Raw genomic sequence first — 57671 nt, forward strand, 5'->3', positions numbered from 1 at the left:
TTTCGCGAATAGATAACGGTTGATTACGGCAAGGTCATTATTCCGTATTTTTGATAACGGAATAGCTACGTTGCCCCATGCCTTGCCCAAATGATACGATTTTTGCGCCGAGGAAGCGATGTACGATTTGTAGGCGACTCTGATTGCCCTCAGACTCAATGAGTCCAAAGAGCGGACACCACGCTCAAACCGTTTCAATTCAGTTAGCGTTGTACAGCGTTCGTAGTGCAATCCGCCAAGTGCGTTCGAAAGTGAGAATGGGCCATTAAGTGCGAGAGCGATAGATAGGCAATACATTCTAACACCCACTGGTACTAAAGGTTACGGACTCAGAGCCGGTCTTACCGTCGCACTTTTTGGGACTGACATGATCCCATTTTGAGGTCCACCTTTTCATTGGTCGGATTCTTCCTTCTCGAATGATAACTCATGCCATTGCATGTTGTATGTGAGGGTGCCTTATGTTTTCGCCTCCGGGCAAAAAGGGCAAGATTGAGGTGGACGCATGAGCGGAAGACTGTTTACTGACAAGCCAGTTTTCGGGTGGTTGGAAGTTCTCGGCGTTTGGTCACTTGACGGTGCCACCCCAGCGACTCCTGCTCACCCCGCCCATGCTAGTGGCTCACCCTGAATTGCTACTTTTCTAAAAGTCCTCCGGCCCAGAGACTTGAACTTTTCCTGACGGAAGTATCGTCCGAGGCATGTACTCGAACCGTACCCTGGAATCCGGAGGAGTAAGCCTGTAAACAATGGTTCCATTTTTTACTGAGTAGATCGTTACTAGCCATTTCACCGGCTTTTTCGACAAACCATCAGGGTACACCTCGCTGATAAGTGCTTTCAGTTGCTGCGGGGTAAGTCGAGCAATGACAGGTTGTTGCCCTGACTTCTGCTGGAAACCTGCAGCCGTCCGAGTGGCACACCAAGTCATGCATGCCACGAGGAGGAACAGTATCCTGCTGTTCAAATTTGGAGATTTCTTCATACATTGTCCTTATCTGCAACGGTAACTTTGTCGCATCAAGTTTTGAACTCCGTTGGTGTTTTGCACGCGAGCGGATAGCCTAGTTTAGTCTGTATCCTAATTTGGTTAACCACTTAATAGAGTTCTCGGGTCCTGTTCTTTGTATGTACTTCGCAAGCCCGTTCCCTTCATTATCCGCAAGTTCAAGCCTTGCGCCTCTACTAAGCAAAAAATCCGCCATTTCCACATTTCCATGGCCGAGTGCGATGAAGATTGCCGTGTAACCTCTATCGTCCCTGCCGTTTACATCCAGACCTTTGTCCAGAAGCAATTTCATCTGTGCGATGTCATTCCTTGCCGCCGGAGAATGGAAGGGTGCTTCGGCAAGCTTTGCACCTGTTGGCAGACGAAGCAGAAAGAAGCAGCAGCCACTGCATAGTAGTAGTACAAGCATGAGTCGTTTCATAGTGAAATTAGACGCGGAGCAATACACCCGAATGTTTTCTCAATGCAGCTGGGTACCTGAAACTCCAAGGCGTGCAAGGTCTTGGGCAAGTTACGAAGTCCGAGGTTGGAGGTTATACATTCGGCTTGAACAAGGTTGGTCGTTGTAGCCTGCGGGGTCGCGGACCCGAGGCATCGGGGAAGTTTCAACCCACGTTATCGACAGTCATGAAGCCGTCTGAAATAGAGCAGTAGTTGGTCCTCACTGGTTGCTCCTCTTGGAATCTTATTATCTTACGACAGATTTGGTTGGAGTTGGGGTTCGTGAACTTTAGAGAAATTGGTGGAGGGGTTTTCAAATAGGTTAAAATCGCGGAGTCTATGGTGAACTCTGTTCTCATTCTTGCTAGCGTGCTTTGGACGCAGGCTCCTTCTCACTTGGCCGCGACTGCTCCTTCGGCTTTGCTTTCCAAGCCCGCTGTTGTCCAGACGCAGGGGTTGAAGGCGCTGGATCACTCGGTTTATGATCAGTGGAAGTCGATTCGGGGAACGACGATTTCGGATGATGGGAACTGGATTGCTTATGCGATTGCTGCCCAGGAAGGGGACATGGTTTTGGAGGTTCAGAACACTTCGACAGGTGCGAAGTTCACCACGGCTTTGGGGCAGTCATTGACGCTTCCGCAGGGGACGCCGATGAACCCTCGGATCACGATTTCGGGCGATTCGAAGTTCTTGATTGCGACCGTGAATCCGAGTTGGGAAGCTTACAAGAAGGCGCGAAAGGACAAAGTGAAGCCCGCTGACGTTCCGAAAGCGGGAATGGTGATTGTTGATTTGACTAAGTCTGCTGGTACAAACATGGAGAAAATCTCCAGTTGGCAGATGGCTCCTGAGGACAAGGGATTCCTTCTTTACAAACCAGAAGTAGCTCCGGCGGCAACAGCGAGTGGGGCTCCGGCGGCTGGGGCTCCGGCGAAAGAGGAAGCAGGAAAGGACGACGCCAAGAAGGAGACGGTCAAAAAGAAGGCCGACCACAAGGCGGGCGAGACCTACACGCTTCGAGAATTATCGACCGGAAAGGAGACAAAGTGGGAGAACGTTGCTTCGGCGGCGTTTAGCAAGAACGGCGAGAAGCTGGCCCTGGCGATTAGCTCGAAAGACGGGGCCGAGGACGGCATTGTCGTGGTTGACTTGAAATCGGGTGCGAAGACCGAGGTCGTTAAGGGGCTCGGGCGGTATCTGCGAATGGCGTTCGATGAAGAGGCTGGGCAACTCGCTTTTGTGACGGATAAGGATGACTACTTGGCGAAGCAACCGACGAACAGCCTTTACGTTTCGACGATTGGCAAGCCTGCGAAACTGGTGGCGAAGCTGGGGACCAAGGAGCTACCGAAAGATACGATGCCGGCGGCGGGGACGCTGAGCTTTAGCAAGTCGGGCAAGCGACTGCGATTTGGGGTGACGGGCAAGCCGACTCCGGAGCCGGAAGTGAATCCCGACGAAGCGGTTTCGCTGGACGTTTGGCACTACGATGACGAGCGGTTACAGACGGTTCAGTTGAACCAGCTTGCCGCGGATCGGGCGCGGAGTTTTGACTTCCTCTATCACATTAGTAGCGATAAGCTGGTGGAGCTTGAGACGGACGCATTTTCGGGGTCGTCGGTTTCTTCTGAGTTTGACAACGACTTGGGTCTGTCGATCTCGAACAAGGCTTATCGGAAGCAGTCTTCTTGGTCGGTTGGGGCTCAGGACATTTACACTATCAACTTGAAGACGGGCGAGCGGAAGGAGCTGGTTAAGGGGACGGATGCTTCGCTGGTTTTGTCGCCGAAGGGTCGGTTTGGAGTTGGGTACGAGGAGTCGAGCAAGAAGCTGGTTTCTTATGAACTGGCGACGGGTCGCAAAGTCGTTTTGAACAATGATTTGCCGCCGATTTGGGATGAGCTGAACGACGTTCCGGCTCCGGCGGGGCAGATCGGGTTTGCCGGATGGACGAAGGACGAGGCGCGGATTCTGGTTTACGATGCCTTCGACATTTGGGCGGTTGACCCTTCGGGCAAGGCTAAACCGGAGTGCGTGACGGGGGGCTATGGGCGGATGCAGTCGCTTCGGTTCCGCCGTTTAGGGCTTGATCCGGACGAAGTTTATGTTGACCTTTCGAAGCCGATGCTGCTGAGTGCGGTGGATACGGAATCGATGGATTCTGGGTACTACAAGCTTGAGGCGGGCAAGGCTCCGGAGAAGATCTTGATGGAGGCCGCCCAGTTCGGTGGGGCGGCTGGGCTTCGCGGAGTTGTTCAGAGTTCGGTTTCGAAGGCGAAGAATGCGGAGAAGGTGTTCTTTACTCGGCAGACGTTCCAGGAGTTTCCGGACTTGATGGTTGCGGATTCGGCGTGGACGTTTGCGAATCGGAAGCGGATTACGGATGCGAATCCTCAGCAGAAGCAGTACTCATGGGGAACAGCGGAGCACATCACTTATCGCTCGAACGACGGGGATGAGCTGCGGGGAATTCTTTATTCGCCAGACAAGGTCGATTATGTGAAGAAGCACCCGATGATCGTTTACTTCTATGAGCGAGACTCGGAGCTTTTGCATACTTATCGTTCCCCGGCGCCGAGCGCTTCGACGATCAATATTCCGCTGTTCGTGAGTCAGGGGTATGTGGTTTTGGTTCCGGATATTAAGTACAAAACTGGCTATCCGGGTGAGAGTGCGGTCAGCTGCATTCTTCCGGCGACGCAGGAGGCAATTCGGCGGGGGTTCGTTGATCCGAAACGAGTTGGGATTCAGGGCCAGAGCTGGGGCGGGTATCAGGTTGCTTATTTGGTGACGGAGACGGATATGTTTGCGGCGGGGTGTGCGGGGGCTCCGGTGAGCAACATGCTCTCGGCATACGGCGGGATTCGTGGGGAATCGGGCGTGGTTCGGCAGGGGCAGTATGAGATTGGTCAGAGCCGGATTGGGGAGTCGATCTGGGAATCGCCGTTGCGGTACCTGGAGAATTCGCCTCTGGTGCATGCTGACAAGGTGAAGACTCCGCTGTTGATGATGTCGAACGACAAGGACGGGGCCGTGCCTTGGCAGCAGGGGATCGAGTATTTCACGGGTTTGCGGCGGCTGGATAAACGGGTTTGGATGCTGAACTACAACGGCGAGGCCCACAACTTGGTGGAGCGTCGGAACCGAAAGGATTTCAGCGTTCGGTTGTCGCAGTTCTTTGATTACTACTTGAAGGACGGTCCTTTGCCGACTTGGATGGCGGAGGGGATTCCGGCGGTGAAGAAGGGCCGGACGATGGGGACTGAGCCGGTGGGTGAGAAGAAGTCGGGCGGCTAGGTATCCTACGACTATGCACAAAATCTCCGCCGTTGGCTTCGACGAATTCTCCTGTGAAGAGGGGACCAAGTTGGTTCTTGCTTTGGAAAATGGCGGAGTTGATGTTTCGCACCGCTGCGGCGGGAACGCTCGGTGCACGACGTGCCGCGTCAAGTTTCTGAGCGAGGAGCCGCCGATGGGGGATGCGGAGAAGGATTGCTTGGAAGAAGACGGCGTGCTGGGCGAGTTCCGGCTTTCGTGCCAGATCCGGGTGGACCGGGACATGTCGGTCGAGGTTCTTCAGCCTGTGAGCACCGCCGCTTGGGACAACCCGGGCGGCGATGTGGAGCCCTGACGAAAAGGTTCCAAAGGACGTGAATCTGATGTATGATAAAGCCATGAACCCTGAGTCCACCAGTCAACCGATCAAGCTGACGGATGCAGAAAAAGCGTTAGTGCGGGCAGGCCTTCGGAGCTTTGAGCAGGGTGAATGTCGAACCGAATCCGAAGTTCTCGCTTCAATTCACAGCAGCGTGGAGTCGTGGAAGCAGAAGAAACTGGCGTCGTAACCTACAGCCCTGAGGCTGAGAACGATTTAGTACAGAACCATGGACACACTGCGCACCATTGGGGTCTGGATCAGGCATACGTCTACACGGAACTTCTGATGGAATCAGCTAGAAAGGCTGCAAAACGGGAGCTACCTTGGCGAGAAGTCGAGGATTTCGATGGGCTGTACTCGGTGATCGTGAAATGGAAGAACGCGACTTACAACCACAACATCGTTTTCAAACCTGTTCAGGGTGGGATTTACGTTGTTCGGGTTTTGCACGGGGCGATGGATATAGCGACTCACCTAGGGTGAGGACTGAAGCTAAGCGGGTATCCTCTTAGGTTCAAAATGAGCTTTAGATCGCGCACGCATACCTGCGGAGAGCTTCGCGCTACGAACGCGGGCGAGACCGTCACTCTGAATGGCTGGATTCACCGGGTTCGGGATTTGGGGGGGCTTTGGTTTGCGGATATGCGGGATCGGAATGGGCTGGTGCAGATTGCGCTCGACCCGGAGAAGTTTGCTAATCGGGCGGAGATTCGGCCGGAGTGCTGTTTGGAAGTCACTGGAGTTGTGACTCTACGCGACGAAAAGACCAAGAACGCCGAGATGCCGACGGGGGAGATCGAGGTTGTCTTGACTTCGTACACTTTATTGAGCCCGGCGAAGCCTCTGCCCTTCCCGGTTTCGGATGAAGCTCAGATGGCTTCGGTTTCGGAAGAGCTTCGTTTGAAGCACCGGTACCTGGACCTTCGACGGTCGTATATGTATCGCTCGCTTGCGATGCGGTCTTCGGCGAATCAGCGGTTGCGAAACTTCCTTTCCGCGCGTGGGTTCTTGGAGGTCGAGACTCCGATTATCACGAAGTCGACTCCGGAGGGCGCACGGGACTACTTAGTTCCTTATCGACAGGAGGCTGGGCTCTGGTACGCGCTGCCTCAGTCGCCTCAGCAGTACAAGCAACTATTGATGGTCAGCGGGGTTGAGCGGTATTTCCAGATTGCGCGTTGCTTCCGAGACGAGTCTTCGCGGGCTGATAGACAACCCGAATTCACTCAGCTCGACATTGAGATGTCGTTCATTACCGAGGAAGATATTCTCACTTTGAACCAGGAAATGGTTCGGGAGGTCGTTAATGGCCTGATCACTGAGTTTGGTTTGGATAAGGAACCGGTTGGAGATTTCCCTCGCATGACCTACGCCGAGGCGATGTCGCTGTACGGATGCGATAAGCCGGATATCCGGTTTGGGCTGGAGCTGTTTGACGTCACTTCAATTGTTTCAGGGTCGGAGTTTGGGGTTTTCCAGAACACGATCGAGAGTGGCGGCGTCATTCGTGGCGTTCGATATCCGGGCGGATCGGGGCTCTCGCGAAAGGAAGTCGGAGTCTTGGAGGACTTCTCGCGTGAGTTTGGCGCGAAGGGCATGGCGTCGATTTCGTTCATCGCGGAAGGCGAGGGCGTGGCCCTGCCGGGCGGACTGATTGCCAAGTCGTCGATCACCAAGTTCTTCACTCCGGAGCAGTTGCAGGCGATTGCCGATGCTGGAAAGGCGGAGGCGGGCGACTTGTTCTGCTTCATCGCCGATGGCTACGAGGCCGGGAACAACGTTCTTTATCGTTTGCGATTGGAGATTGGAGATCGCTGTGGGCTTCGCGATCCCCGAAAGCTGGCGTATATGTGGGTCACCGACTTTCCTCTCTTCGAGTGGGATGCCGACGGCCAGCGATGGTCGGCGATGCACCACCCGTTCACGGCTCCGAAGACCGAGGATATTCCTTTGCTTGCCGAGACTCCGGGCAAGGCTCGCGCTCAGGCTTACGACATGGTTTGCAATGGTAGCGAGTGCGGCGGTGGTTCGATCCGAATCAACCAGAGCGACCTTCAGGCCCAAATGTTCGGCCTCCTCGGCATCGACGCGGCGACGCAAGAAGAGCGCTTCGGACACCTGCTTGAAGCATTTAGTTACGGCGCGCCGCCTCACGGCGGAATCGCATGGGGCATGGACCGCCTCATCATGCTCCTCGCTGACACCGAGAACATCCGCGAAGTCATCGCGTTCCCCAAGACGGGGCCGGGAATGGATCCGCTAATGAACGCTCCGAGCACGATTGACTCCCAGCAGTGGGCGGAACTTGGCCTTAAGAGAGGTTAGATAGGTCAAGTCCGTTGCTAATCAAGGCAACTTCCTGAATCTAATTTCTCGTTTGTCAGGACTGGTCTTTGCCATCCCGCCTCCCTTTGCTGAAGTACCTGCGTTAATAAAATAGTAGGCGGATGTGCTACCGACTTTGAGATTCCGACGCTCAACATCCATGAATCCAGCAATCTGAACGGCATTAAGCACGAAATACCTGATAACCCCTTCAGAAGCGCCATAGGATTTCCCATCAAGAGCCGAAGTCGGATCGAGAAGTTTCCAACCATATGGAGCAAGATTGGCATACAAAAACGAGTGACTCAATGTGTCGTTCCCAGACTGACTCCAAAATCCGCCGTAAACTTGGAAGCAAGGAATATGTTGCTTTCTTAGTACCGCGCCGTAGAGAGTTGCAGCCGTTTGGCAACCAAATTCCGTCAACTGACAGATCCCGCTGGCATGTTGCGAGTCACCTCGCCTGCCACCTGGGCCCGCTGGGATTTTGGAGTATTTGAAGCACTTATCCAAAACTTTGTACGTGCGCTCAATGTATTCAGACCAGCGCTCAGACTCTCCCTTTTGCATCTCCCATTTTTTGTACCACTCCTGAAACTTCGGATGCTCGTAGTCGTAGCTCACTTCTTCCCCGAGGGAGACAAACTGGGGTGTCATTGTGACCGGTTCAGTGCTAACAGCGTTGGCTTGGATATAGCTCCAAATTTCTGCCTTCATTATCACGGTCATTGTTTTCGCCTCGGGCATGACCTCAAGACACCACATCTGTTGTTGCCCACGGTTGAGGGGACCTGAAATTTTGCGCAACACACGACCGCCTTCGACAGTTACAGAGTCGGAAATGATTTCCTGAGTGGGCAAATTTGGCGGGCGGCAGACCATGATCTCAACCGTCTTACCGGGCTCGCACGACTGAACCCATTCTCGCGCCGTGAGCTCGCCTCGCAACTTTCCATAACGTTGGAAACCAGCCTCCATTGCCAAAGCTGGTTTTGAACCGGTGTTCTGCATAGGTTCCTTGTTTGCCAACAGCACTAGAGCGGATAAACCAAGCATCCGTAAAATATACACCAATTGTTGGCTGTCAGAATTTTTACGTGTGAGGGTCACGATCAGTCCACGGACGAGGGACCTTCTTCTATGCGCCGACGTTCGACACAATTCAATCCTAGTGTCCTCCAGCTATAGAGGACATTAGAATTCTTGGTAAGCTTTTGAGGAATCTAGGGCTTAGTCAACTACTTCGAGATCAACCGCCGGAACCATGCCGATTCTGGCGCCTTCGGCCAGTAGCAATCGGATCGCCTTGACGCCTTCTTCGCCCATATCGCGAGTTCGCTCGTTGACGTACATGCCGACGAACTTGTCGGAAGTTCCCTCGTCCATTCCACGAGCGTATTGCAGGGCGTGGCCAAGGGCGTTTTGGCGGTTATGGAGACCGGCTTCAATTGACTCTCGCATGCAGCGAGAGACTTCGATGACGGCGTCGTGGCCGAGGTCTTTGCGAACGACATTCACACCCAATGGTAATGGGAGGCCGGTCTTCTTGCGCCACCACATGCCCATGTTTGCGATCTCATAGAGGCCTTCTTCGGAGTAAGTCAGTTGGCTCTCGTGAATGATCAGACCAGCGACGTAGTCGCCGCGTTGAACTGCGGGGACGATTTCGTCGAAGGGGACGACCTCGTACTTCAGGTTCGCGTTGGTGCCAAAAGTGTCTTCGAAGAACAGGTTGAGTTCAAGAAATGCGGATGTGAGCTTGCCAGGAACCGCAATCGTGATCTCTTCTAGCGAAGAAACCGAAATTGGCGAAGCGGCAACCACCATCGGGCCGTATCCGTCGCCAAACGAGCCACCGTGCCGAAGCAAGGCGTACTTGTCTGCCACGTAGGCAAAAGCGTGAACCGAAATCGCGGTGGATTCGAGCTTGCCTTCCATCGCCCAGTCGTTGAGGGTCTGGATGTCGCGCAGGATGTGCTCGAACTGAAATTCGGACTTGACGGTGCCGGATGCGAGGCCCCAGAACATGAAGGCGTCGTCGGAATCGGGCGAGTGGCCGAGGCGAATCGTTTGCGCGGCGGTAGTCACATGTATAGTCTACGTCCCCAACCGCGCTAAAATAGCGTGTGGCGCGAAAACCAACCCTGAGTCCAAGCCGGATCACAACGTTTCTCGCGTGCCCAAGCAAGTACCTCTGGACCTATATTGACCCGCGCGGGAAGTGGTATTTGCGAGCGAAAAGCTACTACTCATTCGGCACGACTCTGCACAAGGTAATGGAGCGGTTTCACGACGAGGGGGACCAGGGCGTCACCACGGTCGGCGATGCGCTACGGATCTACGAAGAGAGTTGGATTGACGCGGGATTTGCTTCGGCTGAGGAGATGCAGGAGGCTTACGGCGAAGGCAAGGAAATTGTTGCGGCGGTGATTGCCGAGGAAGAAGTCGCTCGTCGCGAGTCAGGAGTTAGGACTTTGGCGGTTGAGAAGCTTTTGAAACGCGACTTAGGGCCGTTTGAGCTGATAGGGCGCGTGGATCGGCTGGATGAGTATCCGGATGGTCGGATCGATATTGTTGACTACAAATCTGGGCGCGCATCGGTTACAGAGGCTCAAGTTAAGGACGATTTGGCGATGGCTTGCTACCAGTTGCTTGCTCGGTCTATTTTCCCCGATCGTCCGGTGACGGCGACGATTCATGCTCTGCGGGTGCAGGCAAGGGCCACTACTTCTCTTTCGGCACTTGAACTCGAGGAGTTTGAGCGGGACATTGTTCAGATTGGCGAGACGATTCTCTCGGCTTCCATTGATGACTATTCTCCGCGGCCGAAGCCGCTTTGCGATGGTTGCGACTTCCTTGCGCTTTGCAAGAAGGATCCGAGGTACGAATGACTCCGTTACCGCGCGAATTTGGAGCCAAGCTCGGTGCTTGGGACCCGGTGAACGGGTGGGCACCAGTTGCCTGGCAAGATACGTATTCTAAGGAAGCGATTTCGGGCGTTTCTCGTTTACTCGTGGCCCCTCGTCGCCCTTTAGAGTTTGTCTCGGAAGTGTTGGGAGTTTATGGGGAGAGATTTCGGCTCGTTTATTTGTTGGTCACTCCGCCGGACGGATACGAGTTTGCTCGTTACGAACTTGCATCGCTTTCGCTTGCTGAAGTTCAAGCCTTTCTGTCTGAGTTTGGTGTGTTCTTGGGACGAGATGCGCGGCATCACGTTTGGATTCACGCTATGGATAGCGGTGGAACGATTATCTGGGACGAGCATGATTGGGTGTATTGCTACGGCCATCTGTCATCGGTTTCTGAATTGTTGGTCGAGAAAGGCTTCATTGAAGGCAAGCCCGAAATCCCATTTCCACACCTTCATAACGAAGACCCTGACCTAACTCCTGAGATGGAGCGAATGCTGACTAGCCTTCCCTGGGTCCAAACGCCAGTTTCCAACCCTCACTAATCTGCGATTGCAACCTAACGCTAGGTTAAGCGTAAGTGTATAATTAGCGTCAAACCGCGCGGAATTACACCCAATGAAACGATTTCTCAACTGGCTAAAAGGGCTCTTCAACAAGACGATGGACAAGTTGGAGGATCCCGAAGTGATGCTGGATCAGGCCAAGAAGGACATGCAAGCGGCTCTTTTGAGTAACCGCGAGAAGGCAGTTCAGGCGATCACCCAGAAGAATATGCTGGAGAACGAGCTGAAGCAGCAGCAGAATAAGGCCGCTTCGCTTGAGTCCAAAGCGACCATGGCTCTTAAGCAGGGTGACCGTGCGCTGGCGACTCAGTTCATGCGCGAGAAGATGAACATTGACTCGGTCGTTGCTTCTTTGCAGGCTTCATACGATTCTGCGGTCGCCACCGTTGAGCAGGTTAAAGTTGGCATCAAGCGTCAGGAAGAAGAGGTTCGCAAGAAGACCGCCGAAGCTCTGGCGCTCAAGGCTCAGTGGAAGTCGGCTCAGATTCAATCGTCGATCAGCAAGGCCCTCGACGGACTCTCGTTCGAGAACGAATTCGAAGGTTTTGGCGCGGTTGAGAACCGAATCAAAGAGAAGCAATCCGAAGCGGCTGCTCGGGCCGAAATGGGTAACGAGTCGCTCTTCGGAAAGATTCAGCAGATGGAGTCCACTTCGCGCGACCTCGAAGCTGAGTCCGAGCTCGATAAGCTGGAAGAGAAGCTTGGTCTGAAGCCGGTCACGGCTACTGAGTCGGTGACTCCTTCGGTGAGTGTTGTTCAGGGCGGAGCAGCAGCTCCTGGGGCTTCGGCAAGTGAAGCCGAGAAAGCTCTCGAAGATCTCGAGAAGCGATTGAATAGCTAGTTCCGTTGGAGTAGTGGAGATATAACTTCAACTCCAATTTGTGCGTATGCACTGATATGCTCAAACCAATTCTGGGACTTCTGATCGGTGCAGTGCTGGGATTCGGCTACCACAAGCTGATGGTCCGTTGCAACTCGGGCTGCCCTAACATGAAGTACCCGATGCTTCCGGTCGCAGTTCTTGGTGCGATTGGCGGCTTCATCGGCTCACGAATCAAGTAACCTTAACCTCATGGCATCTGCTGAGTTGATGCGCCTCCATAAGCTCCACGAGATTGATCGTGCGATTCTACAAATTCGCAAGCGCGCGGCGGCGATGGAAGAAGGTGTCAAGTTGCAAGCTCTTGCCGAAAGGGCAAAAGCCAACTTCGCTGAGGCGAACGCGAAGTACCACGAAAAGCACGGCGAGCAGCGGGATCTCGAACTGGCAAACCAGCAAATTGCCGATAAGGTGCTGTCGATCGAGAAGCAACTGTTCGGAGGGAAGATCACTAACCCGAAGGAGATCGAGGCACTCGAACATCAAAAGGCTCGGCTTATTGCCAACCAATCGGTTAACGACGAGAAAATCCTTGTTTACTGGGACGAGGTTCCACCGCTGAAGTCGGCCGCCGAGGAAGCGAAAAAGCAAGCCGAGGCGGCGATCAAGAAGTTCGCAGACTGGAGGACCATGGCGGCGACCCAGAAAGCAGAGCTAGAAATGCGGTTTAAGGAGCTGAGTTCGCAGCGGCCCGCTTTGGCAAAGACAATTGGCCCAGCGCTCATTGGGCGGTACGACGCAATTCGGGCCAAACACCATGTCGGAATGGCGGATGTTACTCACGAAAAGACCTGCGAGGAGTGTGGCTCGACGATTCCCGAGATGGTGATGGTGCAGCTCATCGAGGACAAAGTGGTTGTGTGCGAGGGGTGCAGCCGGATCCTGTATTACACCGGCGGTGTGATTTGAGGGCTTGGCCTGGTCTGCTTGCTTTGACCCTCTTAGGCTGCGCTAAATCGCCCCTAAACCCTGATGCCGACGCGACGCGTCTCATTTTCCGAATGTCGGTAGACGGCCAAGTCCGCTCCGACTACGTGTACATCTTTGCGATTCGGACGAGCACCGACCTCAACCCGACCACCGACGGCCCTCTTCCGGTTGTGGCGTTTCCTACCAATAACGGCTTTCTGACAGGCAATGCCACTTACTTTGTCCGCTGGACACCCGAGACGCGCCAGTACACTTTGTATAAGTTTACGGATTCATCCTTATCGTTTTTCAATGCGGTCGGTATCCCACTCAACTCGCTCGACGTCTCGACCGGATCAAAGACGCTCGGCTTCGAGCTTTCTTTGAACCAGTTAGCCGATACGGTGGCGGATGCCAAGGCGCTTCAGTCGATCCAAGTCAATCTGCTGACCATGAACCGGCTTCTCGACCCGTCGAGCGGATCGAGTCGGATCATTGACAGCCTGGGGAACAATCGGAACATCGCGGAGATCAACTCATTCGTTCGGATTCCGCTAGCCACATCGCAGGTGTACGACAACTCACGCTTTGCTTTCCTTGAGCCAAGCACGCCAGACACAAACGACCCAGATCTCGACATCCGGGACTGGAGCATTGAGGTTCGCAACCAGTGAAAGTCACGGTTCTTGGCTCGAACGGAATGCTCGGTACCGACGTGGTGAAGGTGCTTGAGGCATTGGGTCATGAGGTTCGCGCTTTGACCCGCGCCGATATCGATCTCACAAAGCCGGCGACGATTAACGACTGCAAATGGCTTGCGAAGAAGAACGCCGACTGGGTGGTGAACTGCATCGGTTACACCGCGGTTGATAAAGCTGAGGAAGAGCCGGAAGTAGCGTTTGACGTCAATGAAGAGGGGATTTTGAACTTGTGTGGCAAGCTCAACGGGGGACCTCGATTGTTACACGTCTCTACAGATTTTGTATTTGATGGCTCGGCTTCGGCTCCTTATGTCGAAACCGACGAGACGAATCCCTTGGGGATTTACGGACAATCTAAGCTCGCGGGAGAGCACTACGCAGAGGCGATGCTTGATGATCCGGTGATCTTCCGCACAAGCTGGCTTTTTGGACCCAGCGGAAAGAGCTTTCCTTTGACGATGATAAACGCTCACAATGCTGGGCGCCAACTTCGGGTGATCGGAGACCAGTTCGGGTGTCCGACGTACACTGTTGACTTGGCGACCGCAATCGCTTCGGCGATAGAAGGGGGGTTGCCTTCAGGGGTTTACCATGCTTGTGGTAGCGAGTCGATGAGCTGGCACGAGTTCGCGGAGCGTGTGCTGTCGGTTTATCGAGACGAATCGGTTTCGGTTGAAAAGATAGGCACGGCGGACTATCCCACTCCTGCCCAGCGACCGGCTTACTCGGTGATGAGTAACGCCAAGCTAGCCGGGGCCGGGATCAATCCTTGGCGGTCGACTGAGTCGGCGGTTGAAGAGTTTGTTGAGCGGTTGCGTCGAGCAGGTAAGATTTCGAGACTATGAGCGGAATCTTCGCGTTTTCGATGTTGTTAGCTGGTCAATCATCAGTGACCGCGACCCTTTCGATCCCAGTTTACGATTTTGACTACAAGACAAGCGCGGTCAAGGGAGGGGTACCCACAAAGCTCCCGACTGGATTCAAAGAAGTGAAACCAGGCACGGGGAAAATCGAATCCAAAAGCGGCTCGATCTCGTTCACGCTAGCCAAGTCGGGTCAGCCGATCCCGACTCCGCAACGAAACCCCGAAGCTAAGAAAGGTGAAGAGTGGACGACTATTCGCCTCGTGAAGTGGATCGGTTGGCGCAACCTCAAGGGGAATCAGGAATTCTATAAGCTCACTTGGAGCAGCTACCGGGTTAACGCAGTTCTGACCGCGAAAACGAAGAATGATCTGCCCGAACTACGCAAGGCGCTCGGGGTCATGTGCGATAACTTGACGTTCTGAGCGAGTCGCAACTAACCGTTTTCCTAGTTTGATACCCGGCTGTTCAATGAAACGGTAGGTAAGAGCTGAAACCAGGACAGTAGACGCGAATAGTGCAAACGTAAAGTATGCCGTATTGCTCATAACGCCAGTTGGTCGCAGCCAAATCAGTACCACTCCGTGAACGAGATAGATCGAGTAGCTGATCGTGCCCAAATACACAAACAAAGGAGAAACCTTTGTGTCGTTTGCAGAAAGCGCGACGATGAATCCGCCTACGGCAACCAGCATGGTCGGGTAGTGGCTCAATGTCGCCAGTGAGTTAGCGTTGATGGAGATTGACGTGAACCACTGGAGCGATATTGAAGACACTGCCAGGGCTGTTATCATCACAATCTGGCGCTTCGTGATTTCGGCAGCGCGGTAGGAGTAGTACGCACAGCCGAGGAACATGAAGGCGAAGCCAATCAGTCGATCTCCACCTAACGACCGACCTGTCACCCATGATGCTAGATTGAGGAGGATTAGTAGTACTGAGATGGTCGGGCTGAGCTTGTACAATTTTGAGCTCCTATTAAGAGCAAACAGAGTCCCAAGAAGACAGTAGAACACGAGTTCATAACCTAGCGTCCAGTAGGCACCCCGTAAGCTAGGGAATCCAAGAAACTCTTGCACCATTGTTAGGTTCAGAACTGCACTCAAAACAAAGGATTTAGGACTTAACCAAGGTGTCGCCCCGATCATAAAGCCAGTTATTGAAACGGCCAGGCTAACAATAAACAGTGGGTACATCCTAAACACTCGACCGATCGCAAAGTCCTTTACGGTTTTGACTCTCTTGAGGCTAAAGGGAATCACGAATCCGCTTATCATGAAGAAGAGATAGACTCCCCCCGCGCCGAGATGGATGAATTGGCTGATTGATTTGAATGTGGCTAAAGAGGCAATCTCGATTGCGTGGGCCACAAGCACTGCAATTGCGGCGAAGCCGCGTGCCGCATCTATGCCCTTGTATCGACTTTGGTCGGTTGCCTGGGCCATTAGTTGCGAGTATATCCCAGGGAGTTGCGACACTCCTCGAGCGCAGCTATTCTCTTGCTGGGTGATTTGCCTGATTCATCTGCCGGAATATGAATCTTAGTGTAACGTCTGGGTCAGAGCTTCATGAACTAGGGCGGGTTCTCAGGCGGCCATGCGTCAAGAACCCCGAGGCTAAGTAGGGTTAGAAACGGACCGCTGTCCACTTTGAGAATTCGACTGGATGGCAAAACCTCGAGAGAGACTCAGAATTTCGCAAGGTCACTTGTAGCAGCAACCAGGCAATGCGGTTCTGAGCGCGAAATCCAAGTCGGATCTCTATGAACTACGCAAGGCGCTCGAGGTCATGTGCAACAACTTGACGTTCTAAAAACTCGCCGAAAAGCATCGTTCTCTGCCGGGCAGCACCTTCGAACAAGAAATAGATCATGGGTGCAACCGTGAGCCCAATTGGTATCAATTCGATGCCTGGCATCTGCGCCAGCTTGGAAAGATACACCATGCCAATCTGCAATAGGCAGACAATGGCAAAGGTCGGCCAAAGCCCCCTTGTTGTTAAGCGAGTAGGGCCAACCACCGGCCAATCCTCAATCTTTGGGATACCTGCCAGAACAGTCTGCCGTCGATTTTCTGACGTGAGCATAGGAGCAAGTGCCTCTCGAATATCCCTCCCTGGTTGCCACAAAAAGAGCTGAATCCCGTCCCTAGACGTTATGCACGCCACGGGTTGAACTCTGTTTTCGATCATGACCGAGCCAAATTCGATCCCAGTCCCAATGTGCTCTATCAACAAACGGTGCTTTGCATCGATCCGAAAGCAGTCTGTACCAGACTGCTTTAAACATCCGTAACCAACCCAGCCCTTCTGTTGCCCCAATAGCATGGTGTTCTGCATACCGAAAGAGTAGAAGAGAGGCACACCTTCGTCACAGGACTGCACGACATCCCAGGTATGGCGTTCGCCCCGATGTAAAGCGTAGAGCAGAGCGCCAAAAGTACAGATTACAAGGGGGAGTCCTATTGCGCCTCTGGAATCGCCCTTTGGAATCTGTTGAATGATGAAACCAGAAATCAACGATAGGATGATAAATGCCACCATCCCATATGCCAGATACCTCAGGGAACCCGGTGCAGTAAACATAACTAGCGCGGCCCGCTCTTCTCTTGTCTTCCAGCTGACACGAGCACTGCAAAATTTCATTTCAAATTCGGCGCAAGAATCTTCGTCCAGATTGCATAGCCTTTGGCGTTCATATGGAGCATATCGCCGAGGAATAGGGACTCGTCGGGGCGGCCGTCGGCGTTGAGCATTGCATCCCAACAAGAGACGAAACCTGTTCGAGGCTGAGTTGCCAGAAAGTCTTTGATCAGGTGGTTGCCATAGGTGTATTTGGCCCTTAGGTGCCAACGCGCTGGACTAGGCTTCATTGCGCAGTAGAGGATATCGGTTCCGGGAAGCTCCTTACGAGTAAGGTCAAAGAACTTCTTAAAGTTCTCGAAGACTGCGTACGCCGGAGTGGTTCCGCCAGCGAGGTCATTTTCGCCGCAGTAAATCACGATTTGTTTGGGTTTGTAGGCGGTGAAGACCTTGTAGTCGCGGATCAAATTTCCGAGTCCAGAGCCACCGTAGGCGCGATTAAAAACGCCTTTTCCTGGAAAAGCACTTTCCATCGTCTTCCAATTTGTGAACGTCGAAGAACCGATAAAGAGGATCCTGCCGGAGCCTGGCGGGTTCTTTTGATCGAGGGCAGCCCAACGATCGAGATCTGCTTGATAGACATAGGACTTCTGGCTTAGGAAGGTACAGATAAGCAGCGCGGTATTCATCGAACTTCACGTACGAAAACTTGAATCAATCAGCACGAGGCTGGGCAAACTTCTTTCCGAGTTCTAGTCCGGTTTTCTCGATCAGAGTGTAGCCAAGAAAACCAGCCAAGATCGATAAGCCAACCTGAATCGACACCTTAGCATATGGATTCTCACCACCTGACACGAAGTGAAGAACCAGGCCGTGGAGAAGGTAAATCGAGTAGCTCCAAACTCCTAGCTTGTTCAGCCACATTGGATACTTGAGCTCCTTGAACTTAGTCAGTAACCAGAACACGACAAATCCAGATAGAGCGCTGATAATGGCGCAGGCCTTTGTTGGCTGGATATCTTGCGGGGAGAGTCGATGATCACGATAGTTAAGAAGTGCTGAGATTGTGACCACAGCAAAGTTAGCGACCAACCAGGCGGCTAGCTCCTGTTGAGAGATGTCACCGGCTTTTGCGCGATAGAACAGGAGTCCACCCAGAATCGAAGTGAACACTGCGATGGCTCCCGCTGGGAATCTAATGTGTAGAAGGACTGGAAAAATGACACCGACGGCTAAAAACAAAGCAAGCAAGACACCGACGATCAGTCGAGTGTTACTGAGAAATCCAATTGCAAACGCGATGGATATCCCGATGTAAAGAAGCATTTCAACGCCCAAGGTCCAAGAAACGGCGCTTGTCGACGGAATTCCCACGAAGTCCTGAAGAAGCGACAAGTTGCCAATGAGATGCTTGAGATTCATAGGATTGTACTGAGTGTGCATGTTAACGCCAAGCAGTATCAAAACACTCACTAGCACCACTTGAAAGATGTAAAGCGGGCCGAGACGCCAAAACCGACCAACCCAAAATGATTTCAAGCTCTTTCGGCGCTCTAGGCTGTGAGGCACAATGTAGCCGCTCACGAAGAAGAAGAGCACAACCCCAAATCGTCCAGGACTCCACAGCGTCGAAAACAAGTCAGGAGCCCACGCAAAGGCTCCCCACACAGAGTGTTGCAAGACGACCGCTATTGAAGCTATTCCACGCGCTGCATCCAGAAAAGCCCATCTTTCAGCAGTTGCGGTAGGGGCGGTCATTGAAGAAGAGTTTACACAAAAAAAGACTCCCTTTCGGGAGCCTTCTTACATATTAACCGGGCGACAAGCCTTTCTCGCGGCACCCTGCGGTGCAACTACCTCAGCCAAGACGTAGCTTAACTGCTGTGTTCGGAATGGGAACAGGTGTTTCCTACGCTTTATGACCACCCGGAAAGTGGTAGGGATATTCGATTGTAATAACCGAAGCCCTTTGAGAGCCGCACATGAAACAAGAAGCACATCGAGTAACTTTATAAGAGCTGCGTAAGCAAGCCCTCGGACAATTAGTATCACTCACCTTAATCCATTACTGGACTCACAGCCGTGACCTATCAACCTTGTAGTCTTCAAGGGTCCTTACAAATTGAGAAATCTAATCTTGGGGTGTGCTTGGCGCTTAGATGCTTTCAGCGCTTATCACGACCAGACGTGGCTACCCAACGTATGCTCCTGGCGGAACAATTGGTACACCAGAGGTCTGTTCATCCCGGTCCTCTCGTACTAAGGACGACTCCCCTCAAATTTCTTACGTGCGCAGTGGATAGGGACCGAACTGGCTCACGCCGTTCTGAACCCAGCTCGCGTGCCGCTTTAATCCGTGAACTCCGGAACCCTTGGGACCTTGTACAGCCCCAGGATGCGACGAGCCGACATCGAGGTGCCAAACCATGCCGTCGCTGTGAGCGCTCGGGCAAGATCAGCCTGTTATCCCCGGGGTAGCTTATATCCGTTGAACCCTGACGCGCCCACGCGCAATCAGAGGGTCACTTAGCTCGACTTTCGTCCCTGCTCGACTTGTCTGTCTCACAGTCAAACCCACTATATACCTATACGCTCAACGGCTGATTTCCAACCAGCCTGAGTGGATCTTTAGGCGCCTCCGTTACTTTTTCGGAGGCGACCGCCCCAGTCAAACTACCCGCCTGACAATGTCTTCGAACCAGATAATGGTCCAAGTTAGTGAATCAGATGCAAAAGTGTGGTGTTCCATTGGTGCCGAAGCTCCCACATACGCTCTGCATTTACACCCAAGTCACAATGTCAAGGTGTAGTAAAGCTCCACGGGGTCTTTCCGTCCTACTGCGCATAACCCGCATCTTCACGGGTACTACAGTTTCATCGAGCTTCTCGTTGAGACAGTGCCATAGTCGTTACACCTTTCATGCGGGTCGGTATTTAGCCGACAAGGAATTTCGCTACCTTAGGACCGTTAGAGTTACGGCCGCCATTCACCCGGGCTTCGATTCAATGCTTCGGTTTCCCTAACATCTCCTGTTAACCTACGGGCATTGGGCAGGTGTCAGCCCCTATACTTCGGTTTTCACCTTAGCAGAGACCTGTGTTTTTGGTAAACAGTCGCCATGGCTGCTTCGCTGCGACCCCTTGCGGGGCGCCCCTTATTGCTAACTTACGGGGCTCATTTGCCTAGTTCCTTAACGAGAGTTCTCTCGAACGCCTGAGTCTCCTCGACTCATCTACCTGTGTCGGTTTACAGTACGGTCAGATATACAATTAATGCTACGGGACTTTTCTAGGCCCCACGCAATCTCAGTTCGTTTGCTCCGAAGAGCGCCCTTCCCCGGCCCCGCTCTTTTGAAAAACCCCCTTAACAGGAGTTAGAGTTTCGGCCTAGCCCGCAACAACCAACGGTGCGGGATGAGATATTGTGAAGCGTCCTCCCCTGGCTCGTATACCTGGGTCTGGAATGTCTACCAGATGTCCATCGGCTACGCCTTCTGGCCTCACCTTAGGAACCGCCTAACCTCCGTATGACGAACATAGCCGGAGAAACCTTAGATTTTCGGCGGAAAGGATTCTCACCTTTCTTATCACTACTCATGTCTGCATTCTCACTTGTGTACGCTCCACTGTTGCTTCCGCTACAGCTTCACTGCATACACAACGCTCCCCTACCGATCGTATAAATACGATCCCAAAGCTTCGGAAGATAACTTTAGCCCCCATACATTTTCCGCGCAAGATCACATTCGGCCAGTAAGCTATTACGCACTTTTTAAAGGGTGGCTGCTTCCAAGCCAACCTCCTGGCTGTTTACGCGATCTCACATCGTTTCACACTTAGTTATCGTTTAGGGCCCTTAGCTGTTGATCTGGGTTGTTTCCCTTTTGACAATGGATCTTATCACTCACTGTCTCACTGCCTTGCTTAATTTCATGGTATTCGGAGTTTGGTTGGGTTCGGTAATCGGGTAAGACCCCTAGCCCATTCAGTGCTCTACCCCCATGAAACATACAAGACGCTGCACCTCAATGCATTTCGGGGAGAACCAGCTATCTCTGCGTTCGATTGGCATTTCACCGGACTTACCACAGCTCATCCCGAGATTTTTCAACATCAATGAGTTCGGTCCTCCATGGTGTGTTACCACCACTTCAACCTGGCCATGGCAAGATCACGCAGTTTCGGGTCTAATAATGCTGACTAGACGCCCTATTCGGACTCGGTTTCCCTTCGCCTCCGTGTCTGAAACACTTAGGCTTGCCAACACTATTAACTCGCAGACTCATTCTGCAAAAGGTACGCCGTCGCACCTGAATGGATTACTCCATACATTGTGCTTCGACTGTTTGTGGACACGACGATTTCAGGTTCTATTTCACTCCCCTACCCGGGGTTCTTTTCACCTTTCCCTCACGGTACTGGATGCACTATCGGTGACAAGATATATTTAGCCTTACCGAGTGGTCTCGGCAGGTTCACACGGGGTTCCTCGTGCTCCGTGCTACTCAGGTGCCACCTTCAAATTGTTTACGTGTTTTTATATACGGGGCTATCACCCTCTATGGCCGGACTTTCCAATCCTGTTCTATTAACTGTAAATTTTGTTTTTCCAACTTCTCCTAATCAAAGTCACCTTTCGATGATCTTGATTAGAAGGGGTTGGTGGTGGTCCTACAACCCCAACAGGCAAGCCTGTTGGTTTGGGCTTTTCCGCTTTCGCTCGCCGCTACTTACAGAATCTCTTCGATTTCTTTTCCACTGGTTACTTAGATGTTTCAGTTCACCAGGTTCCCTCTACATATCCTATTTTTTCAGATATGAGTGACCAAACATTACTCTGGCCGGATTTCTCCATTCGGAAATTCTTGGATCAAAGCTTTTGTGCAGCTCCCCAAGACGTTTCGTCGCTTACACGTCCTTCATCGGTATCTTGTCCCTAGGCATTCATCGTCGGCCCTCTTTAGCTTGCTTTACGCAGCGCTTATAGAGTTGCTCGATGCGCTTCTTGTTTCGCTATGCGGCTTTCAAAGAACTTCTTCTTCGAGTGAGAATTGTGCTAAGATTTCTCTTCAGCGCCCTTCTCTCTCTGTTTCGCTTTTCGTTTTTTCAACTCAGCGACAAACAGAAATGATACCAGCGGCCACCTCGATTGTCAACACCTGATTAACATTTCTTTGAAAAAAGATGCTTCTTGGCTCGCTGACGCGTCTTGTATCTTTTGGCTGTCAACCATTCTCTCAGTAGGGAGCAGGTTCAAAACACCGTATTTTGCAGTCAGCTTTCATTGGTTCTGCGTCTGAAGCGGGATAGAGTGCCGCTCACACCTATATTGAGGTAACGCATGGAGACTCCTTGTGCACACTCGGGCAAGTCCGCTCCGGATGCTCTCTTCAACGTCACTTCCATACGGGGATTCAGCCCGAACCACGGCACGGTACACTGCACTCAATGCGCGTTGCCGATTGGGCTCGACTCATCGCAGCTTCGGAATCCTTTCAGGAACCGTTCGATCTTCTCTCCGAATCCGTTGTGTGGAACAGCGTGCCGTCGGAAGCTCGAGCGGTGTTTGTTGGCGCATCCTATCTCCGAAATCCCCGCAAGATGCTTGTCGTAACGGCATCTTACGACCGTGCCCTCGCCTGGCAAGCCAAACTTGAGCTCAGCGGAGTACCGCATTCTGATATCCATCAACTGCCTAGCGGTAACTCGGCACTCTTTGAGGATGCAACTCCAGAGCAAATCGCCCTCTCTGATCGACTCGGAGCGCTAAGATCTCTTGCCGAAGCCGGACCAAAGATCGTCATCGCCTCTCCACAAGCCGCGCTAGAGCGAACGATTCCCTCGGATCTGCTTCTCGATTCCTTCATCACCATCCGTTCTGGCGAGACTCTGGACCCGGATGACGTCGTTGACACTCTGAAAAAACTCGGCTACGAACTCCAAGAGCCCGTCCGTCTCCCCGGAGGCTATAGCAAGCGCGGCGGAATCATTGACGTTTGGCCCAGCGGCTATGAACAGCCAATTCGAATCGAATGGTTCGACACCGAAGTTGAATCCGTCCGCTCGTTCGACGCTGGTTCCCAACGCTCGACCGGCATCGTCCCCGCGCTTCAACTCGCACCGTCTCGCGAAGTTCTGTTTTGTGGCGACGAAAACGAGATTCGAGACTCGATTCTCTATCAGTTAGAGCGAGAAGTGGGTGGCATCGAGGACGAAGAAGCGGCCGCCAGATTAGAAGAGCTTGTTTCGGCCGACGCCGAACATTTCGCCGCAAGACAGTTCTTTGACCGAATGGAGCTTTATCGCCCTCTTCTCTTCCCAGATTCTGGTTGCGCGATCGACCTTCTCATCGAAGACGGCGACACCCTAATCCTCGACGAGCCGCTAGAGCTCGAAGCAATCGGAAACCGTGCGGAAGAAGAACTCGGCCAAGCCCTCGCCGCCCGAGCCGCGCGTGGTGAAATCCTCCACGCCACCGCAAACGATTTTTTCCTCCCGGTGGAGCACCTGGACTCCTGCGCCTGCAAGTGGGTCTTGACGGCGATGAACGACAAGCCGAACTGGCTTGAAGCAAAGTCCGAGTATGACCTAGGCGGAGCCTCGCTCGAACCGTACCGTGGGCGAGCAGACGCACTGGCTCAAACAATGAAAACCTGGCGAGAGCAAAACTTGACCGTCGTTTTCACCACGGACCAGCCTAATCGGGCGAAATCAGTTCTCAGCCAGATCGACCTGTACCCCCAAGAATCCGCGCCGGAAGCAACGGCAGAAAAGCCGTGGGGTGAACCCAGCGGTCACCTTGTCAACGGAAACCTCGGCGGAGGATTCATTCTCCCAAACCACAACCTCGTCATCATCTCCGATGCCGAGCTTTTCGGGGTCGCCCGTCTCAAACTCCCGCAGCGCAGATTCCAAGAAGGCGCTCCGGTGACGACGGTTCTTGACCTAAAACCTGGCGACTACATCGTTCACATCAACTTCGGAATTGGCGTGTTCCGTGGACTCACTCGTCGCGAAGTCGAAGGGGTCGAAAAGGAGTTCCTTTTCATTGAGTACGCGGCGCCCGACAAACTGTTTGTCCCGGCGGATCAACTCGACAGAATTCAGAAATACCTCAATCCGGGGGATGACAATCCCAAACTCAACCGGTTAACAGGGGGTGAATGGCAGCGGACCCTGGGAAAAGCGAAGGAGGAGGCTCGGGCGTTCGCCCGGGACCTCGTGAAACTGTACGCAGTTCGGAAAGACGTCCAACGTACACCCTACGGGGCGGACACTCCATTCCAGACGGAAATGGAACAGACCTTCCCGTGGGTGGAGACTCCGAGTCAGCTGAGGGCGATTCGGGAAGCGAAGAATGACATGATGCAGCCGTATCCGATGGATCGGCTGGTATGCGGCGATGTCGGGTTTGGAAAGACCGAGGTTGCAATCCGAATCGCGTTTAAGGCGATTCAGTCCGGGCGTCAGGTTGCGATACTTTGCCCGACAACGATTCTTTCTGAGCAGCATCACCGCAACTTCGTTGACCGACTAGGTTCCTTCGGCACCCGGATCGGGTTGATCAACCGCTATACCCACACTAGCGAGAGGCGCGAGATCATTGAAGGGCTAAAGAACGGCTCGATCGAGATGGTCATCGGCACCCACGCATTGCTGGGCAAAGAGATTCAGTTTAAAAACCTAGGGATGGTAGTCATTGACGAAGAGCAGAAGTTTGGCGTCAAGCAGAAAGAGATGCTCAAGGAGCTTCGAACCGAAGTCGATGTTTTGACACTTTCCGCTACCCCGATTCCCAGAACGCTCAGCATGGCGCTGATGGACATTCGGCAGATGTCCACCATCAACGATCCACCTCCGGGGCGTCTTCCGGTGCGAACCTTTGTGCGACAGTACTCGAGCGAAGTCGTGCGTGAGGCGATTCTGCGCGAACTTGCTCGCGGTGGTCAGGTGTTCTATGTTTACAACCGAGTCGACTCCATCGAACACGTGGCCGAGAAGCTCCGGAAGCTCGTCCCCACCGCCCGAATCGGCGTCGGCCACGGCCAGATGAACGAGAAGGAGCTCGAACCGATCATGGTTGGGTTCATCAAGGGCGAGATTGATATTCTCCTTTCCACCACCATCGTTGAAAGTGGAATCGACATCGCGAACGCAAACACTCTCATCATCGAGAACGCCGATCGACTGGGCTTGGCTCAGCTCTATCAGCTTCGCGGTCGAGTCGGTCGCTCCGACCGACAAGCCTATTCCCTCTTCTTGTACAACCGAAACTTGGACGCCAGCTTTATCGCGGCCAGACAAAAGCAGGAAGAAGCTTCTGGCGAGACTCGGAAGAAGAAAACCATGTCCGAGGGTGCCCTCGCGCGGCTGCAAGCTCTCCAAGAGTTCTCGTCGCTGGGCTCAGGCTACTCGCTTGCGTTCCGCGACCTTCAGATTCGTGGCGCGGGTGAGCTGATCGGAGCGAAGCAGAGCGGAACGATGCTTCAGATCGGTTACGAGCTTTACACTCAGCTCATCAACGAGGCGGTTGCGTCGCTCAAAACTAGCGTTGACGGTCAGCCGATCACCTCCGATACCGCCCGTGACCCGCTTGAGGCCCTCACTCCGCTGCCCACATTTGAGATTCCAGTCGTTGCGATGCTGCCGGAGAGCTACATCAACGAGCAAGCTCAACGGCTCTTCTACTACCAGCAGATGATGTCCTCCAGGGACCAAGCCAGGCTCGGCGAAGTGCAAAGCGAGATTGAAGACCGCTACGGCAAACCGCCGTCTCCGGTTTCGAACGCATTTGCCGTGATGTCGCTGCGAATCCGTGGGAAGAAGCTGGGCATCGAGAAGGTCGACGCGCGCCAGGGGCGGGTTGCACTAACGTTTAAGAACCTCGAAGACGTTCCGCCAAGGTTGTTCGTTTTGTTACCAAAGACCTTGCAAGGCTCGCACAATACACGCGACGCCTTCCTCTTTCCGTTCACCGGTGATCCGATTTTGGCAGTTGAGGCTCTGTTGAATGCCGTTGAGAAGTGCCTTCAGCAGATCGAGGAGTCGAGGATGGCACTCAACGTATGAAACGAGCCTTTACGTTGATCGAACTCCTCGTAGTCATCGCGATCATCGCCATACTTGCCGCAATCCTCTTCCCTGTCTTCAGCCAAGCCAAAGCTGCTGCGAAACGTGCCGCCTGTCTGAGCAACATGCGACAGATTGGTATCGGTTTCAATCTCTACCTGAACGACGCCGACGATCGATTCCCGGATCGCCGCGACATCAAAGCCATCGGGTACCGCCCCTGGTCGTCCTGGCCACCTAGCGACCCGAGGGCCGGATGGGTGATGCCTCTTCTCGATCCCTATCTCAAAAACCGGGACATTTGGACCTGTCCGATGCTTCAACAGGAGCAAGCCATCCAAATCCGCCAGCAGGAGTCGACATATTGGATGTGGCGATTCGACCGAACGACCGACCCCGTGGATCTCGATAATTTCTGGGGCAAGACCCCGGATCAAGCGGCAGAAGACGCTAAGAACGCCAACAACCCGACGATTGGCGCCCCGCAAGGCGTCTCCGAGGTTGAACTGCTGGTGGACCCCTACTTCCCCAAGACCATTTCCACCGTCGCCATCGCTCTGCGAGGCAAAACGCCCCATGCGGGCGGACGCAATCGCCTTTTCCTCGATCTCCACGCCAAGTGGATTCGAGACATCAGAACAAATCCATGAATCGACTCTTTCTAGCCCTCGAACCCTCGTCCCTTGTCCGTCGCGCCATTGCCGACTGGCAACCCAAGCCGCACGAGAAGCTTGACCGACAAGGAATGCGCTGGGCGAAGTCTGATAAGTACCATGTCACCTTGCTCTTCCTCGGCGATCTCCCAGTGGAGCAAGTCAAAGAAGAAGCCGAAGAGCTGGTCGGTAAAGCAACGGCTCCGCGACTCCACATCGGCCGCCTCACTGGACTCCCCGACAACAAACGCCCCGGCGTCCTCGCCCTCGAAGTTTCCGATTCAACCGGATCCCTCGCCCCCCTCCAAACCAGCCTGCAAATAGCTCTGCTAGGCACCGAAGACGAGTACACACCCCATCTCATCCTCAGCCGGATGAAGCCCGCGAGCACAAAGCTCGGCCATAAGCTCCGTGACTACATTCACAGCGGGGAGCACCCGGAGGACTTAGAATGGACCCCCGAAGCCGCCACCCTGTTCAACTCACTACCGGACGGAAGTTACGAGCTGATCGCTCGATTCGAGTTCAAAAGGGTGTAAGATTCGTCACATGCCGTTCTCTCGACGAGACCTTCTCGCCAAACTCTCCGCCGCCGGGGCAGGAACCCTGCTCGGGGGACTTTTTGCTTCTCGCTCCAATGCCCAGCATGTTGGCTATGACGATACTCCGATGTTGCCTGGCGGGCACTGGCGGGTCCACGATAGCAAGCGACCTCAGCCAAAGGTTGTTACCCCTGGAGCAGCTTACGGTCAGCCTCCTTCAGACGCCAAAGTGCTTTTCAGCGGCGGGAATATGAATGAGTGGAAGGGCGGTCCTTGGACCGTTACCAACGAGTACTTTGAAGTCAAGCGGGGCACCGGATCGGTTCAGACTCTTGGCGAGTTTGGAGATTGTCAACTGCACGTCGAGTTCTGCGAACCAGCAGAACCGAAAGGCGATAGCCAGGGCCGAGGAAACTCGGGAATCTTCCTCATGGGTCGCTACGAAGTCCAGGTGTTGGATGCCTACAATAACCCAACTTACGCGGACGGGATGACCGGCTGCGTGTATGGTCAAACGGCTCCCCTCGTTAACGCTTGCCGAAAACCAGGCGAATGGCAGACCTATGACATCATCTTCGTCGCTCCAAGGTTCAAGGACGGCAAATTGGATACCCCGGCATACGTCACAGTGTTCCTCAATGGAATCTTGGTTCAGCACTCAACTCCTCTCATCGGCGAAACGCTACACCGACAAGTCGGCTTTTACACTCCGCACGGACCGAAGGGGCCGATTACGTTGCAGGATCACGGCGACCCGGTCCGCTACCGAAACATCTGGATTCGCGAAGTAGGACCTCATGACGAGCTACGACACCGGCAGACCTGGGAAATCGGTTAGCCCAGCGCTTCCAGCCAACTCGCGAGGCCGCTCTGGGCGGCCTCAATCTTTTTGGCTCGCTTAATTCCTTTGTCCCTTGTCGGCTCCTCTGGATCGGGAAGGATTCCCCAGTTGATGTTCATCGGTGCGAATTCTCGCTCCGTGTCATCTTGAAGGTGCGCGAGAAGCGCACCGTAGGCGGTAACTCGAGGCGGTGCCACGTAATCGAGACCCGACAGACGACGCGCGATGTTGAGTCCAACAAGGATCCCCATTGCAGCCGACTCGACGTACCCTTCAACGCCGGTGAGCTGCCCTGCTACATAGACGTTCGGAGCTGATCGAAGCTGGAGTTGCTCATCCAGCGCCGTCGGCGCCTCGAGATAAGTATTTCGGTGGATGACTCCGTAGCGTATGAACTCGGCATTCTGAAGACCCGGCACCATCTGGAACACCCGTTTCTGCTCGCCGAACCGTAAACGGTTCTGGCAAGCGACCAGCGAATAAAGCGTCTTCTCCCGGTTTTCCGGGCGGAGTTGAAGGGCAGCATAGGGGCGGCGATCGGTGCGCGGATCGGTCAGTCCAATCGGTTTGAAATTGCCAAAGGCAAGAGACCGTTCGCCTTTTTCCGCAATCGCCTCAATCGGGGTGCAGCCTGCGAAGTACTTGATCTTTTCCAAAAACTTCTGCTCTGGGAGGACATCGTCACCTTGGCCAGATTCGCCGCGGACCCCGCCCGCTTCAAAAGCATGAAACGGAGCCCTCTCCGCACTCACCAGAGCTTCGACAAAAGCGTAGTACTCCTCTTTGTTGAAGGGGCAGTTGAGATAGTCGTTTCCTTCACCTTTGTCATAGCGAGACTGGGCAAAAACGACCGACATGTCCAGCGACGATGCCTCGACGGTTGGAGAAACCGCGTCGTAAAAGTAAAGGTGCTTCCGCCCCGTTTTGGCGGCGAGCCACTCCGACAGCTCAGGTGAAGTGAGCGGTCCGGTTGCCAGAACCAGCGGGCCATCGCAAGCCTCGGCCATCGCAGGAGTGAACTCGTCACGAACGACTTCGATCATCGAGTGTTCCTCCATCGCCAGCGTCACCGCTTTACCAAAGTTGTCTCGATCAACGCAAAGCGCCTCGCCGCCCGGAACCGAGTGCTCCTCAGCAAGTCGCAAGACTAGCGACCCAAGCGCATTCATTTCAACCTTGAGTTGCCCGGCTGGCGATGTAGGAGACTTTGACTTTAGAGAGTTCGAGCAAACCAGCTCGGCAAAGAAGTCAGTCGTGTGCGCCGGAGTGCGCTTCACTGGTCGCATCTCGTAAAGCCGAACCGAAATTCCGCGAGAAGCCAACGCCCAAGCCGCTTCGACACCGGCGAACCCAGCGCCAACAACGGTAACCATCAACCCAAAACTCCATGCGCTGACTTCTCGCCGATCTGGCTCAGATGAGAAACATCGTCGTATCGTATCAACCGGAACCGTCCATCCGCCATCCGTTCAAACTCGGTCACTCCGCCATTTGAGAATTTAAAGGATGCCGCCATTTCGACCGTTCCGCCCAACAACCTGGCACATAGCAACGAGGACGTTCCGCCGTGTGAAACCACTGCCGTATCAAAAAGCGTCTCGCTGAGCCTTTGATGAATTGATTCCAGGCGGTTCCAAACATCTCGTTTAGATTCTCCCCTGGGCGGAGTCACGTCGGGGTGATCGCCAGCCGCGATAAATCTACGCCGAACCTCAAGATAGTCATCTCCCTCCCACTCGCCGAAGCCTTGCTCTCGCAAGAGTGGATCGGTCTTTACCGAGCCTCCGATTGCCAGGGCGGTCTGGTGAGCGCGTTTAAGGTCCGACGCCAAAACCAGTCCAACCGAAGCATTGGCAAAGAACCGCCCGACGCCATCGGCCTGGGCTATACCTACTTTATATAAAGGAATATCCGTATGCCCCTGAGCGCGTTTGTCGACGTTCCAAGCAGTCTGTCCGTGACGAACCAGGAAAACGCGAATTGAAGGTAACACGGAGACCAGTTTACTTTGCGCTCGCAAACTCCCAGCCCACTGCTGTAGGCTGAGAGCCGAATGCTGACGGGTACCTCAGCCCTTCTTCAGCTTCGAAGCGTACTTCTGTCGGAACTTCGTCACCTTCGGCGAAACCACGTAGGCACAGTAACCAGCGTTCATCTTTGACTTCTCTGCTTCAGAAGCCTTCTCATATTTGGCGAAATAGTTCTGGTGATACTCTTCGGCACGCTGGTAGTTCGTTAGCGGTTCAATCGTCGTTACGATCTTATTGGAGTAGAGCTTCTCAGCCGTGATCTCCTTGATCACGTTCTCGGCGAGCTTCTTTTCTTCACTCGAGGAATAGAAAATCACCGAGCGGTACTGGGTGCCTGAGTCCGGGCCTTGGCGGTTCAGTGTGGTCGGGTCGTGCGAGACGAAGAACATTTTCAGGATGTCCGCCGAGGAGATTTCATCGGAGTGGTAGAAGACCTTGACGACTTCCGCGGCGCCAGTTCGACCGGTACAGACCTCTTCATAGGTCACTGGGAAAACGTGCCCGCCGGCGTAGCCGCTTTCGACCTTCTCAACGCCCTTCAGGTCTTCCAGCACTGCTTCAACGCACCAGAAGCAACCACCGCCAATCACTAATTCTTTCAAATCCATTCGTTTCTTTACTCCGTTTTGCCCAAAACTGGCTCCAGCTACCGCGAGGGTGAGTGCCAGACCAATTGCCTTCACAATTCGACGACCCATGATACTGTTCATACGATGGGAATAGGCGCGAAAGTTCGATAAAGTTCCCTCGTTGCAGCGGCTAAACTACAGGCATCATGCAAAACTATCAGCCCGCCATTGACGCAGCCTGGGAGGAGAGAGACTCTATTTCAACTTCTAGTTATCCAGACGGGTTGAAGGACGCCATCGGAAGTGTTCTACACCTGCTCGATTCGGGCCGCCTCCGGGTTTGCGAAAGGATCGACGGAAAGTGGACGACCCACCAGTGGATCAAGAAGGCAGTCTTGCTTTCGTTCAAGCTCTCCAACAACCATGTGTCGGCGGCGGGACCGATGCACTTTTACGACAAGGTGCCGCTGAAGTTTGAGAACTACACTCCGGCTGAGTTTGCAACTCACGGCTTCCGAGTCGTGCCGCCTGCGACAGTTCGGAAAGGAGCGTTTATTGGCAAAAATGCCGTTCTGATGCCTTCCTATGTGAACGTTGGTGCTTACATCGATGAAGGGACGATGGTCGACACTTGGGCAACCGTCGGCTCGTGTGCTCAGATCGGTAAGAATGTCCACCTTAGTGGCGGAGTTGGGATCGGCGGCGTTCTGGAACCGATTCAGGCAAACCCCGTCATCATTGAAGACAACTGCTTCATCGGCGCTAGATCCGAGGTTGTTGAGGGTGTGATCGTCGAAGAAAACTCCGTTCTCTCGATGGGCGTTTTCCTCGGCATGAGCACAAAGATTCTCAACCGCGCGACCGGCGAGATCACCTACGGTCGGATTCCCGCAGGTTCGGTTGTCGTGCCAGGTTCGCTACCTGCAAAGGATGGCTCCCACTCGCTGTACTGCGCGGTAATCGTAAAAACCGTTGACGCCCAAACTCGGGCAAAAACTGCCCTCAACGAACTTCTGCGCGACTAATGGACGTCGTTCAGCTTGCCTGCGATCTGATTCGGTGCCCTTCGGTCACGCCGAATCAGGCCGGGTGTTTGGATATCATCGCTTCGCTTCTTCAATCCGCAGGCTTCTCCTGCGAGTTCATCAATGAGGGTGGTACCGAGAACCTGTTCGCAGTGAATCGAGGTGGCGAAGGACCATCCGTTTTGTTCAACGGACACTGCGATGTTGTGCCTCCGGGGCCTCTGGATGCATGGGTCAGTCCGCCGTTTGAGCCAACGATCCGGGATGGTTTTCTCTACGGTCGCGGCGCGGCGGATATGAAGGGTTCGCTTGCGGCCATGGTGTGCGCCGCGATTGCTTTTGTTCATGAAAATTCTACTTTTCCTGGACAAATCGCGCTCCTGATCACCTCTGATGAAGAGGGGGTAGCGACGTTCGGAACCGGCTTTGCTCTCCGGAAACTCCTCGATCGAGGGGAACGGTTCGATTATGCCCTCGTCGGCGAGCCGACCAGCGAGGAGGTTTTTGGGGACACAATCAAGATCGGTCGCCGAGGCTCTCTGAGTGGGCGAGTGAAGGTCTTCGGAAAGCAAGGGCATGTGGCCTATCCGCACCTGGCGTCTAACCCAATCCATAATACGCTTCCCTTCCTACACGACCTGACGAACCATCGCTGGGATTCGGATACGCCCGAGTTTGACCCGAGTAGCCTGCAAATCGCCAATATCTCCGCTGGCACTGGAGCCAACAACGTCATCCCAGGCGTGCTCGAGTTCGACTTCAACATTCGCTACCAGCCCGCCCAGTCATCGGAATCAATCATCGCCGTCTTCGACTCGCTTGCCAAAAAGCACTCCCTCAACCACGAAGTCCGCTGGACCGACGGTGCCCGGCCGTTCATCACCCAAAACGAGTTGCTGATCCGATCACTTTCCGAAGCTGTTAAACGAGTAACGGGGATAAAGCCGAAACTTGGCACCGGCGGCGGTACCTCTGACGCCCGTTTCCTCGCCGCAGCCGGGATCCCGGTGTGTGAGTTTGGCCCGATCAATAAATCGATTCACGCTGTGAACGAGTGTATTGAAGTGACTCACCTAAGGTTAGCGGAGAACGTACTACTTCTTATCCTGAGAAGACTGTTACCGGCCTAGAAACCTTTCTTGCCGACGCCCGTCGGAAAAACATGAATCCTCGAATTCCACTATTCTGCGCAGCTCTGACTTACAGTGGTTCCACCAATGCATGCATGACTTTCGAGCCTGGAGCGAATCGGTTAGCAAGTCAGTTTCGGGGTCAACGAGACTTAATTGTCTGGGATGAGGCAAGACACAAGGAGCACTTCATCAGATATGCGAAGTTTAAGGGAGATGGAGGAGTGGTCGACTTTGTGGCTCCGACGCCCTCGATCCCAACCATTGCTGAAGTTGACGAGAACACCTTTAACCTTCTCGCGAACATCACAAGGAGTTGGGTCAATTCGATAGGAGGCTCCGCTGGAGGTATGGCTGGTGGTGGAGGTGGAGGCGGGGGTGTCATTGTGGAACGGGAGAGTGTAATCGGAGGGTATCGAGCAACCACTCTGAGAGCTTCCAGCACCAGTGATCTCCAACAGTGGCTACAGCAGAACTCGTATCAGATCTCGCCAGACCGCAGAGAGTGGCTCGAATTCTACGTCCGAAAGGGGTGGTTTCTCACAGCTTTTCGATTAGAATCCAAGTCGGCAGAGTTCGCTGCGAGTGCAATTCGGATGACCTTTGCGACTACGCAGCCATTTTGCCCTTACTATGTACCGAAGAGTAACTGGGGGAGTGGTGCTGCTCTCGAGGTTTTCTTCGTAGGATCACAGCAGTACACCGGAAGGATCGGTGAATTTTCAAGACGACCTTGGGCTGGTAAAGCAGTGTTCAATGAAGCACTCAGACCAGAGGAAAGTAGGAAGATTGCCAAGGCAATCAAGATAAGCGGGAACGAGATGCCTCAAGATGCGATCATCTCCAGATTCGTGGATAACTCGTTCGCACGAGGTGCTACGGATGATCTGTTCTTTTCTGAGGTCAGACGTTGACGATTTCGCCCCAAATCCCCCGAGTGGTAAGATTCTTGTTAACATTCAGGTTAACGGATGAACGAGCAGGGAATTATTTTGGCAACCGACTATGCGGTCATTGAAGACCGTCCGTCTCACCTAACCGGCGCCTATCAGGATTACACTACTGCCGACATTAACTGGGTTGTTCATCAGTTCGCCGTTGAAGGCGACCTCCAGATCGCTCCTTTCCCCGGTCGCGGCAACATCAATCTCCACACGTACGAGGTGGTTGCAGGAGATCGGGAGTACCTGCTTCAGAAGGTGAACTCTGATGTCTTCGCTATGCCTTATCGCGTGATGAACGGCATGGTCAGCTCGATCACGGCGCAGCGAAGTAGCCTCGAAAGCAAACCAATTGATGGTTGGGAAGCGATCGAACTCGTGCCCACTCGTAATGGGAAGGCATTTCTTGACCTCACTGATGAGCATGGCTGGTCCGTCTGGAGGCTCATGGTTCGGATCCCCGAATCCCGTTCGTACAAGAGCCTTTCGGAGGTTGAGAGCCGGGGTGAACAACTCCGACTGGCCAGCGAAATGGGAAGGGGACTGGCGATCTACTCCGATCTTACTTCCAGCATCAATCCCGTCGGAGTCGAGGGTTCCCTTCCCGGTTACCGAGACACCGGTCTCTACTACCGTCAATTCCACTCGGTCATGAACGGAAATCGGACGATGGGCGACGCGGCAGCCTTGCTACCGGACGATCCGATTCTGCGAACCTCAACGGGCCCGCACTTCCTCGTCGGTTGCTCAGTCGAAGAAGCGTCCAAGCGGAAGAACGATCCCGAGCTGGCCCCATTCATTACTCTCGTAAGAGAGCAAGAACCGTTTGCGATGGGACTCTGGACGGCAATCGCCCAGGGTCGCATCCGTCAAACCCTGATCCACGGCGACACTAAGATCGAGAACTTCCTGTTCGATACGATGACAAGCAACGTCAAAGCTCTGGTCGATCTCGACACCATCATGTCGTTCACTTGGCTCGCAGACTGGGGCGACATGCTCCGCTCGCTTGTTAATGTTGCCGGAGAAAAGGAGACTGACCTCAGCAAAATCCAAGTGGATAAAGATGTCTATCGAGCGGTTGCGGAAGGATTCCTGAAGACCGCTACAGAAGTCACGAGTCAAGAAATCGGGATGATGGTCTCTGCGGTCCAAGTCATCGCTCTCGAGCTTGGGCTCCGATTCCTTACTGACTACCTGAAGGGAGACACCTACTTCCAACTGGGTGAAGGCGACCCTTCCAACCTTAACAAGACCAGAGCAATGGTACAGCTCACGCTCTACCGACGCCTAGCCGAATTCGGCCCCGAAGCTGAATCAATTATCCGGTCGCTAGCCAAATAACAAAAGCCCTTTGCAGTTCTGCAAAGGGCTTTTCTTTGACTAGTCCAACGACTAAGGAGTCGTTGGATTTTTTGTATACCGAACCTTCACCTGGCTGACTCGAAGATTGGAGAGGTTCTGCGACAGGCGGGCCGGGGTGACTGCTCTGAACATGAGCTTAACTTGCCCGGCTCCATCAACGTAACCATTCAAGTTGGTACGGATTGAGAAGCTGATCGTGTTATTGACGCCACCGTAGGTTCCGCGCGATCCTTGAAGGTCCCAAGCCGACGTCAAACTGTTCCATGCATAAACAAATACTGTCGTAGCGGCAAGCGACTCAGAGTTGAATGCAGCCGACACGCTGACTGAGCGAAGCTCAGAAGCCGCCGCCGGAATCGTTCCGGTAACGGAAGCCGAAGCAACTGGTCCAACGCCAGCTTGGAGTCGCCCCTTAACGTTGTAGGAACTGATCAAGCTCGAATCCTTGACTTCCGACAGACCTCCGCCAGTGTAGTCACCGTATACCGGTGCGACTGCGGTGACATCGGCATCTTTTGCAAGAGTTGCGAGAGCGAGGTTGACACCTCTGTGGACGTTGACCCGACCGTAGCCAAAGATGGTCGACGGTCCAATGTTGTCACAGGTCGAAAACAGGATGTCGCTAACTTCGTTTGGAGTTAAATCTGGGTTAACCGACCAGATCGTCGCAAGGGCGCCATTCGCAACTGGGGTCGCCATCGAGGTTCCGCTAAAGAACTGATAGCTTCCATCCATCGTGGTGCTCAAGATGTTGCTACCCGGTGCGAACAACGTGCAACCACGTCCGTATGCCGAAAAGTCGGACTTGGTGTCCGATTCGTTGGTGGATCCAACAACAATCGTATCGGGGTGACGGAATCCGGTCAAGTCCCGGTTGTCGTTACCCGCCGCGAAGAGCATGAGACCGCCGATGGACTTGATGTAAGTCCCGGTCGTTCCGATCGTTGGTGCGTCCACGCCTGAATATGAGACACTGACGGTTTTCGCGCCATGCTCGATGGCCCATCTCGCGCCGTCCATCATGTCAGAAGTGAAGGCACCTCCTCCTGCAGAGTTTGATACTCGGCAGTGCATGATCTTGAAATTCCAGCCTACTCCAGAAACGCCGATACCGTTGTTTCCTTGGGCAGCGCCGCAGCCCGAGACGTGGGTGCCGTGGCCATTGATGTCTTCAACTTGACCGCCTGCCGTCTCGGCAATCTTGTCAACCGCGTTGTATCCGGGAATCCGAAGGTTTTTCAAATCTTCGTGCGCTCGCATGATCCCGGTGTCGCAGAACGCAATCGTTCTCGTTGAGCTACCGGTCCAGAGGTCCCAGGCGCGAGGTGAGCCGATCACAGGATGATGCCACTGTTGTGCGTATCGCGGGTCGTTTGGCACTCGAGTAGGGAAAACTCGCCAGTTCGGCTGCACATATTCGTAGTCGCCACTTCCCATTAAGGAGTTTGAATACATGTTCTCAGAAAGTCCAATCGGTACTTTGAGAATGTATTCATCCGTCTGCGGAACATAGCGGAGAATCATCGACGCTACACGGCTTCGGGATCGCTGCCGACGAAGACGAATTTCGTCAAAGCGGACACCAGAATCCATCATTGAAGCGACTTGCTTGGGTCGAACGATGAGTTGGCCCGTGAACTCACGAACGCCAGCTACCTGGGTGAACTGACCGAAGCTAACCGAAGCCAGCCCGAAGACGACAAGCGAGACTGGAAATGATCTCTTAAACATACAATAACCTCTCCCGAAGAAGACTAACCCGGATTATATCGCAGGTCAGCCTCCAATCGGGTGGATTCAGTCCTTGAATGGGTCTTTTACATCAGCGCCTGCCATTGCCACACCCAAAGGCTTGAGCGTATGACGGATCCGAATCGTGTTCGAGTGGTGCTCCAGAACCCGGTGCAGTCGCTTGTAGACATGCGGAGCTTCGTCCACATCGCCTCCACGCACAACAACTCCACGGTCCTTGACCCACTTCGACATCATCTCTTTGGTGACGCGCCCGGATTCGCCCCGCTTACCCTTTGCGGCAGTGCGAGACATTACGCGGCCTGCGCCGTGAACAGTTGAGTACAAGGCTTCCTTCGATTCTGGAGAATCGACTCCTTCTAGGATGACTGAGTCATCGCCCATCGAGCCGCCCACGAATCCGAGCTGGCCGGGAAACGCCGGAGTTGCTCCCTTCCGGACAACCCAATACTCCTCGCCATCGTGAGTTTCTTGCCACGCGAAGTTGTGGTGGTTGTGAACCTCTTCGACAATCGTTCCGCCGAGAATCTTGGCGACCCGGGCGCAAACCCAATCACGACCCGCATAGGCATACCGCCCCGCAAGCTCCATTGCTTCGACGTACTCGCGACCTGAATCCTTCTCGGTTGAGAGCCAGCTGATGCCATTACTCACTTGTCCCTCGCCAGCAGCAAGGTCCATGTAGTACTGGGCAATGCCGTGGCCGAGGCCACGCGAGCCAAAGTGCACTCCGATCCAGATACGATCAAGTTCATCGACGAAAACATCGACGTAGTGATTTCCGCCGCCGATGGTGCCAAGCTGGTTCTGAGCCTTTTGCCTTCGGCTTTTCAGGGGTGGAAGCCGCCAAGCGTCGTGTTCGAAGAGTTCATGCTCCACAACTTCGTTGTTGTTCAGTCCCATTCCAAACGAGAGCTTTTTGAAGATCTCGTCCATTAAAGGGTTGATTTTGGCTTTGACTTTCCGCTCTTCGCAGTCAAGGCGAACAGCTTTGTTTCCGCAGGCAATATCGTAGCCGACGCCACTTGGAGAAATCCGATGACGGTAGGCGACAACTCCACCAATGGGAACGCCGTAGCCGACATGGTGGTCGGCCATGAGAGCGAGTCTTTCCGCGCCTGTCTCGCGGGCATTGTCGAGCTGTGTTAATGCTTCAGGGAAGACAGGATCTCCCCAGCATGGGATGTTTTCCAAATACTGCATGGGGGCACAAGGATAAGTAGACGCCCCCTGGCCCGCGAATGTTCACTCCCCTGTCAATCCGACTTGCAAAAAATCCACCAGGGCGACTTTCTCTTGCTTCGTCAACTTCAGTTTTGGCAAAGCGCCCTCGTCTCCACCCCGGTCGTAGAATTCGACAACGTCTTCAAGCGACTCGAGCGTTCCGTTGTGCATGTACGGCGCCGTTCGCCCGATCCCTCGAAGGGATGGAATTCGCCAGAATCCTTTGTCCTTGGGGTTCTTGGTGAGGTCACCTCGACCATGATCCTCGCCGATAACGTACGACTGGGCGAGTCCAGTTTTGGCAAACGGATCCGCACCAGGAATTGTTGCCCTGGTGAAGTGTGGTCCCGAGTGGCAAGTCGTGCACTGCCCCTTGCCTTTGAAGATGGCGAGTCCCTGCTGAGCAACCAAAGAAAGCGCCTTTTTGTCCCCCTTGACGAACCGATCGAATGGCGTTTCGTTTTCAGTTAGGGTCCTCACGTAGGTCGCAAGTGCCATGGCGACTCGTTCCTTCGTGATCTCTTTCGTTCCAAACGCCTGCTCAAACAGTGGTTCGTAATTTGCCTTTCGGAGCCTCTCGGGGACTTCCTTCAAGGAGAGATTCATCTCCATCGGGTGTTCAATCGGCATCAAAACTTGTTCTTCGAGAGTCTTCACCCGACCATCCCAGAACAATTGCGGCTGATATCCAGATCCTATTAAGCTAGGGCTGTGGCGAGTGAGAGCTTCTTTTGTGTCTCCGATATTGACGGTTCGTCCATCGCTGAAGCCGGCGGGTTCATTGTGACACCAGGAGCAAGGAGTCTGCCGGGTTTTGCTCAGCGCGCGCTCTTCAAAGAGGCGTCGCCCAAGTTCGGCTTTTGCTGCGGTGTAAGGATTTGTCTTGGGAAACGGCACCGGCCCTGGTGTTCCCAGCGCATACGGATCAGCCGAGATTCCGGCGATTCCGATTGATGCGCAAGCAATTACCAAGAGTCCGCGAAGCATAGATTTATGATACACGCTAAATCCACCCCGGAGGGTTGACTCCGGCCTCCCTTGCCCCCTGAGGGGGAAAGGGGTTGGGGGTTAGGGGGTTCCAGCTGCCGGAGTCAGTCGGCGGAAGCGCTCAGCTCCAAAGCACGAGCTTGACAGAACTTCTCCAGCTCCCGAATCCAGTCCGACTCAACCGGGCCGTACACTTCAAAAAACTCCACATTTGGAATCCGAAAGGTCACGATCCGCTTGGTTAACAGGTACGCATCCCGCCGCGCATCTGCTACAGGGTCATGCTGCTCGCCGTCAAACTCGACGCAAAGCAACAACTCATGACAATAGAAGTCGAGCGTGTAAGGAGGCAAGGGATGCTGCCGACGAAATCTGTAGCCCAGGAAGGACTTCTTCAGAACTCTCCATGCCACTTCTTCTGCAACTGAAGGACTGTTGCGGAGTTCACGGGCACGTTCGATAGGCGGTCTTGCCTTTCGTTTTGGACGCAAGTTTTAAACCCCCTAACCCCCAGCCCCTTTCCCCCTCAGGGGGCAAGGGGAGCTAGCTCGCGAGCCTCTTTGGAGGTCACAGGACTCTTTCCGTGCTCGATCCAGTATTCAAACTCTTCAGGGAATTGTCGGATGAATGCTTTCATAGGCCAAGCCGCCGCATCTCCCAACGCGCAGAACGAGCGACCTTCGACGTTATTCGCCACTTCGGTCAAAAGATCCATATCGCCCTTCTGTCCTCCACCAGCGACGATGCGATCCATGATCTGCACCATCCAACGGGTGCCTTCGCGGCAAGGCGTACATTTGCCGCACGATTCGTTGGCGTAGAAGTGCGCAGTTCGCCAGGCAAGCATAACAATGTCCGTGTGCTCGTTAAAGAACATGCATCCACCCGAGCCGACCATGGACTTGACTTCGCCCATTTCTTCGTAGCCGATGATTGCAACATCGACGGCGTCCGGCTTGATGACCGGCATCGAGGAACCACCTGGAATACACGCCTTCAGCTTGCCTCCGCGCACTCCACCCGCCATCTCTAAAAGTTCTTTGAGCGGAGTTCCAAACTCGATCTCGTAGTTCCCAGGCTTGTTGACATGCCCGCTCACCGAGAAGATCTTGGTTCCCCGCGAGTTCTTGGTTGAAGCACCCAGAGTCGCGTACCACTCGCCACCGCGACCCACGATGTGAGGAACACAGGAATAACTCTCAACATTGTTAATCAACGTCGGTCGCTCCCAAACTCCGCTGACGGTTGGAAGCGGTGCGTGTGGGAACTTGAGTCGGGGCATACCCCTCTCGCCCATGAGCGACGACATCAACGCAGACTCTTCGCCGCACTCGTAAGATCCCGCGCCAAGGTGGATGTGCAGGTCGTAGCAAAAATCAGTTCCAAGGATGTTCTTACCGAGCAAATTGTTCGCATAGGCCTCGTCGATTGCCTTGCGTAGCGCCTTGGCGGCATCAATGAACTCGCCGCGAATGTAGATGTAGCCGACATCGCCCTGCACCGCGTAGCCCGCAATCGTCATGCCCTCAATGAGCTGAAAAGGAGCAGTCTCCATCAGCATCTTGTCCTTAAACGTGCCGGGCTCACCCTCATCGGCATTGCAGACAACGTAGTGTGGCTTTGTCTTTTCTTTCGGAAGACCATTCCACTTGATCCAGCTTGGGAATCCTGCTCCACCGCGACCACGAAGCCCCGAAGTCTTGACCTCGTCGATGACAGCCTGTCGCTCCATCTTTAGCGCCTTCTCCAGCCCCGAATAGCCCCCAACTTTTTTGTATCCCGCAAGCGTTTGGGACGCAGGATCGTCGGAGTGCTTCAACAGGAGCTTGTACTCTGCCATATCTATCAATTTACCTCGCTTGTTTAACGTCCGTTAGCGCAAATGGCAGCACAATCCCGCGGTGTTGGGAACTCCAAACGCACCTTGACCAGTACTGAAACCAATCGCACACCGCAAGGCGCGATTATTTGTTGCATTAGAAACTTGAGATCGTGATTTTGGAAAGAAATCATGAGACAACAAAACCGAGCATTCACGCTCATCGAACTTCTCGTTGTGATCGCGATCATCGCGATCCTCGCCGCGATCCTCTTCCCTGTGTTTGCGCAAGCAAAAGCCGCCGCGAAGAAGACCCAGGCCCTATCAAATGTAAAGCAAATGGGCACGGCGTTTGCGATTTACTCGTCTGACGCAGATGATCTTTATCCGATCTGTGGATATGACCCAGTTGCGGGCTGGTTACAAGGTTACAACATGGATGCGCCAAGTAACTGGCGAACGAACAGCGCGACCTATATCGAAGCAGTCAGTACAGCTTGGGCAAACTCGACCGAGCCTTACAAAAAGAACTGGCAAATGCTGGAGACACCTGGCGGTGTCGACTACCGCCCCAGTTCGATCAACTATGCAGCAGGAATCCGCCCGTTTGCCAAGGTCGGCTTCACCTACAATGGCTTGCTCACGGGGTTCAGCGGTACGGCGGTCAACTCCCCTAGCCAGCTGATTCTTCTCAGCCAACTTCGAGGAAATCTGAACCAGAACGGTATCGCCTTTGAGAGTCCTTGGCTGAACTGCCCCCAGCGTGCGGCGAACTGCACCTATGTCCCCAGCTCTGCCACTTGTGGTGGTGCAACGAACGGGCAGTGGAGCGAGACTTGGGCACCTGCCAGCGCTGCTAATCGCGTTCCAACCTTCTGGGTTCATGGACGAGGTATGGTCAACGTTTTCACCGACACTTCGGCGAAGATTCGTCGGATGGGCGGCAATACGCGGGCTCCAGGAGTAACCACGGGTACGGTCCTGAGCGATTTCCGAACCGATCCGTTCTACAACTACTCGGCGACCGGTCAAGCGAACGGAGAATGGCAAGATTCCAACTTCTGCCACTCACTTCTGTTTCAGCCTGACTTCGACTTCCAGAACTTCGGAACCCCTGTCAGGTACGGCAAGGCATTATGATGAAGCGGACGCTTGCTCTCGCCATCCTTGTCGGCAGCTCGGTACTAGTTGGCTGCTCTGGTAGTGACCCGGAACCCGTTGTTGGAAACGCACCGGGCATTTCCGACACATCAAAAGGCGAGGAATCCCCCGAGGTTCAAGCCAGAACAAAAGAAAAGCAAGCTACGCAACCGGGTTCAAACTCCCAGTTTGGACGCGACTAAAAGAAAGAGACCCCCAGCCGAAACTAGGGGTCAGCGCTAACGGGCTATTCGCCTTTGCTTGCTGGAGGTTCTCCAGCAGGCATGGGTGTTCCAGCACCTCCACCTCCACCACCAGCTCCAGGAGTAATTCCCTTTTCGATCTTTGGCTTTTCCGGCGGAGTGAGAGTGCTCGGGTTAATTTCGCCCGTCTTAGAGTCACTTTCGGCTGAAGAACACCCGATGAGTGCACAACCGACTGCAAGCAATAAAATCAGACTCCTCATGGCATGCTCTGAGTTCCCCATAGGTAGCTCTCTCGATTTGTCAATTGAATGCTGTAAGGATTCATGTTGGGCGTGTAGTTCGTTCCCTGACCCATCCGACCTGCCGGCATCGTTTTCGTACTCGAATCGCCGAACACGAGGATTCCCTGGCCCGTTGTTCTCATCGAAACTCCACCAGTTCGGCTTCCTTTGACAACATTCATACCCTGCATAGGCGCCCAGGTTTCCCAGTAAAAGCTAGCTCCCCAACCGTCCCAACAGAGGGGTCCTAGTCCGTTCGCGCCCAATCTTCCGCACAGAGGCTCGTCAATGAGACCCGTCGAAATCCAGGGCGTGGAACTGTCCCAAGCAAGTGCATTTGGGTTACCGTTCATGTCAAGGTTCATTGCGTACGACGCAGCGAACATGACGGTTGAAGCCGGCTGATCCACTGCTGTCATGCTTTGACCCCGCCATGATGCTGTAGGCCCAAGAGCATTTTGCCCCTTTCCACCAGGTCCCATGAAGGGTGTCCATGCGGCATGGTTGTAACCAAACTGCGGCATGAGAACGTCTTTCGACCGCTGACTGAATCCAGCAAATCCACGCCCTCGCGTCCCAATCTGCGGATCCTGAAGAATGTCAGTGTTCTTCATGTAGGGCTGAATAATTGCTGTCCATGGAGCGTTACAGTTATTCGCTCCAAAACCGCTCCAGCAGACTACGACATCTGGCGAGGCGCCGGTACCCCAAGCCATCGCGATCACTGCGTTGTCGTCAGCGTCTGCAGCATAAATGTGTGCAGCAGTGCCAGTGTTTTTCGCGTTGGAGATGGCAGAGGTTTTTTTCGCGGCGGCTTTTGCTTGCGCGAAGACGGGGAAGAGGATTGCGGCGAGGATCGCGATGATCGCGATGACCACGAGCAATTCGATAAGAGTGAATGCACGTTTCATATGAATGCCTTGAGAGAAGCGTTTCCCTCAGGGACATTCTAAGGCAAGTTCAACAAAATTGAAAGAGGAAAATCAAAAAAAGGGAACTGTATCGGGCAGGCCAAAGATTCCAATCCACAATAAGATTATCGCTACCGAATCGCACCGATGCGCTCCTCTGCCTTCAACTGAACCTGCACGATCTGGTCTGCCATTTTCACAACCGTGCTTTCTTCGCTTGCACGTAATTCATCCAGCAAAGCGTCAATTGACTTCTCGTCCACTGGGCCGAAATACCTATCACCGACCTGAACAACCGGAGCTCGGTCGCAGGCATTCAAACACTCGACTTCTTCGAGCATAAACATGCCGTCGGCGGTCGTCTCGCCATTCTTGATTCCCAGCTTCTTGGTCACGTAATCGCGAATCCGGTAAGCCGAGTTGAAATGGCAGGACAGGCATGTGCAAACCTCGATCTTGTGCCGACCAGGGTTGTGCACGGTGTTATACATCGAATAAAAGGTCGCGACACCCTGGACCTCTGCATAGCTCCGCTGCAAGCGATGAGCCACTTCAGCAATCGCATCACCATCCAAAAACCCGCCGTACTCGCGTTGAGCAATCCAAAGTCCAGGCAAGATGCAAGCCTTCTGGTTCGGATAGTGGGTCTTTAGGGCATCCAGCTCCTTGATCCCTTGCTCCGAAAACCGCAGATTCAACTCATCGGCCGATGGCGGCATCGGGCGCTCATTATGGGCTCCCAGCTGTATCAATTCGCTCATGCCAAAAGCGTACCTTTTGGAGCCGAGCTAGGGCATAATCACGATCAAATCATCATGCAAGTCTGTCCACGTTGCGCCCGAGAAAACGAAGACGATATCCGCTTCTGCGGTCGCTGCGGACTCGACTTTGCCGAATACGCCCGTCACCAACAGAGGCCGACGACCGACGAAACCCGATTTTGCTACAAGCACCCCAAAGAAGCCACCAACCTCAGTTGCGGTCGTTGCGACAAACCGCTCTGCACCAAGTGCGCCCAAATTGGCTCGGCAGGTCCGCGCTGCCCGGAGTGCGCGAAGCACAACATCGAATTCCGCCCCGCTGCAGTGCTTCACCAGGCCAAGAGCAACGTCAAGGGACTCGCCCGAATGGGCCCCTGGGGAATCTACATCCTAGTCTTCTGCGTCATCTCAATCCTCGGATTTATCCGCAGCGGCTGCAACTCAACTCCGTCAGAGCCGCCTGCGGTCGAGCAACGCAACTAGCCCCCAAACTCGCGGAGTCGGCCTTCCATCTCACCTCGAGTCTGGTCGTCCACTCGCTTGTCCGTCTTGGCAAGCTCAAGCGCCTTTTTCTGGGTCGTGATTGCTTTGGCTTTATCACCCGAGCGCCACAGTGCGAGCGCATAGGTGTCCATGTTCATCGCGTTCGTCGGGTCGAGCTTCATCATCTTCTCACCGAGCTTAACGGCCGCCTTATAGCCCGCCGCGTCCGTTACACCTGGATTCTCCACAACGTCCCAGATCACTTGGTTGATCATCATCGGGTCGTTCATCTCGGGCAGACCAGCCATTTTGTTCAGAAGCTTATCAACACCACCAAGCTTGCCCATGTTTCGGGCCGCTAGTTCCATGCTCCCCAGCATCACGCGCATTTTCGGTTCCTTGGCCCATACTTTCTCGATTTCGGCAAGAGCTCCCTTGAAGTCTTGCTTCGCGAAGAGCTTTTGAATCGGATCGAACTTCTTCTGCATTTCCGCTTGCATCTGCATCTCGGCAGCCTCCGCTTTCTTTGCATCCTCGCGAGCCTTCTTTGCCTTAGCTAAATCATATTTTCCGGTCAGAACTTGATCGACAGCTTCTTCAAGCCCCGCCATTGGGTGCCCGATCCAAGCAACCGTTCCGCTGCCATCAATCACAAAAGCCGTCGGAATTCCGTTCTCGCCCGCCGCCTTCATCCAGTTGGTCGCCATGAACATCTCGGCGCCTTCGGTGGCAACGTTGTAGTCCATCTTCGCCCCGAAGTCCTTCACAAACGCCGGAACCTTAGTCTTGTAGTCGCCCGGCTGGCTCTCCCAAATTGAGACTCCGACAAAGTCGACCTTGCTACCGTACTTCTTCGCCATCTCGGTGAGGTGAGGAATCGTCTGTCGGCAAGGGCCACACCAAGTTGCCCAAAACTCAACAACAACCGGCTTCCCTTTGCCAAGCTCAACCGGCGATCCCTTCACCCAGTCGGTGACTTTGAGTTCAGGTGCCTTGTCTCCCACAGTCAGCGCGGCTTGAGCCGACACAGCGATGGAAAGAACGGCAAGAAGTGGAAGGAACCGCAACGGTTTCATGTTCAAGTTATACATTCTTTTCGTCATCTTTCGTTCCCTGTTGAGAGTCAAAGAGAGAGCCATTTGACTTTCCGAACAGCTTGTGAGCCTGGTGCCCCAGCCCTCCGAGAACGAGCAAAGTGACTGCCCCCATTCCAGCCCAAGATAGATACTCGCTGGTGCGATCCGGCTGCCTCTTGCTCTTGACCAGTTTGCCGCCGACCACGTCGTAATACACGTTGTTTTCGATCCAGAGCATGCCGCCAACTTTTTTCGGAGCGAAGTCCTTGGCAGTCAGGCCAGCCACGGGCTTGTACGTTACGGTACATATGATATCCATTCCACCCCGAGTTTCTTTGATCTCCTCGGGAAGCCAATACGTATCTACTTTGATCAATTTCGTGATCTCGACCGAGGAGGGGCCGTAAGTTCTCTTCAAGCAGTTCCAATCCCTCTCCTTCGCAAACTCATACTCCCCGCTCGGACTGTTATAGATCAGGACGACTCCGTAGGCTGGGTCAACTCGGGAACGCTTGAGCGACATTTCTCTCCCCAGGGGATCACCCAATGGTTCCCAAACATCGGTAAACAGCCCGTCACTCATTTGGCGACCGCTTTGATCAACTTGCACTGTACTGCGTCCTTTACCGCTCTTATCGAAAAGATGCCAGTATCCGACCTTACCATCGAACATCAGATGTTGAGATTCTGTACTTCCCGACATCGTTGGCATGTCTATGTCATACATTACGCCATGAACTCTCCCGGAAAGTGCTTGATACACACCAAGCTCTGGCCAACTGACCGACGTAGTCCCTACTCCGGTGAGGGTGCTTCCATGTTTTATAGTAACAGGGTCGCCATATCGTATCGTGGCTTTGCTCGCCGGAGACCCTGCTGGGACTGCGCTCTTCACTGCTTCGAACTGAAACCCTGGATAAGCTGCAAGGACTTTTCTACGCTCGGCAATCGGATCTTGCCCCAGTCCGAATGCGGTCAAAAACAAAATCCCAAACAGGTGGCAGAGCTTCACGAACCCATAGACGGGGCTTAGCTAATCAAAAGTTCAAAACAAATGAAACTCTTTTGCGTCCTGTGCATCTGATACATGGACGTAACTTTCTTGGATTCGTTCTCCCACAATAAACAAAGCCCGACCTTGAACAAGTCGGGCTACTTTTTGCCTCCTGGTCGCGTATTGTAGTGGCAGTGCTGACAACTCTCCTCATCACAGCGATGCTCGGGCAAGAGCTTGTTTTGAACCCGGCGCCTTCGCCGGTTGGCAATCCGCTCAAAGGGCTTGTTCCTTATGCTAGTGATCGGCAGGATGGCTTCCCGCACTCAATGGAGTTCAGCTACCTCCCGCTCAATTCGGTCGTGAAAGCTAAGAATCAGTATGACTGGGCTGCGCTTGAAAACCTTCTTAACGACGTCGCCAGCCGCGGGCACCAAACAATCGTGCGCTTCTACCTGGAATATCCCAAGGAGCCAACCGGGATTCCACAATATCTTCTGGACGGAGGGCTAAAAGTCACTCGATGGAACTCGGAATCTGCCGCGAGTGACCCGGCCCAGGGGCTGGGAGACAATATCACTCCGGACTACAAGGATGAAAATCTGCGCCAGTGCCTTATCAACTTCATCGGCACCTTGGGCCGCAAGTATGATGGCGATCCCCGCCTTGCCTACCTTACGATGGGAATCCTGGGAGCGTGGGGGGAATGGCACAACTGGCCCCGCGATGAACTCTTTGCACCCGTCGCTGTACAGAACGAAGTCATGACCGCCTTTCAACGAGCATTCACACGGACACCCGTCCTCATGCGCTACCCTCGCGGCGCAGGCGACCCAAGCAAAGCTGAGAACGCATCACGGCCGTTTGGCTACCACGATGATTCTTTTGCCTGGGCGACACTGGACACCGGAAAGCCCCAAGATGACTGGTACTTCATGCCTGCGATGAAGAAGGCTGGTACCCTTTTTCGCTGGCGCAGCCAGCCGATTGGCGGAGAGATTCGCCCCGAAGCCTGGGGCAAATGCTTCGACCCTAAACCGGACCGCCCCGAGATTCAAGACTTCGAAAAGTGCGTGCGCACGACTCACGCAACGTGGCTCATGGATAGCGGAATGTTTAGCGAGGACATCCCCCGAACCGCTGAGCGCAAAAAGCGAGCCGAGGAAATGGTTCGGCTTATGGGCTACGACTTCTACGTCTCCAAAGCCCGGCTCCAGGCGGGAGCCGGATTCCTGGTGGTTACCACCACCATCAAGAATCAGGGCGTCGCGCCGTTTTACGCGAAGTGGCCGCTACGGATGGCTCTGTTGGATGCAAACCAGAAAGTGGTGCGGGAAGCGAAGGCCGATCAGGGACTCGACGGGATCCTCCCCGGCGAACCTGCCGACCGATTCTTCTCGTCGTCTCTTTCGGGCCTAGCCAAAGGGAAATACACCGTCGTGATTTCTTGCCCAAATCCGCTTCCCAACGGTCGTCCAGTAGGATTTGCCAACGAATCTTACGCAAAAGACGCGAAAGGTTGGCTTACCGTCGGCTCGATCAATCTCTGATGAAACAATCCGCCTCCAGGTAACTTAGAAGTATTGCGCCCCCGATGAAGCAAGACTTTCCGCTGTTTACCTATAACCCAGATTTGGTGTATCTGGACTACGCTAACACCGCTCCGAAGCCGCAATCAGTGATCTCGGCGGTTTGTGATTACTACACGCAGTACTCCGGAAACGTCCACCGGGCGAACCACGATATTGGGAGCCGTGCGGACCATGCTTACGAATCTGCCCGGGAGCGGATTGCCACATATGTTGGCGCTCAGCGGAACGAAGTCGTTTTTCAAAAGAACACCACCGAGGCGATCAACCTTGTCGCTCAGTCCTTCGTCTCAAAGCTCCTTGAGCCCGGCGACAAGATTCTGCTCACCGGCTTGGAGCACCACGCAAACCTGGTTTCTTGGCAACTGCTAGCCGCCCGCACCGGTGCAGAGCTCGTCTTCTCCCATGTCGACGAAGAAGGTTGTTTCGACGAGCAGCACTGGCTCAAACTTCTGATCTCAGGCGTTCGATTTGCGGCCCTTACTGCCGTCTCCAACGTCACTGGCGAGCGGTTCCCAATCGAGCAAATGCTCGCGGCAGCACGCGGACTCGGCGTTCCAACTCTCATTGATGCGGCCCAGCTGATGCCTCACGAGCGAATCAACTTCGATAAGTTGGGAGCCGATTTCTTAGTCTTTTCTGGTCATAAGGTCTATGGACCCACCGGGGTCGGAATCCTCATCGGCCGGTACGAACTCCTCGAACAAATGGACCCCTGGATTGGCGGAGGAGACATGATCGACACCGTTCATCTCTCGGGATCAACTTTCCAAGAACCGCCATTACGGTTCGAGGCGGGAACTCCGCCGATTGCCAGCGTCATCGGACTAGGAGCCGCCATTGACTATCTCGACCAGCACTTCACCCAAGACCAACACGACCATGAGTCGTGCATGATGCAAGGTGTCCTGAACGCCCTCAGCCAAGTCGACGGAGTCCACTTCCTTGGCGAACCCACCTACGACGCTCGCCTCGCGTCGTTCGTGATCGAAGGCGTCCACTCCGCTGACCTCGGAGCGTATCTCAATGAGAAAAATGTTGCCGTCCGCGTCGGAAAAATGTGCGCCCACCCACTGCTGGAGCAGTGTGGAGTTGATTCTGCCGTCCGAGCTTCGATCGGCCTTTGCACCGATCAGAGCGACATCGACAAGTTCTCAGACGCCCTGACCAAAGCCGTCAAACGCCTCCGATGAGCACACTTCAACAACGCGCTGATGAGATTGCCGAGGAACTGGCTTACCTCGACCGGGAAGAGCGATTCGAATGGATTATCGACACCGGGAAGGAGCTAAAAACTCTCGAAGACTTTAGGAATGACGAACTGGTTAAAGGCTGCCAAAGCAAAGTCTGGCTCCGAGTCTGGCATGAGGGCAACCAGCTTCGCCTCACCGGCACCTCAGACGCGCTGCTCGTCAAAGGGATCGTCTCGCTTCTGATTTCAATCTACGACACAGCTACGCCCGAAGAAGCCAAATCCTTCGACTTCATCGCCTGGATGAACACCCTTCAAATCAGCCTTTCGATGCAGCGTATGCAGGGCCTTGAAGGCATGCTTCGCAGAATTCGATCATGACGCTCAAAAAGTAGGCTAACATCTGCCATCGTGCGTGCGAACAGAGTTGTTGCGCTAGACCTCCTCCGCGGGATCGCTGTCCTGGGGATGTTGTTCTCTGGGATCGTCCCGTGGGAAGGGCTTCCCGGGTGGATGTATCACTGTCAGGAGCCGCCTCCCAGTCACGAGCATAACCCGCTGAATTTTGGGATCACGTGGGTCGATCTCGTCTTCCCAGTCTTCCTATTCTGTCTTGGAGCGGCCATCCCGCTCGCACTCGGGCCAAAGCTCGAACGCGGGATTCCTAAGGAATCCCTTCTTTGGGGTGCGTTCTCGCGTTACCTCAAACTCGCATGGTTTGCCGTCTTTACTTGGCAGACCCGGCCCTGGCAACTTTCGTCTTCTCCAGGACTTCGCGAATGGGGGATTGCGCTCATAGGGTTGCTCTGCGTGCTCGGTATGTTTGCAAACCTCCCTAAGGCGTGGCCCTCTCAAGTGATTCGGATTGTCAGCCTTGCTGCCTCATTTGCCCTCTTCAAACTTGCCGGATCAGCGCCAAACAAGCTCGGCGACACCGACTACATCATTCTCATCCTTGGAATGTGCTCGTTCGTTAGCGCCGCCGTCTGGATCGCAACTCAGAACTCCTGGAAGATGCGCTTGCTCCCCTGGTTCTTCGTCCTCGCCGTCAAAGTCGGCCACGACTACAAGGTCCCCCTCGCTGAGACTCTCTGGAACTTCGACCCTTTACCCAACATATACGGCGGGAACTTGCTTCCCTATCTCCTTTTGGTGATTCCCGCCACTCTTGTTGGCGATTGGCTGCGCACTGGCAATGACGGAGCCACCCACAAACTCGTGGCCTGGGTGGGGCTTTTCTCTTGCCTTCTCGTCACCGCTGGACTCTACTCGCGCATGATTCTCCCCACTGCAGTCCCTTGTCTGCTCGCCACCATCTACGCCTATTTTGCTCTTAAGAATCAAGGCAAGATCGCCAAGTTCGGCTTTGCAATGATCATGCTTGGACTCGCAACCGATTGGGTCGGCGGAGGTATCCGAAAAGACCCCAACACAATCAGCTACTTCTTTATTGGCGCAGGTATCGCGAGCCTACTCCTTTACTGGCTGATGACCTTCTCTGCTCCAAAGACTCAGCCGACTAAAGGCATCCTCGTCTGTGGGGAAAACCCCCTGCTTGCGTACGCCCTCATCACGCACTTTGCCGCCGGAGCTTGGGCACTTACCCTTGGCCCCATCCTCAACAACGTCCTCACCGGACCCTACTTGGGGCTCGTTCGAGCCGTGATCCAAACTGCGGTTTTCGTCGCATGGGTCTGCCTCTTCCGGCGAGTTGGCATCAGGCTAAATGCATAAAAATGCCACCCTGAGAAGTTAATCCGGGTGGCTTGAAATCTTGGTGGACCGACTGGGACTCGAACCCAGGACCAAGTGATTAAGAGTCACTTGCTCTACCAACTGAGCTATCGATCCAAGACAAACAGGATACCTCAAGCCGAAAAAGGTGTCAACCCAGTAAACTCCTCGCGTGCAAATCCGACTCGCCACTCGCGCCGACGAGCCCGCTATTCAACACGTCATCCGCACCTGCTACGAAATCCTCGATTGGGGATGGTTTCCGGAGGGATACCACGAGGATTTGTACAATATCCAAGCCTTCTACTTTGATCGAAGCAACCTTTTTTATGTCGCGGAACTCGATGGAGCCATCGTCGGAACTGTCGCCGTCGACTTCATGCCCGCCCTCCCCGATGGCGATGGAACGACCGTTCACAATGGTGTCATCCGAGTCGCCAATGCCGACTGCTCACTCGAACGTCTCTACGTCCTGCCAGAAGCAAGGGGCAAGGGGGTTGGGATGGCACTCTGGCAGGTAACCATCGACGCCGCTAGAGAAAGAAACTGCAAAGTCATGGAAATATGGAGCGACAAACTCCTTGAAGACGCCCACCGACTGTACGAGAGACGAGGTGCAACCCGAGTCGGCGAACGCCTCTGCCACGACCCAAGTCAAAGCCCTGAATGGGGAATGTCGTTCCCTCTTTAACCCTTCCATAACCAACAACAAGTAAGGTCGAAACGTGCTGATTCCCCTCATCAATGCCCACGCCCACAACGACTATGCTCAGCCAAACCCGCTCAAGGGCGCGTTGGAGAGAGGCTTTTGCAGCATCGAAGCCGATGTTTTCCTCGTTAATGGAATCCTACTCGTTGGCCACGACCGCAAGGACCTGAACCCGGATCGAACCCTGACCGAGATGTACCTGAAGCCGCTCGCCGACCGGGTGAAGACCAGTGGTGGCACGGTCTACGGAAAAAAGCAAGAGCTCATCCTGCTCGTTGACATCAAAGCCGACGGAGCCGCTGCCTACGAGCAACTCCAAAAGGACCTCAAACCCTTCCAAAGCTTTCTCACCGGATTCAGCCGGGGCAGAACCGTGAAACGGGCAGTCAAGGTGATTCTCTCCGGCGATCGACCGATCACCCAAGTTGCTGCTCAAAAGCAACGCTGGGTCTTTATCGACGGTCGCAAAGAGGACCTAGGCGGCGATCCAAACCTCTTTCCCCTTGTCAGCGAGTCCTTTCTTTCGATCTTCAAATACATGGGTCGCGGAGACTTCGGGCAATCCAACTCCGAGGCGATGACCGGCTTTGTTACCAAAGCCCACCAAGCGAAGCAAATCGTCCGGTTCTGGGCGACCCCGGAGACCCCGACCATGTGGTCGATCCTGACGGACCACAAGGTCGACCTCATCGGGACCGACAAGCAAGCCGACCTTGCCGCCTTCCTAACCAAGAAGCTACAGCGGTAACGCCGCTGCATTGAGAGGAAATCGCGTCGCTCCGCGAAGCATTCGCCCAAGGTCGTCAACTAAGCCAGTGTGAGCCTTGCCCAGTTTGGGAGACAGGTCACACTTGCCCAGGGCAATGCCACATCGCTTTCCGTCGCCAAGGTCAACTATCGCTACCGCCCCCGTTTTCGTCAGGTCGATGGTCGTGCCCCGGTAAGTCAAATTCTGGCCTTTTACCGAGAAGCCAGCTTTGACGCAAAGTTCCTTCATCTGAGGAGTCGTGTCGGGATGACCCACGATGAGCACCTTATCCAGGTCGCCCAGTTCCTTTATCGAAGTTTCGTAGGTCTTCATATACAAAGGCGTCGCTGAATCGCGATACACCTTCATCCCTGGCGCAAGGTCAGCAAATGAGTTGAATCTAGGTGCGGCCCCTTCGCGTAGTGCCCGTCTGTATGGATCAAAGTAAATCTTCTTCGGCGTGAATCCTAGCAGCGAAATCGTAAACGACCCGTCTTCGGCGCACTCCTTGGTGTCCAGCGTCACGCTCTGCCGAACGCCCGCACCGTTCTCCATCCAAATCTCCAACGGCATCCGGAACTTAGACCCGGTCCATTTCAGCCGTCCGCTCAGCTTGCCCGGAGAATAACTCAACGCCGTGACCGAAACCTGGGCATAGCCGGGGCGGCGGAACCAGTCATCAAAGAAGTCCTTGAGGGCCAACGACTGGTTGCGCCGAAGGATGATTGCCTCAAACTCCTCCCACTCAGCCGGAGTTCCCTTCGGGTGAATCCGTACCCATTCCTTGATGGCATCGAGCATATTTGAAGTACCGATCAACTGTTCAAGCATAGAGAGAACGTCGCCGCTCTTGCCATAACCCAAGGAAGAGGCCGCACCGCCAATCGAAACTCCGCTCGCCATCAGAGGAGCGTCGTTATGATCAGGAGTCGGATTACAAACCTTTACAAATGCTGCCCGTCGATCCTCAGTAGAACCCAAAGCACACTCGCGCTCATAAAGCCCTTCGCTCCAAACCGCGAAACCTTCGTTCCAGAAAGAGCGCAGGTAGGTGTTAGGCAGAATCCCACCGAACCAAGTGTGAGAAGGCTCGTGCGGATCGGCGTCTGGCAACCAGCCTTCGCCGTACGTGGCAAAAGAATAGGCTTCCAAAGCTCCGCCACCATAAGTCGGCGAGTCCAGCGATCCCCACTGCTTAAACGGATACGCCCCGAAAGAGCGAGAGAAGAACCCGAGGATGTGGGAGTTGAAGCGAGGCTGATACCGCATCTTGTCCTCGGTCAGGTTCGTGCTCCAAACGTGGTGCTTCAGTCCCTCAACATCCGTTTCGATATGCCGCATCTTGCCGACCGTAAAGCTCCAATATATGGATGGAAGGTCCATCCTGTACTTGGTGATCTGACCGCTTTTGCCAGCCGTTGATTCGATCATGTTTCCCTGGGCGATCACTTCCCAGTCTGCCGGGTGTTCGACTTGAAGCTCGTACGTCGTGGGCCAGCGGTTGACGAGCGGGTACCAGTAGTCGTTGGTCAGCGAAACATTGTTGGGAAGTATCGACCCAGCGTACTGCGGCAAGTTGACCGTTCCACGGTAGGTGATGGAATACTTGGTATCCTTCGTCGGGCGAGGAACCATCACGATTCCCCCGACCTGCTGAAAGGTCACCGGAGCCACACCGTCGGTGATCGACGTCACCCGATAGCAGGGGGAGAAGCGAAAACTAGCAACATTTGCTTTGACCTGAGGTTGAACCTGAGTCGTCACTTCATCCAGGATGCCGACCTCCTTCTTCTCCACCTTCAGGGTCATGTCTAGCTTGTGGTGAACAAGCCGAATCGGCTCAGGATCAAGCTCCGAAACATACTTCAGCTTTCCACCAACCCGCTCGAATAGGAGTTCTCCGGTATCTTCCGAAGTGAGCGGAGTTGTAAAAACGACGTACTTGGACTTGGAAAACTTCGGTTCAAGCGCCTCGACTTTCCAGCCAAACCGCCCCACGTCATACGCTCCACCCTTAAGAATCTTGAACTCTGACCCATCACCAGTCGAGTAGTTCGCCAAACTCTTTGAATCACGCTTCTTGGCAAGTTCGTTCAGAGTGTCCAACGACGGTCCTGCCTGGAGCCAAATGGCGAGCGAAAGAGATAACATTGCCATCAATCCTACCGTGCAGACGCGCCACAGGTTCCGGCGTTGCGCCGAAACTCGCTCGCCGGGTATCTTAGATGACTCGCGTGGCGGCGTAGCTCAGTTGGTTAGAGCGAACGGTTCATACCCGTTAGGTCAGCAGTTCAAGTCTGCTCGCCGCTACCATCCTCTTCTTTGGACTGCAGACGCCCTGTTCGCTCCAGTGCCGAACGAAGTGAGGCCACTGATCGATCCCTTCATAAAATCGCGTACCGACTCCGACACACCACTCGTATAGTATCTACCATGCGATGTAAGCTCGCCAATCGGCTCCTCCTTACTGCCGGAATCCTGACTGTCCTCAGTTGTGGCGGAATCGGACAGAGCTTTCGAGAAGGCGACCTTTTCGAGGTCACGCTCACCACAACGGACGGTAGCCAAGACTGCGAAGACTTCGAGATCATGGCCGTGCCCGCCAACAAGACGTTCTATATTTACGATGACGACACCAATGTGAGCAGTAACAACCGGCCAGATTGGGCAATTGATTACACCGCCTCCCGGACCAGGAACAAAATCACGTTCACATTTCGCCCTCGGGAAGACCAGGTTCCCTTTACGCTTTACACCAACTCTCCCCGAACTAAGTGGGCGTACGAAACGATGGCGTTTCGAATCACGCAGATCACCGAGTCAGATGAAGATTTCGACGAAGACGGCCAGAATGATCTGATTCGGGAGGAAGGCGCCGAGGTACGTTTCGACCTCCCAGAGGGAATCAGAAAGATCCCCAATGGAGTTATTCATCTTGATCGGTCGAACTACTAGGCACCCGTTTCACCAACGCTGCAAGGACCGGTGCCGCCACAACCGAAGTCAACAAGGACATCGCAACCAGTAGAGAGTAAGTCGATGCGCTCAGCACGCCAAACGCCTTGCCAAGGCTGGCGACGATAACACCAACCTCTCCGCGAGGCACCATTCCAATCCCAATGATCGCCCGATGCTCCTTCGCCCCTAGCCAACCACCAAGTAGTTTGCCAACCGTTGCCAAGGCGGTGATGAACAGAAGGGTACCGACCATCGGCCAGGAGCCAAAAGCTCTTATGTCAACGCTCATGCCAACAACAACAAAGAAAAACGGCACGATGAACTCGTTCAGGTCGACCAGCTTCTCGTGAATCCAGTCCTGGTACTCCGTCTCCGCCAGGATCATTCCGACCAAGAAGGCGCCAATGATCGCAGCAAGCCCCATGTAGCTCGCCAAAACCGCGACTCCAATACACATCGCAATACTCAGCGACCAAGGAGACAGCGGGCTCAGGGGCTTGCCGAGCAACTTCCCGCCGCGCCGAGCGGCCTTTCGCCCGAGCGTCATGAGCACAAAAATGAAACCTACGGCTTGGACCAGCACCAGGAAGATCGACCAGAGATCGACGCCGCCGCCCTTAGCCAGAGATGAAACAACGGTAAGAATCAGCATCGCCAGGACGTCGTCGATTACCGCAGCACCCAAAATCACTTGGGCAAATCGCTTGTCGATAACCCCAAGGTCAGACAAGACCTTAGCGGTAATCCCTGCACTGGTCGCCACAAACGCCGCCGCGACAAAGGCTGCCTCAGGCGCTTTGGACCCACTCCAAAATGCCCAGCCAAAGCCAAGAATAAACGGGACAATAACACCAAGCAAGGCGACTCGAAACGCTTCGGCCCCCACTTTGCCAATCTTCTCAAACGGAGTCTCGATGCCAACCGAGAAAAGTAAAAAGACCGCACCAAGCTCCGCCAAAACGTTCAGAACCGGCATCGAATCCGAAGGCACCCAGTTAAAACCCGATGCACCAATCACTACTCCGGCCAGAATCTGGCCGACCACCGCGGGCATCCGCAGCCGCATTGCCACCTCGCCCCCAACAATGGAGGCGAAGAAAACAACGAACAGGGCCAGCAGACCGCCAGAAGCGTGTTCCATCTGCCCCTAGCCTACTCTCTGCGGAGGGCGACGATTGGATCAAGCCGAGCCGCACTCATCGCGGGATAGAAGCCGAACACCATCCCGATGATTGCCGAGAATCCAGAAGCGAACAGAGCTGCGGTGATTGGGAACGGAGTGGCGAGACCGCCCTCGTTAGGCCATGACCTAGCGGCGGTAACAAGGGTGACAAGTGAACCTAACCCGTAGGCGATGCCCATTCCGATCAATCCGCCGACCAACGATAGGGTTGCCGCTTCAACAACAAACTGGAACAGAATCACACCCTTTTTCGCACCCAGGGCTTTTCTCAATCCTATTTCCCGAGTTCGCTCAGTGACCGAAACGAGCATGATATTCATGATCCCGATTCCACCCACCAGCAGTGAGAGCGCCGCAATCGCCGACAGAAGCGCACCAGCACTCGCGATGAGCGTATTGAAGACTCCGAGGATCGACTCTGCCGAGTCAACTCGATAGACCTTCTTGTTTCCGCTCTTCAGCATCAAAGCCTGCCAGATGTCGTCCATCGCGGTCTCCGGCTTGACGCCAGCCTTAGGAGTCGCCTGGATGTAGGCGATCTTATCACCCCCAACCCACTTGCTTTGGGCAGTCGAGATCGGCATCATCATGTCCTTGCCGTTACTGTTGCCAAAAATTGTCTGCTCTTTGGCGACTCCGATGACCTCAACATTGACGCCTGCCAAAGTCACGAGCTTGCCGATGGCCGGGCCTTTGGCAAACAGCTGGTCGCGAATATCCTTGCCGATAATTGCCACCGAAGCTCTGTTATCAACTTCCTCCTGCGTGTAAACCCGACCCTCGACTACTTCGGTTGCATTGAGCTTGAGGGCATCAACAGTCCCGCCGTAAACGCGCGGGCTATCCAAAGTCTTGTCGCCAAAGATGACCTTCTGTGCAGGCACCTGAACACTCGGAACGACATATTCAAGACTT

Annotated in this window: 53 protein-coding genes, 2 tRNA genes and 2 rRNA genes (1 of these 57 only partly in view); 31 read left to right on the top strand and 26 right to left on the bottom strand. The window is 54.2% G+C overall.

Going from position 1 to position 57671, the window contains the following annotated elements; genetic code table 11:
- Positions 1–505 precede the first annotated feature (505 nt).
- A complete protein-coding gene (locus WCK51_11465; GenBank protein ID MEI7577505.1) occupies positions 506–631 on the top strand; it encodes a hypothetical protein in 126 nt (41 codons plus the stop codon).
- Between the two features lie 433 nt (positions 632–1064).
- On the opposite strand, the gene WCK51_11470 is transcribed toward WCK51_11465, so the two are convergent.
- Positions 1065–1430, bottom strand: coding sequence for an ankyrin repeat domain-containing protein (locus WCK51_11470; GenBank protein ID MEI7577506.1), 366 nt, complete (start codon positions 1428–1430; stop codon positions 1065–1067).
- A gap of 359 nt (positions 1431–1789) precedes the next feature.
- On the opposite strand from WCK51_11470, the gene WCK51_11475 reads away from it, so the two are divergent.
- The 4 genes from WCK51_11475 (at position 1790) to aspS (ending at position 7436) form a co-directional block, all read left to right on the top strand.
- On the top strand, positions 1790–4750 hold the full coding sequence (locus tag WCK51_11475) for a prolyl oligopeptidase family serine peptidase (GenBank protein ID MEI7577507.1): 2961 nt from the start codon (positions 1790–1792) through the stop codon (positions 4748–4750).
- A 13-nt stretch (positions 4751–4763) separates the two neighbouring features.
- A complete protein-coding gene (locus WCK51_11480; GenBank protein MEI7577508.1) occupies positions 4764–5084 on the top strand; it encodes a 2Fe-2S iron-sulfur cluster-binding protein in 321 nt (106 codons plus the stop codon).
- 135 nt (positions 5085–5219) lie between these two features.
- A complete protein-coding gene (locus WCK51_11485) occupies positions 5220–5594 on the top strand; it encodes a type II toxin-antitoxin system RelE/ParE family toxin (GenBank protein MEI7577509.1) in 375 nt (124 codons plus the stop codon).
- A 36-nt stretch (positions 5595–5630) separates the two neighbouring features.
- Positions 5631–7436, top strand: coding sequence for an aspartate--tRNA ligase (gene aspS, locus WCK51_11490; GenBank protein MEI7577510.1), 1806 nt, complete (start codon positions 5631–5633; stop codon positions 7434–7436).
- A gap of 21 nt (positions 7437–7457) precedes the next feature.
- On the opposite strand, the gene WCK51_11495 is transcribed toward aspS, so the two are convergent.
- Entirely contained in the window at positions 7458–8492 is a 1035-nt protein-coding gene (locus WCK51_11495; GenBank protein ID MEI7577511.1) for a hypothetical protein, read from the bottom strand.
- A gap of 174 nt (positions 8493–8666) precedes the next feature.
- Positions 8667–9524: an MqnA/MqnD/SBP family protein gene (locus WCK51_11500; GenBank protein ID MEI7577512.1), complete on the bottom strand. Its 858-nt coding sequence runs from the start codon at positions 9522–9524 to the stop codon at positions 8667–8669.
- 38 nt (positions 9525–9562) lie between these two features.
- On the opposite strand from WCK51_11500, the gene WCK51_11505 reads away from it, so the two are divergent.
- From WCK51_11505 to WCK51_11540, 8 genes are all read left to right on the top strand, one after another.
- The gene (locus WCK51_11505) at positions 9563–10327 is read left to right on the top strand and encodes a PD-(D/E)XK nuclease family protein (GenBank protein MEI7577513.1); all 765 of its coding nucleotides are present in this window, start codon (positions 9563–9565) and stop codon (positions 10325–10327) included.
- Positions 10324–10890 carry a hypothetical protein gene (locus WCK51_11510; protein MEI7577514.1) on the top strand — a complete coding sequence of 189 codons (567 nt, stop codon included), beginning with the start codon at positions 10324–10326 and terminating at the stop codon, positions 10888–10890. The genes WCK51_11505 and WCK51_11510 overlap by 4 nt, the downstream gene beginning before the upstream one ends.
- Positions 10891–10963: 73 nt before the next feature.
- Positions 10964–11752 (top strand): PspA/IM30 family protein, encoded by a 789-nt coding sequence (locus tag WCK51_11515; GenBank protein ID MEI7577515.1) that lies wholly within the window; start codon positions 10964–10966, stop codon positions 11750–11752.
- Positions 11753–11808: 56 nt separating this feature from the next.
- Entirely contained in the window at positions 11809–11973 is a 165-nt protein-coding gene (locus WCK51_11520; GenBank protein ID MEI7577516.1) for a hypothetical protein, read from the top strand.
- A 10-nt stretch (positions 11974–11983) separates the two neighbouring features.
- Positions 11984–12700: a hypothetical protein gene (locus WCK51_11525; protein MEI7577517.1), complete on the top strand. Its 717-nt coding sequence runs from the start codon at positions 11984–11986 to the stop codon at positions 12698–12700.
- Positions 12697–13374 (top strand): hypothetical protein, encoded by a 678-nt coding sequence (locus tag WCK51_11530; GenBank protein ID MEI7577518.1) that lies wholly within the window; start codon positions 12697–12699, stop codon positions 13372–13374. The genes WCK51_11525 and WCK51_11530 overlap by 4 nt, the downstream gene beginning before the upstream one ends.
- Entirely contained in the window at positions 13371–14246 is an 876-nt protein-coding gene (gene rfbD, locus WCK51_11535) for a dTDP-4-dehydrorhamnose reductase (GenBank protein MEI7577519.1), read from the top strand. The genes WCK51_11530 and rfbD overlap by 4 nt, the downstream gene beginning before the upstream one ends.
- The gene (locus tag WCK51_11540; protein MEI7577520.1) at positions 14243–14689 is read left to right on the top strand and encodes a hypothetical protein; all 447 of its coding nucleotides are present in this window, start codon (positions 14243–14245) and stop codon (positions 14687–14689) included. Before rfbD ends, WCK51_11540 begins: the two co-directional genes overlap by 4 nt.
- On the opposite strand, the gene WCK51_11545 is transcribed toward WCK51_11540, so the two are convergent.
- From WCK51_11545 to WCK51_11570, 6 genes are all read right to left on the bottom strand, one after another.
- Complete coding sequence (locus tag WCK51_11545) at positions 14645–15709, bottom strand: acyltransferase (GenBank protein ID MEI7577521.1); 1065 nt, start codon at positions 15707–15709, stop codon at positions 14645–14647. The genes WCK51_11540 and WCK51_11545 overlap by 45 nt on opposite strands.
- A gap of 322 nt (positions 15710–16031) precedes the next feature.
- Complete coding sequence (locus WCK51_11550; protein ID MEI7577522.1) at positions 16032–16805, bottom strand: hypothetical protein; 774 nt, start codon at positions 16803–16805, stop codon at positions 16032–16034.
- A gap of 98 nt (positions 16806–16903) precedes the next feature.
- Positions 16904–17533: a GDSL-type esterase/lipase family protein gene (locus WCK51_11555; protein MEI7577523.1), complete on the bottom strand. Its 630-nt coding sequence runs from the start codon at positions 17531–17533 to the stop codon at positions 16904–16906.
- Between the two features lie 25 nt (positions 17534–17558).
- Positions 17559–18602, bottom strand: a complete 1044-nt coding sequence (locus WCK51_11560) for an acyltransferase (GenBank protein MEI7577524.1) — start codon at positions 18600–18602, stop codon at positions 17559–17561.
- 55 nt (positions 18603–18657) lie between these two features.
- A 5S ribosomal RNA gene (gene rrf, locus WCK51_11565) occupies positions 18658–18774 on the bottom strand.
- Positions 18775–18866: 92 nt separating this feature from the next.
- Positions 18867–21815, bottom strand: a 23S ribosomal RNA gene (locus WCK51_11570).
- A gap of 477 nt (positions 21816–22292) precedes the next feature.
- Here WCK51_11570 and WCK51_11575 point away from each other — a divergent pair.
- From WCK51_11575 to WCK51_11590, 4 genes are read left to right on the top strand one after another with little or no spacing between them, the layout of a single operon-like run.
- Positions 22293–25913 (top strand): transcription-repair coupling factor, encoded by a 3621-nt coding sequence (locus tag WCK51_11575; GenBank protein MEI7577525.1) that lies wholly within the window; start codon positions 22293–22295, stop codon positions 25911–25913.
- On the top strand, positions 25910–26563 hold the full coding sequence (locus tag WCK51_11580; protein ID MEI7577526.1) for a prepilin-type N-terminal cleavage/methylation domain-containing protein: 654 nt from the start codon (positions 25910–25912) through the stop codon (positions 26561–26563). The genes WCK51_11575 and WCK51_11580 overlap by 4 nt, the downstream gene beginning before the upstream one ends.
- Positions 26560–27105, top strand: a complete 546-nt coding sequence (thpR, locus tag WCK51_11585) for an RNA 2',3'-cyclic phosphodiesterase (protein MEI7577527.1) — start codon at positions 26560–26562, stop codon at positions 27103–27105. Before WCK51_11580 ends, thpR begins: the two co-directional genes overlap by 4 nt.
- A 10-nt stretch (positions 27106–27115) precedes the next feature.
- Complete coding sequence (locus WCK51_11590) at positions 27116–27946, top strand: family 16 glycoside hydrolase (GenBank protein MEI7577528.1); 831 nt, start codon at positions 27116–27118, stop codon at positions 27944–27946.
- Here WCK51_11590 and trmFO read toward each other — a convergent pair.
- From trmFO to msrA, 3 genes are all read right to left on the bottom strand, one after another.
- A complete protein-coding gene (trmFO, locus tag WCK51_11595) occupies positions 27943–29322 on the bottom strand; it encodes a methylenetetrahydrofolate--tRNA-(uracil(54)-C(5))-methyltransferase (FADH(2)-oxidizing) TrmFO (protein MEI7577529.1) in 1380 nt (459 codons plus the stop codon). The genes WCK51_11590 and trmFO overlap by 4 nt on opposite strands.
- Entirely contained in the window at positions 29322–29942 is a 621-nt protein-coding gene (locus WCK51_11600) for a histidine phosphatase family protein (protein MEI7577530.1), read from the bottom strand. Before WCK51_11600 ends, trmFO begins: the two co-directional genes overlap by 1 nt.
- 75 nt (positions 29943–30017) lie before the next feature.
- Positions 30018–30587 carry a peptide-methionine (S)-S-oxide reductase MsrA gene (msrA, locus tag WCK51_11605; protein ID MEI7577531.1) on the bottom strand — a complete coding sequence of 190 codons (570 nt, stop codon included), beginning with the start codon at positions 30585–30587 and terminating at the stop codon, positions 30018–30020.
- 167 nt (positions 30588–30754) lie between these two features.
- Between msrA and dapD the strand changes: the two genes are divergently transcribed.
- The 4 genes from dapD to WCK51_11625 are packed head-to-tail and all read left to right on the top strand — an operon-like array spanning position 30755 to position 34988.
- The gene (dapD, locus tag WCK51_11610) at positions 30755–31573 is read left to right on the top strand and encodes a 2,3,4,5-tetrahydropyridine-2,6-dicarboxylate N-succinyltransferase (GenBank protein ID MEI7577532.1); all 819 of its coding nucleotides are present in this window, start codon (positions 30755–30757) and stop codon (positions 31571–31573) included.
- Complete coding sequence (gene dapE, locus WCK51_11615; GenBank protein ID MEI7577533.1) at positions 31573–32703, top strand: succinyl-diaminopimelate desuccinylase; 1131 nt, start codon at positions 31573–31575, stop codon at positions 32701–32703. The genes dapD and dapE overlap by 1 nt, the downstream gene beginning before the upstream one ends.
- Before the next feature lie 32 nt (positions 32704–32735).
- Entirely contained in the window at positions 32736–33617 is an 882-nt protein-coding gene (locus WCK51_11620; GenBank protein ID MEI7577534.1) for a DUF2330 domain-containing protein, read from the top strand.
- 57 nt (positions 33618–33674) lie between these two features.
- Entirely contained in the window at positions 33675–34988 is a 1314-nt protein-coding gene (locus tag WCK51_11625; protein ID MEI7577535.1) for a phosphotransferase, read from the top strand.
- Between the two features lie 51 nt (positions 34989–35039).
- Here WCK51_11625 and WCK51_11630 read toward each other — a convergent pair whose 3' ends face one another.
- The 5 genes from WCK51_11630 to nuoF form a co-directional block, all read right to left on the bottom strand.
- Complete coding sequence (locus WCK51_11630) at positions 35040–36740, bottom strand: S8 family serine peptidase (protein ID MEI7577536.1); 1701 nt, start codon at positions 36738–36740, stop codon at positions 35040–35042.
- 66 nt (positions 36741–36806) lie between these two features.
- Positions 36807–37964 (bottom strand): RtcB family protein, encoded by a 1158-nt coding sequence (locus WCK51_11635; GenBank protein MEI7577537.1) that lies wholly within the window; start codon positions 37962–37964, stop codon positions 36807–36809.
- A 42-nt stretch (positions 37965–38006) separates the two neighbouring features.
- Positions 38007–38972, bottom strand: a complete 966-nt coding sequence (locus tag WCK51_11640; protein ID MEI7577538.1) for a cytochrome c peroxidase — start codon at positions 38970–38972, stop codon at positions 38007–38009.
- 104 nt (positions 38973–39076) lie between these two features.
- A complete protein-coding gene (locus WCK51_11645) occupies positions 39077–39463 on the bottom strand; it encodes a DUF559 domain-containing protein (protein ID MEI7577539.1) in 387 nt (128 codons plus the stop codon).
- A gap of 35 nt (positions 39464–39498) precedes the next feature.
- Positions 39499–40812, bottom strand: coding sequence for an NADH-quinone oxidoreductase subunit NuoF (nuoF, locus tag WCK51_11650; GenBank protein ID MEI7577540.1), 1314 nt, complete (start codon positions 40810–40812; stop codon positions 39499–39501).
- Positions 40813–40983: 171 nt separating this feature from the next.
- Between nuoF and WCK51_11655 the strand changes: the two genes are divergently transcribed.
- Positions 40984–41931, top strand: coding sequence for a prepilin-type N-terminal cleavage/methylation domain-containing protein (locus WCK51_11655; protein ID MEI7577541.1), 948 nt, complete (start codon positions 40984–40986; stop codon positions 41929–41931).
- 247 nt (positions 41932–42178) lie between these two features.
- Here WCK51_11655 and WCK51_11660 read toward each other — a convergent pair whose 3' ends face one another.
- From WCK51_11660 to WCK51_11670, 3 genes are all read right to left on the bottom strand, one after another.
- Positions 42179–42397 (bottom strand): hypothetical protein, encoded by a 219-nt coding sequence (locus WCK51_11660; protein MEI7577542.1) that lies wholly within the window; start codon positions 42395–42397, stop codon positions 42179–42181.
- On the bottom strand, positions 42394–43329 hold the full coding sequence (locus WCK51_11665; protein ID MEI7577543.1) for a prepilin-type N-terminal cleavage/methylation domain-containing protein: 936 nt from the start codon (positions 43327–43329) through the stop codon (positions 42394–42396). Before WCK51_11665 ends, WCK51_11660 begins: the two co-directional genes overlap by 4 nt.
- Positions 43330–43460: 131 nt before the next feature.
- On the bottom strand, positions 43461–44048 hold the full coding sequence (locus WCK51_11670) for an NAD(P)H-dependent oxidoreductase subunit E (protein MEI7577544.1): 588 nt from the start codon (positions 44046–44048) through the stop codon (positions 43461–43463).
- Between the two features lie 96 nt (positions 44049–44144).
- Here WCK51_11670 and WCK51_11675 point away from each other — a divergent pair, with 96 nt between their 5' ends.
- On the top strand, positions 44145–44573 hold the full coding sequence (locus tag WCK51_11675; GenBank protein MEI7577545.1) for a hypothetical protein: 429 nt from the start codon (positions 44145–44147) through the stop codon (positions 44571–44573).
- Here WCK51_11675 and WCK51_11680 read toward each other — a convergent pair.
- Together WCK51_11680 and WCK51_11685 are read right to left on the bottom strand one after the other, a co-directional pair.
- The gene (locus WCK51_11680; GenBank protein MEI7577546.1) at positions 44570–45649 is read right to left on the bottom strand and encodes a redoxin family protein; all 1080 of its coding nucleotides are present in this window, start codon (positions 45647–45649) and stop codon (positions 44570–44572) included. The genes WCK51_11675 and WCK51_11680 overlap by 4 nt on opposite strands.
- Before the next feature lie 7 nt (positions 45650–45656).
- Positions 45657–46661: a hypothetical protein gene (locus WCK51_11685; GenBank protein MEI7577547.1), complete on the bottom strand. Its 1005-nt coding sequence runs from the start codon at positions 46659–46661 to the stop codon at positions 45657–45659.
- A gap of 176 nt (positions 46662–46837) precedes the next feature.
- On the opposite strand from WCK51_11685, the gene WCK51_11690 reads away from it, so the two are divergent.
- From WCK51_11690 to WCK51_11705, 4 genes are read left to right on the top strand one after another with little or no spacing between them, the layout of a single operon-like run.
- Positions 46838–48193: a DUF4832 domain-containing protein gene (locus WCK51_11690; GenBank protein MEI7577548.1), complete on the top strand. Its 1356-nt coding sequence runs from the start codon at positions 46838–46840 to the stop codon at positions 48191–48193.
- A 44-nt stretch (positions 48194–48237) separates the two neighbouring features.
- Entirely contained in the window at positions 48238–49425 is a 1188-nt protein-coding gene (locus WCK51_11695; GenBank protein ID MEI7577549.1) for an aminotransferase class V-fold PLP-dependent enzyme, read from the top strand.
- On the top strand, positions 49422–49805 hold the full coding sequence (locus WCK51_11700) for a SufE family protein (protein MEI7577550.1): 384 nt from the start codon (positions 49422–49424) through the stop codon (positions 49803–49805). Before WCK51_11695 ends, WCK51_11700 begins: the two co-directional genes overlap by 4 nt.
- Positions 49806–49835: 30 nt before the next feature.
- Positions 49836–51158: a DUF5009 domain-containing protein gene (locus tag WCK51_11705; GenBank protein ID MEI7577551.1), complete on the top strand. Its 1323-nt coding sequence runs from the start codon at positions 49836–49838 to the stop codon at positions 51156–51158.
- Between the two features lie 41 nt (positions 51159–51199).
- Here the strand turns inward: WCK51_11705 and WCK51_11710 are convergent.
- Positions 51200–51275: transfer RNA gene (locus WCK51_11710), tRNA-Lys, on the bottom strand.
- Between the two features lie 55 nt (positions 51276–51330).
- Between WCK51_11710 and WCK51_11715 the strand changes: the two genes are divergently transcribed.
- Entirely contained in the window at positions 51331–51849 is a 519-nt protein-coding gene (locus WCK51_11715) for a GNAT family N-acetyltransferase (protein ID MEI7577552.1), read from the top strand.
- Positions 51850–51883: 34 nt separating this feature from the next.
- The gene (locus tag WCK51_11720; protein MEI7577553.1) at positions 51884–52615 is read left to right on the top strand and encodes a phosphatidylinositol-specific phospholipase C/glycerophosphodiester phosphodiesterase family protein; all 732 of its coding nucleotides are present in this window, start codon (positions 51884–51886) and stop codon (positions 52613–52615) included.
- On the opposite strand, the gene WCK51_11725 is transcribed toward WCK51_11720, so the two are convergent.
- Positions 52604–54772: a hypothetical protein gene (locus WCK51_11725; protein ID MEI7577554.1), complete on the bottom strand. Its 2169-nt coding sequence runs from the start codon at positions 54770–54772 to the stop codon at positions 52604–52606. The genes WCK51_11720 and WCK51_11725 overlap by 12 nt on opposite strands.
- A gap of 79 nt (positions 54773–54851) precedes the next feature.
- Between WCK51_11725 and WCK51_11730 the strand changes: the two genes are divergently transcribed.
- Both WCK51_11730 and WCK51_11735 read left to right on the top strand, forming a co-directional pair.
- Positions 54852–54928, top strand: a tRNA-Met gene (locus WCK51_11730).
- 120 nt (positions 54929–55048) lie between these two features.
- Positions 55049–55570, top strand: coding sequence for a hypothetical protein (locus tag WCK51_11735; protein MEI7577555.1), 522 nt, complete (start codon positions 55049–55051; stop codon positions 55568–55570).
- Here WCK51_11735 and WCK51_11740 read toward each other — a convergent pair.
- Positions 55542–56714, bottom strand: coding sequence for a cation:proton antiporter (locus WCK51_11740; GenBank protein ID MEI7577556.1), 1173 nt, complete (start codon positions 56712–56714; stop codon positions 55542–55544). The two genes, WCK51_11735 and WCK51_11740, sit on opposite strands and share 29 nt — an antisense overlap.
- Before the next feature lie 11 nt (positions 56715–56725).
- Positions 56726–57671, bottom strand: the 3' portion of a protein-coding gene (locus WCK51_11745; protein MEI7577557.1) for an ABC transporter permease. It continues 284 nt past the right edge of the window; only the last 946 of its 1230 coding nucleotides appear in the window; its start codon lies off the right edge, out of view — the gene reads right to left on this strand; it ends in the stop codon at positions 56726–56728.

It is taken from the genome of Armatimonadota bacterium (genome assembly GCA_037138755.1).
GTDB lineage: Bacteria > Armatimonadota > Fimbriimonadia > Fimbriimonadales > Fimbriimonadaceae > Fimbriimonas.

What these genes read in the sequence shown, in the direction of transcription:
- WCK51_11465 (MEI7577505.1), top strand. Translation starts at nt 506, where the DNA reads ATGAGCGGAAGACTGTTTACTGACAAGCCAGTTTTCGGGTGGTTGGAA.
- WCK51_11470 (MEI7577506.1), bottom strand. Translation starts at nt 1,430, where the DNA reads ATGAAACGACTCATGCTTGTACTACTACTATGCAGTGGCTGCTGCTTC.
- WCK51_11475 (MEI7577507.1), top strand. Translation starts at nt 1,790, where the DNA reads ATGGTGAACTCTGTTCTCATTCTTGCTAGCGTGCTTTGGACGCAGGCT.
- WCK51_11480 (MEI7577508.1), top strand. Translation starts at nt 4,764, where the DNA reads ATGCACAAAATCTCCGCCGTTGGCTTCGACGAATTCTCCTGTGAAGAG.
- WCK51_11485 (MEI7577509.1), top strand. Translation starts at nt 5,220, where the DNA reads ATGTCGAACCGAATCCGAAGTTCTCGCTTCAATTCACAGCAGCGTGGA.
- aspS (MEI7577510.1), top strand. Translation starts at nt 5,631, where the DNA reads ATGAGCTTTAGATCGCGCACGCATACCTGCGGAGAGCTTCGCGCTACG.
- WCK51_11495 (MEI7577511.1), bottom strand. Translation starts at nt 8,492, where the DNA reads ATGCTTGGTTTATCCGCTCTAGTGCTGTTGGCAAACAAGGAACCTATG.
- WCK51_11510 (MEI7577514.1), top strand. Translation starts at nt 10,324, where the DNA reads ATGACTCCGTTACCGCGCGAATTTGGAGCCAAGCTCGGTGCTTGGGAC.
- WCK51_11515 (MEI7577515.1), top strand. Translation starts at nt 10,964, where the DNA reads ATGAAACGATTTCTCAACTGGCTAAAAGGGCTCTTCAACAAGACGATG.
- WCK51_11520 (MEI7577516.1), top strand. Translation starts at nt 11,809, where the DNA reads ATGCTCAAACCAATTCTGGGACTTCTGATCGGTGCAGTGCTGGGATTC.
- WCK51_11525 (MEI7577517.1), top strand. Translation starts at nt 11,984, where the DNA reads ATGGCATCTGCTGAGTTGATGCGCCTCCATAAGCTCCACGAGATTGAT.
- WCK51_11540 (MEI7577520.1), top strand. Translation starts at nt 14,243, where the DNA reads ATGAGCGGAATCTTCGCGTTTTCGATGTTGTTAGCTGGTCAATCATCA.
- WCK51_11545 (MEI7577521.1), bottom strand. Translation starts at nt 15,709, where the DNA reads ATGGCCCAGGCAACCGACCAAAGTCGATACAAGGGCATAGATGCGGCA.
- WCK51_11550 (MEI7577522.1), bottom strand. Translation starts at nt 16,805, where the DNA reads ATGGTGGCATTTATCATCCTATCGTTGATTTCTGGTTTCATCATTCAA.
- WCK51_11555 (MEI7577523.1), bottom strand. Translation starts at nt 17,533, where the DNA reads ATGAATACCGCGCTGCTTATCTGTACCTTCCTAAGCCAGAAGTCCTAT.
- WCK51_11560 (MEI7577524.1), bottom strand. Translation starts at nt 18,602, where the DNA reads ATGACCGCCCCTACCGCAACTGCTGAAAGATGGGCTTTTCTGGATGCA.
- WCK51_11575 (MEI7577525.1), top strand. Translation starts at nt 22,293, where the DNA reads ATGCGCGTTGCCGATTGGGCTCGACTCATCGCAGCTTCGGAATCCTTT.
- WCK51_11580 (MEI7577526.1), top strand. Translation starts at nt 25,910, where the DNA reads ATGAAACGAGCCTTTACGTTGATCGAACTCCTCGTAGTCATCGCGATC.
- thpR (MEI7577527.1), top strand. Translation starts at nt 26,560, where the DNA reads ATGAATCGACTCTTTCTAGCCCTCGAACCCTCGTCCCTTGTCCGTCGC.
- WCK51_11590 (MEI7577528.1), top strand. Translation starts at nt 27,116, where the DNA reads ATGCCGTTCTCTCGACGAGACCTTCTCGCCAAACTCTCCGCCGCCGGG.
- trmFO (MEI7577529.1), bottom strand. Translation starts at nt 29,322, where the DNA reads ATGGTTACCGTTGTTGGCGCTGGGTTCGCCGGTGTCGAAGCGGCTTGG.
- msrA (MEI7577531.1), bottom strand. Translation starts at nt 30,587, where the DNA reads ATGGATTTGAAAGAATTAGTGATTGGCGGTGGTTGCTTCTGGTGCGTT.
- dapD (MEI7577532.1), top strand. Translation starts at nt 30,755, where the DNA reads ATGCAAAACTATCAGCCCGCCATTGACGCAGCCTGGGAGGAGAGAGAC.
- dapE (MEI7577533.1), top strand. Translation starts at nt 31,573, where the DNA reads ATGGACGTCGTTCAGCTTGCCTGCGATCTGATTCGGTGCCCTTCGGTC.
- WCK51_11620 (MEI7577534.1), top strand. Translation starts at nt 32,736, where the DNA reads ATGAATCCTCGAATTCCACTATTCTGCGCAGCTCTGACTTACAGTGGT.
- WCK51_11625 (MEI7577535.1), top strand. Translation starts at nt 33,675, where the DNA reads ATGAACGAGCAGGGAATTATTTTGGCAACCGACTATGCGGTCATTGAA.
- WCK51_11630 (MEI7577536.1), bottom strand. Translation starts at nt 36,740, where the DNA reads ATGTTTAAGAGATCATTTCCAGTCTCGCTTGTCGTCTTCGGGCTGGCT.
- WCK51_11635 (MEI7577537.1), bottom strand. Translation starts at nt 37,964, where the DNA reads ATGCAGTATTTGGAAAACATCCCATGCTGGGGAGATCCTGTCTTCCCT.
- WCK51_11640 (MEI7577538.1), bottom strand. Translation starts at nt 38,972, where the DNA reads ATGCTTCGCGGACTCTTGGTAATTGCTTGCGCATCAATCGGAATCGCC.
- nuoF (MEI7577540.1), bottom strand. Translation starts at nt 40,812, where the DNA reads ATGGCAGAGTACAAGCTCCTGTTGAAGCACTCCGACGATCCTGCGTCC.
- WCK51_11655 (MEI7577541.1), top strand. Translation starts at nt 40,984, where the DNA reads ATGAGACAACAAAACCGAGCATTCACGCTCATCGAACTTCTCGTTGTG.
- WCK51_11660 (MEI7577542.1), bottom strand. Translation starts at nt 42,397, where the DNA reads ATGAGGAGTCTGATTTTATTGCTTGCAGTCGGTTGTGCACTCATCGGG.
- WCK51_11665 (MEI7577543.1), bottom strand. Translation starts at nt 43,329, where the DNA reads ATGAAACGTGCATTCACTCTTATCGAATTGCTCGTGGTCATCGCGATC.
- WCK51_11670 (MEI7577544.1), bottom strand. Translation starts at nt 44,048, where the DNA reads ATGCCGCCATCGGCCGATGAGTTGAATCTGCGGTTTTCGGAGCAAGGG.
- WCK51_11675 (MEI7577545.1), top strand. Translation starts at nt 44,145, where the DNA reads ATGCAAGTCTGTCCACGTTGCGCCCGAGAAAACGAAGACGATATCCGC.
- WCK51_11680 (MEI7577546.1), bottom strand. Translation starts at nt 45,649, where the DNA reads ATGAAACCGTTGCGGTTCCTTCCACTTCTTGCCGTTCTTTCCATCGCT.
- WCK51_11695 (MEI7577549.1), top strand. Translation starts at nt 48,238, where the DNA reads ATGAAGCAAGACTTTCCGCTGTTTACCTATAACCCAGATTTGGTGTAT.
- WCK51_11700 (MEI7577550.1), top strand. Translation starts at nt 49,422, where the DNA reads ATGAGCACACTTCAACAACGCGCTGATGAGATTGCCGAGGAACTGGCT.
- WCK51_11725 (MEI7577554.1), bottom strand. Translation starts at nt 54,772, where the DNA reads ATGGCAATGTTATCTCTTTCGCTCGCCATTTGGCTCCAGGCAGGACCG.
- WCK51_11735 (MEI7577555.1), top strand. Translation starts at nt 55,049, where the DNA reads ATGCGATGTAAGCTCGCCAATCGGCTCCTCCTTACTGCCGGAATCCTG.
- WCK51_11740 (MEI7577556.1), bottom strand. Translation starts at nt 56,714, where the DNA reads ATGGAACACGCTTCTGGCGGTCTGCTGGCCCTGTTCGTTGTTTTCTTC.